This is a genomic window from Duganella guangzhouensis, from assembly GCF_009674535.1.
Classification (GTDB): domain Bacteria; phylum Pseudomonadota; class Gammaproteobacteria; order Burkholderiales; family Burkholderiaceae_D; genus Rugamonas; species Rugamonas guangzhouensis.
The window spans coordinates 285201-342871 of record NZ_WKJK01000006.1 but is presented as its reverse complement, the minus strand read 5'-3'; the positions used below and the strand labels follow the sequence as shown (position 1 = coordinate 342871).

Here is a 57671-nt window from a genome sequence, read left to right as displayed (position 1 = left end):
CGTCGCGTTTGCTTTTTTCGCCTTCTTGCTCACGGTCGTTGCTGAGGTGCTTGGCCAGGTCGGCTTCGCGCGTGCGCAGCGCGTTCAGGCCGTCGCCGTCGGCGTATTCGTCCACCGGCACGTCGGGGGTGATGCCTTTGGCCTGGATCGAGCGGCCATTCGGCGTGTAGTAGCGCGCGGTGGTCAGTTTGACGGCGGTGTCGGCGGTCAGCTGGCGGATGGTCTGTACCGAGCCTTTGCCAAAGGTCTGGGAACCGATGATGTCGGCCCGCTTGTAATCCTGCAGCGCGCCGGCGACGATTTCGGAGGCGGAGGCCGAGCCGGTGTTGACCAGTACCACCATGGGTACTTTTTTGATGGCGGCCGGCAGCTTGGCCAGCGCGTCGCTTTCGCCACGCAGTTCGTAATATTCGGGACGGCCGTAGAAGATCTGCTTCTGGTCCGGCAACTGGCCATTGGTCGAGACGATCGGCGAGTCTTTTGGCAGGAAGGCCGCGGCGACGCCGATCGCGCCCTGCAGCACGCCACCCGGGTCGTTGCGCAGGTCGAGGATCAGTCCTTTGATGCTCGGATCTTGCTTGTACAGTTCGACAATCTTGGCGGCCATGTCATCCACGGTCGGTTCCTGGAATTGCGAGATGCGCAGCCAGGCGTAACCCGGCTCGATCAGCTTGCCTTTGACGCTCTTTTGCACGATTTCTTCGCGCGTCATGTTGAACACCAGCGGCTCGGCCTCGCCCTTGCGCAAGATGGTCAGGCTGACTTTGCTGTGCGGCTCGCCGCGCATTTTCTTGATCGAGTCATCCAGCGACATGCCTTTGACCGGGGTGTTGTCGAGACGGCTGATCAGATCACCCGCCTTGATGCCGGCGCGCCAGGCCGGCGAGTCTTCAATCGGCGCCACGATTTTGATGTAGCCGTCTTCACTCTGGCCGATCTCGATGCCGAGGCCGACGAATTTGCCCTGCGAGCCTTCACGCAGTTCGGCATAGGCTTTCTTGTCCAGGTAGGCGGAGTGCGGGTCGAGCGAGGCCACCATGCCGGAGATGGCTTCGGTCAGCAGCTTCTTGTCTTCAACCGGTTCGACATAGTCGGATTTGATCAGGCCAAACACGTCGGCCAGCTGGCGCAGCTCTTCCAACGGCAGTGGCGGGTCCACCGGTTTTTGCGCCATGGCGGAAAATTGCAGCGAGATGGCAATGCCTGCCACCACCCCCAGTCCAACCAGACCGGAATTCTTTAATTTCTTGCCCATGTTTCACCTGTACTGAAAGCCGCTGCGGGTTTGCAGCCTGCTGAATTCAGTATAAACCTGATTTCCGGCAAACGTAGTAGCCGACACGAAATGATTTATCCCTTTACGTTGATTTACAACGGCGCGCGTTGACTTTTAAAGCGCACCAGTCGGGGCTTGGTGAAACGCCATCTTTGCTGTTTTGTGTAGGGTGTTTCCTCAACGTTCACGACAGTAAATAATTGTAAGAACGCCTGTCACCCCGGAAAACGCGGCCTACACTGGGCTCGTATTTCTCTCTACCCTGAAGTGGTTTTTCGCCAGCGCCCCAAGCGCTGGCTTTTTTTTATCTACGGAGCATACATGCGATTTTTGTCACGCCCATTCCCGTTTGCCCTGCGCCGTGTCAGCGCCGCGCTGGCTCTCTCGGCGCTGTTGTCGCCCGCTTTTGCCGTGCCGGTGATGGATATGCAGGCGGAAGACTATATGCCGATGGCGATGGAGTTGAAAAAATCGCTTAGCCTGAACGCCAATCAGCAAACGCTGTGGTCGCAGGTGGAATCGAAAACCCGCCGTCTGCTGGCCGAGCGCAAGGCGCGTCGCGAACGTTTGCAGGACGCCACGCTGAAGGCGGCGCAAACGCCAGGCATCGAGCTGCGCGAGATGAGCAAGGCTGTCGAAGACGAGGCTGCTGTCGAAGCCAACGAAGGCAAGCTGCTGCGCGAATGGTGGCTGACCATGAACGATGCACTGACCGAACCGCAGCGCCAGAGCGTGGCCACCATGATTTCCGAGCAGCTGCAGCGCGTGGCCGAGAGCGGCGCCGCCCGTCCGGAACGCAAGGAAGATAGCGGTGAACACAAGGGCGGCAAAGGCGGCCGTGGCGGTCCGGGCGGTGGCAACGGTGGCATGGGTGTCGGCGTCGGTGCCGGCGGTGTCAACGTCAACATGCCGGGAGCGGGCGGCGGCGAGTTCTAATGTTGTTTGCTTGTGTATCGTAAAGTAAAAAGCGCCCGCCCATGTTTTTAGGCGGCGGGCGTGACGGTAGAATTCTCCGCACGAATTCCACCGATGACGATCATGAGCAAATTACAAAAAACACTGCTGCTGAGTACCCTGACCCTGAGCTTGATGACCGCCTTCGGCGCCGCCACTGCGGCCGACGGCGCGCCGATTTCCGGCATTGAGCTGCCTAATATGGACACCAGTGTGCGTCCGCAGGACGATTTCTTCACCTATCTGAACGGTAGTTGGCTGAAGACCACTGAAATCCCGTCCGACAAATCCAGCTGGGGCACCTTCGCCAAGCTGCGCGACGATACGCTGCCGCAGCTGCGCGGCCTGATCGAAAAGGCCGAGGCCGACAAAACCCGCAAGCAGGGCAGCGAAGCGCAAAAGATCGCCGACCTGTACGCCAGCTATCTGGATGAAGCCAAGCTGGACCAACTGGGCATCCGTCCGGTCACCGGCGAACTGAACCGCATCCGCGCGCTGAAGGACAAGAAGGGCTTGCCGATCCTGATCGCCCACCTGCAGCAGATGGGCATCGGCACGCCGTACAGCGTCAGCGTGCGCCAGGATGCGCGCGAGTCGACCAAGTACGCGGTCTACATTAGCCAGAATGGCCTGGGTCTGCCGGACCGCGATTACTACCTGAAAAAAGACGACGCCAAGATGGCCAGCGCGCTGGCCAAGTATGAGCTGCACGTGGCCAAGATCCTCGGCCTGGCCGGCGACAAGGACGCCGCCGCCAACGCCAAGAAAATCGTCGCGCTGGAAACCGCGCTGGCCGAAGTGCAGTGGACCAAGGTGCAGAACCGCGATCCGGTCAAGCGCTACAACAAGATGCCGGTCAAGCAGCTGGCCGAGCTGGCGCCTGGTTACGACTGGGGACACGCGCTGGCCGCCGCCGGCGTGGCCAACAAGATCGATACCGTGATCGTCAGCCAGCCAAGCTATCTGAGTGGCTATAACGCGGTGCTGGACAAGACCGACCTCGCCACCTGGAAGGTGTACTTCGAATGGCAGCTGCTGCATGAAGTGGCGCCGTATCTGTCGAAGGATTTTGCCGACGCCAATTTCGATTTCTACAGCACCGTGCTGACCGGCGTGGCCGTCAAGCCGCCGCGCTGGAAGACTGCGGTACAGCTGGTGGAAGCCAGCCTGGGCGAGGCGCTGGGCAAGCTGTACGTGGCCGAGTACTTCCCGCCTGAGCGCAAGGCGCGCATGGACCAGCTGGTGAAGAACCTGCTGGCCTCTTACAAGACCAGCATCGACAATCTGGACTGGATGAGCCCGGCCACCAAGATCGAGGCGCAAGCCAAGCTGGCCAAGTTCACGCCGAAGATCGGCTATCCGAACAAATGGCGCGATTACTCGACGCTGTCCATCGTCAAGAGCGACCTGGTGGGCAATGTGCTGCGCGCCTCCAACTACCGTTACAGCCGCATGATCGCCAAGCTGGGCAAGCCGATCGACCGCGAGGAATGGGGCATGACGCCGCAGACCATCAACGCCTATTACAACTCGACCATGAACGAGATCGTGTTCCCGGCCGCGATCCTGCAACCGCCGTTCTTTGACGCCCGTGCCGACGACGCGGTCAACTACGGCGCCATCGGCGCGGTGATCGGTCACGAGATCAGCCACGGCTTTGACGACGGCGGTAGCCAGTCCGATGGCGACGGCAATCTGCGCGACTGGTGGACCAAGGAAGACAAGGCCAACTTCAAGGCCAAGGCCGACGCCCTGACCACGCAGTACGACGGCTACAGCCCGCTGCCGGGCTACCACGTCAACGGCGCGCTGACGCTGGGCGAGAACATCGCCGACAACAGCGGTCTGGCGATCGCCTACAAGGCCTACCAGATTTCGCTGGGCGGCAAGCCGGCGCCGGTGCTCGACGGCTTCACCGGCGAGCAGCGCTTCTTCATGGGCTGGAGCCAGATCTGGCGCGTGAAGATGCGTGAAGATCAGCAGATCCTGCAGATCAAGACCGATCCGCACTCGCCGGGCCAGTTCCGTTCCAACGGTCCGGTGGTCAACCAGCCGGGCTTCTACGATGCCTTCGGCGTCAAGCCGGGCGACAAGCTGTATGTTGCGCCGGAACAGCGCATCATCATCTGGTAATCGATTATCCCTCGCAAAAAAGCCACCTCGTGTGGCTTTTTTGCTATTGTTCGAAAACTTTGGGAAAGGACACACATGAAAGCACATTTGCTCAGCGCCCTGATGCTGACCCTGCTGGCCACCGCCGGCGTACAGGCACAGGACAAAACCTCGGGCGTGGATATCGCCAACATCGATCCCTCGGTGCGCCCGCAGGATGATTTCTTTCTCAACCTGAACGGCAAGTGGCTGGCCAGGACCGAGATCCCGGCCGACAAGTCGAGCTGGGGTTCGTTTGAAAAACTGGATGACGACACCAAGCCGCAGCTGCGCGCCATCATCGAAGCGGCCGCCGCCGACCAGAACAAGCAGCAGGGCACACCGTCGCAGCAGATCGGCGATTTCTTCGCCAGCTATATGGACGAGGCCAAACTGGAAGCGCTGCGTCTGGCACCGCTGAAGGCCGACTTCGACCGCGTGGCCGCGCTCAGCGACAAGAAGCAGATTCCGGCGCTGATCGCGCACTTCAACCGCTATGGCTACACCGCGCCGTTTGGCTTCGTCATCCACCAGGACAACAAGGATTCGACCAAGTACGTGGCCGATCTGGCGCAGGACGGCCTGAGCCTGCCGGACCGCGATTACTACCTGAAAAAGTCGGACAAGAAGATGGCCGACACGCTGGCCAAATACGAGCAGCACGTCGCCAGGATGCTGACGCTGGCCGGCAACGCCAACGGTGCGGCCGATGCCAAGGCCATCGTGGCGCTGGAAACCGAGATCGCCAAAATCCAGTGGACCAAGGTGCAGCTGCGCGATCCGGTCAAGGCCTACAACAAGGTGCCGCTGGCGCAGCTGTCCAAGCTGGCGCCGGGCTATGACTGGACCACCTGGCTCAACGACACCGGCATCGGCGGCAAGGTCGATTACGTGATCGTCAGCCAGCCCAGCTTTATCACCGGCTTCAACAAGCTGCTGAACAAGACGCCGCTGAACACCTGGAAGGTCTACTTCCAGTGGCAGGTGCTGCATGCCAACGCGCCGTATCTGGCCAAGGATTTCGCGCTGGAGAATTTTGCCTTCTACGGCAAGGTGCTGGCCGGGCGCGACGAGCAGGAACCGCGCTGGAAACGCGGCGTCAACGCCACCGATGGCGCGCTGGGCGAGGCGCTGGGCAAGCTCTACGTCGAGCAGCATTTCCCGGCCGAGCGCAAGGCGCGCATGGAACAGCTGGTGAAGAATCTGCTGGCGGCTTTCCATCAAAGCATCGACACCCTGGACTGGATGAGTCCGGAGACCAAGCAGCAGGCACAAGCCAAGCTGGCCAAGTTCACCACCAAGATCGGCTATCCGAACAAATGGCGTGACTACTCGAAGCTGGTGGTGGCCAAGGACGACCTGGTCGGCAACGTGCTGCGCTCGCATGCGTTTGACTACGACAAGGAAGTCAACAAGCTGGGCAAGCCGATCGACCGCGACGAGTGGGGCATGACGCCGCAAACCGTCAACGCCTATTACAACCCGGAGCTGAACGAGATCGTGTTCCCGGCTGTGATTCTGCAACCGCCGTTCTTTGACGCAGCGGCCGATGACGCGGTCAACTACGGCGCCATCGGCGCGGTGATTGGTCACGAGATCAGCCACGGCTTCGACGACCAGGGCGCGCAGTACGACGGCGACGGCAATCTGCGCGACTGGTGGACCAAGGCCGACCACAAGAACTTCGACGCCAAGACCAAGATGCTGGTCAAGCAGTACAACGGCTACAGTCCGGTCAAGGGTTACTTCGTCAACGGCGAGCTGACCCTCGGCGAAAACATCGCTGACAACAGCGGCGCGGCGATCGCCTACAAGGCCTATCTGCTGTCGCTGGGCGGCAAGCCGGCGCCGGTGATTGACGGCCTGACTGGCCAGCAGCGCTTCTACATGGGCTTCGGCCAGGTGTGGCGCGCCAAGATCCGCGACGCGCAGCAAATCGTTTATCTGAAAGTTGATCCGCACTCACCGGATCAGTTCCGTGCCAATGGCACGGTGCGCAACCAGCCGGGCTTTTACGAAGCCTTCGGCGTCAAGCCGGGCGACAAGTTGTACCTCGCGCCCAAAGACCGCGTCATCATGTGGTGATGTGTTATAAAAGCAGTTCGGCCCATGTGAGCGATGGGCCTCCCGTAAAAATATAGAAGGATATCCTCGTGAAACGTCACCTCGTAAGTGCATTGATGCTGAGCCTGATCGCAGGCTTGGCAGGCGCTGCGGACACTGCCAAAAGCACTGCCCCCACCAGCGCCAAAGTAGCAAGCAAGCCGGTTTCCGGCATCGCCGTCGAATACATCGATCCGGCGGTACGCGTGCAGGACGATCTGTTCAGCCACATGAACGGCAAATGGCTGGCCACCACCGAAATCCCGGCCGACAAGTCGAGCTGGGGCTCGTTCGCCAAATTGCGCGATGACATTCAGCCGCAACTGCGCGCCATCATTGAAGGCGCGGCCGCCAACAAGGCCGGCGGCGCGGAAGCGCAGCGCATTGGCGATTTCTACGCCAGCTTCATGGATGAAGCCAAACTGGAACAGCTGGGCATCACGCCGCTGAACGCCGAGTTGGCCAAAGTGGCCGCCATCACCGACAAGAAACAGCTGCCGCAACTGATCTCGCACTTCAACCAGATCGGCGTGACCGCGCCGTATGGCTACGGCGTCCACCAGGACAACAAGGATTCGACCAAGTACGTGGCCGACCTCTATCAGGACGGCCTGAGCCTGCCTGACCGCGACTACTACCTGAAAGCCGACGACGCCAAGCTGGCCGACACGCTGGCCAAGTACGAGCAGCACCTGACCAAAATGCTGACGCTGGCCGGCAACGCCAACGCCGCTGACACCGCGCGCGCCATCGTCGCGTTTGAAAAACAGCTGGCGCAGCTGCAGTGGACCAAGGTCGAACTGCGCGACCCGATCAAAGCCTACAACAAGGTCGACATCGCCAAGCTGGGCGACGTGGCGCCGGGCTATGACTGGAATGCGTATCTGACGGATGCCGGCGTGGCGGGCAAGGTCAGCTACGTGATTGTCAGCCAGCCGAGCTACCTGAAGGGCATGACCGCGCTGCTGGAAAGTACCCCGCTGGAAACGCTGAAAGCCTACTTCCAGTGGCAGCTGCTGCGTTCCAACGCGGCTTACCTGAGCAAAGCCTTCGTCGATGAAAACTTCGCCTTCTACGGCACCGTGCTGAGCGGCGTGACCGAGCAGCGTCCACGCTGGAAGCGCGGCGTCAGCGTGACCGAAGGCGCGCTGGGCGAGGCGGTTGGCAAACTGTACGTGGCGGAACACTTCCCGGCCGAACGCAAGGCACGCATGGAAGCGCTGGTGAAAAATCTGCTGGCGACTTACAAGACCAGCATCGACAAACTGGATTGGATGACTCCGGTCACCAAGAAGCAGGCGCAAGCCAAGCTGGCCAAGTTCACCTACAAGATCGGCTATCCGAACAAATGGCGCGACTACTCGGCGCTGACCATCAGCAAGGATGACCTGGTCGGCAACGTGCTGCGCTCGCACCAGTTCGACTACAACAAGGAACTGAACAAGCTGGGCAAACCGATCGACCGCGACGAATGGGGCATGACGCCGCAAACCGTCAACGCCTACTACAACCCAGAGATGAACGAAATCGTGTTCCCGGCGGCGATTCTGCAGGCGCCGTTCTTCAACGCCGACGCGGATGACGCGGTCAACTACGGCGCCATCGGCGGCGTGATCGGCCACGAGATCAGCCATGGCTTCGACGACCAGGGCGCCCAGTACGACGGCGACGGCAATCTGCGCGACTGGTGGACCGCCGAAGACCACAAAGCCTTCGCCGCCAAGACCAAGATGCTGGTCGACCAGTACAACGAGTTCAGCCCGCTGCCTGGCTACCACGTCAACGGTCAGCTGACCCTGGGCGAGAACATTGCCGACAACAGCGGCGTGGCGATCGCCTACAAGGCGTACAAGCTGTCGCTGCACGGCAAGAAGCCACCGGTGATCGACGGCCTGACCGGCGACCAGCGCTTCTACATGGGCTTCGCGCAAGTGTGGCGCATGAAGATGCGTGAAGCGGCGCAGATCCAGCAGATCAAGACCGACCCGCACTCGCCAGGCCAGTTCCGCGCCAACGGCCCGATGCGCAACCAGCCGGGCTTCTACGACGCCTTCGGCGTCAAGCCAGGCGACAAGATGTACCTGGCACCAAAAGACCGCGTAATCATGTGGTAACGAGGTGATGAAAAGGCCGCAGCGATGCGGCCTTTTTTCATTTGGTTATACTAGCGGCTTCCGATAGTTCAGAAGTCCGACTGCCATGCGTCTGCGTTACACCCTTCCTCTCGTCCTGCCATTGCTGCTGAGCGCCTGCGGCGATTCTTATACGCCGGTCGATGTGTACATGGCGAAGACGCCGGACTGCGCCAGCTGGCAGGATGGCTCGCGCTTTGAGCTGCCGCGCGGTATCAGCGTGTCGACTACGCCGCCGGTCACGTTGCCGGATGGCGGCGCCGAGTTCACCTTTGTGTATTTGGTGCCGCGCGGCCAGCGCGCGCTGTTCCTCAGCCGCGAATTCGCCGTCAGCACGCCCCAAGGGCCAGTCATCGCCAAGCCGGAACTGGTGAGCTTTTACCAGCGCACCACCAACTCGCCGGCCGAGATCGTCGAAGTGATCCCCAAGGTGCCGGACATGCTGATCGCCGGCGCCACCGGCGAGGAAACCATCTGGCGCGTGCGCCTGCGCGTGAAGCAGAAACTGCCGGACCGTTTCGACGTCACCCCGCCAGCGTTCGAGATCGCGCTGACCAAGTATCCGATGCGCACCTTCACCTACCGCTTCTTCCCCGATCGCAAAGTCTACGGACTGTGCAGCTAATAAAAAACCGGCCGTGCAGGCCGGTTTTGCATGGGCGCGGTAGCGCTTATTTCTTTTCTTCAGCAGCCGGTGCGGCAGCGGCCGGCGCCGGCACGGCCGGTTCCTTGAAGCTGGCGCCGCTCTTGTTGGCCATGTAGACCACGGCGCGCGCCACTTCCACATCATCCAGATCCGGATTGCCGCCCTTGGCCGGCATCGCGCGCAAGCCTTCGATGGCGTGCTTCAGCACAGTATCGTAACCTTGGGAGATGCGTGCGCCCCACTGGCCGGCGTCACCAAACTTCGGTGCGCCCGCCGCACCGGTGCCATGGCAGGCGACGCAGGTGACGTTGTAGATGGCTTCGCCCGATTGCAGCACTTTCGGCCCGCTGGCGTCTTTTAGCGTATAGCCCTGATCGGCGACGGGCGCGATGCGGCTGGCGATTTCTTCTGGCTCCTGGCTGTTGGAACCAGCCCCGGTCAGCTTGTTGGTCGTCACAAACTGCACCAGCAGCACAATGCCAAAGATGACGATGACGAAGAAGCCAACAACCGCGATCACCAGTTGTTTAGGGGTTTTGATGGGGGACTCGTGTTCGTTGTGTACGTCGCTCATGATTTCCTTAAGAGACTGATTTCAAGCCGAGGTGGCGCGAAGAGTTGATTAGCAGCTGCCTTGTAAAACCTTCACCAAACGAATGATTATAGTCACAAGAATGCTGTGAAGGAAACGCAAACATAAGCAAAACGACAGTACCCCATGGACGGGTGTCGTTAAACAAGGTATCCTACGGCACGCCTACGCGTATCTCCCTGTCGCGGCTGTAGCTCAGTGGATAGAGTATTGGCCTCCGAAGCCAAGGGTCACTGGTTCGATCCCAGTCAGCCGCACCAAAATTCCTTAGTAAAATCAATGATTTAAGCAGATTGCAATGCTGCGTTGCAGCGCAATTTCTGCCGCACCGCAGCACCCGCGCGGCGTTTGCGTGTCTGCTAAAAGTTGTTTTTGGCATGCATTTTTTGCGTTGAAATCCGGCAATTTATGTCGGACATTTTTGATGTAACTCAAAAATGCCCGAAAAATCAGGCCAGCCGGCAGGTATATCGGTCCGGACCTTGTTCGAACGCAAAACGCACCGGCAAAAAGCAGCTGATGACCTCGGCATTGGTGGTCGCGTGCGAGGACAGCACGTTGGTGCTGAAACCGCCGCCACCGGTTAGTGGCAGCATCAGTTGGAGGGCGCGCTGAGGGCAATGTTTGATGGCTCGCTTGACATCGTCATACGCGCGGCCTATCGTCACTTTACCACTCACTCTTTGACCGTCCGGTTTAGCCGTGATGCTTTTAGAGCGACAGGCCGCCGCAAGGCGGCTTTGTCATTTCTAGAGCATCGTGTCCCGATAGAGATAGCGAATCTTTGATGGGCCGAGAGCTGAACGGTAGAGCGCACGCCTTTAGTGCGCAGCTTGACATCAAGCGTATGCGGGCCTACGATGGTTCTACCACTCACTCCCTGATTCTTCATGCTTAGTTCGTCGTGATGCTCTTGGAGCGACAGGCCGCCGTAAGGCGGCTTTGTCATTTCTGGCGTCGCCTGCTTTAGCTAACTCAACTGAGAAACCACCGTACGTCGAGCAGCATCTTTGATGGGGCAGCTTGACTTTGCTATTGACCAGTCCTACGCTGTACTTACGACTCACTCCTTAATTCATCACGCGTTGCTCGTCGTGATGCTTCTGGAGCGACAGGCCGCCGCAAGGCGGCTTTGTCATTTCTGGAGCACAGCATGAAAACGATAGTGTATGTGGATGGGTGGAATCTCTACTATGGGCTGCTGAGGCGATCAGCGTACAAGTGGCTGGATTTGTTTTCGCTTTTCCAGAACCACGTGCTTATTCCTGACGCCGAGATATGCGAGGTGCGCTACTACACCGCGCCTTTGCTCGCGCGTCTTTGCGACGATCCTGCCTCGCCGCAGCGGCAAAGTCTGTACCTGCAAGCGTTGAAGAAAATGCCGCCACAGAAAGTCCGAATCATTGAAGGCGCGCTGGAATTGTCGACCTCCTATTTGCGCCTGGTACACCCACCTTCAGATGCCGAGCGCGTTGCATTGGTCTACAAGATGACCGAGAAAAAGTCGGACGTTAATCTCGCTGCCGATTTGATCTCTGGCGCATTTCTTGGGCAGTGCGAGCAGGCTGTCGTTTGTACCAATGACAGCGATCTGGCGCCGGCGATGGCGGCGGTGCGTTTGCATTGTCCGCATGTGCGGTTGGGCCTGGTGGTGCCGATTCCTGGCACCGATCATCGTCGCGCGGGACGCGATCTGGTGCGGCATGCGCATTGGTTCAAGCTGCTTAGCACGGTCCACTTGGCGCGCGCGCAGCTGCCGACCAAAATCCCACACACCTCGATTTATCAGCCACAGCTGTGGCGTGCTCGTTGACATCGCGGATTTGCCGATGCTATAGTTTCTTCAACGAATGGAAGCGTTTCCATTCAATTTATAAGTGAACAATCGGAGACGGGCAAACGATGATTTGCCTGCACGAGGAGACCGTATGCTGACAGTCAACCCTGGGGGAGCGGTTCGTCCTTCGCCTTTGAAATCCCTGTTCCAATCGCTGTTGCTCAGCGCTGTGTGCGCGAGCGCGGCGCAGGCCCAAACCGTGCACGCCTGGATCACCACCGGTGACCAGAGCCAGCTGCTGGCACGCGGCGCCGATACGCGCTTCCACGGCAGCGTCAAGGCCGCCACCGTCATCGAGGTCGATCCCAAGCAGCGCTATCAGCAGATGGTCGGCTTCGGCGCCGCCATCACCGATGCGTCGGCCTGGCTGATGCAGAACAAGCTGAACGAACAGCAGCGCGCGGCGTTGCTCAATGAGCTGTTCGGCAAGGCGCCCGGCATCGGCCTCAGCTTCACGCGGCTGACCATCGGCGCGTCCGACTTTTCGCGCCAGCACTACAGCTTTGACGACATGCCGCCCGGTCAGAGCGATCCCGAGTTGAAGCACTTCTCCATCGAACCCAACCGCGCCGACGTGCTGCCGATCACCAAGGCCGCGCTGGCCATCAATCCGCAACTGCGCGTGATGGCTTCGCCGTGGAGCGCACCGGGCTGGATGAAGTCCGGCGACAGCCTGATCCAAGGCACGCTGAAGCCGGAAGCGTTCCAGCCCTTCGCCCGCTACCTGTCGCGCTACATCAGCGCCTACCAGCAGGAGGGTGTGCCCATCTATGCCATCACCTTGCAAAACGAACCGCACTTCGAGCCCAAGGATTATCCCGGCATGCGCGTCGATCCGGCCAAGCGTGCCGCCTTCATCGGCGGCCATCTCGGCCCGCTGCTGGCGAAGCAGCATCCGCAGACCCGCATCCTCGACTGGGATCACAACTGGGATGAGCCCGGTTCACCGGCAGAGGTCTTGAAAGACCCGGTCGCCAGCAAGTACGTGGCCGGCGTGGCCTGGCACTGCTATGCCGGCGACGTGCGCGTGCAGGCCGCGCTGCACGACCGCTGGCCGGACAAGGAAACTTATTTCACCGAATGCTCGGGCGGTAAATGGGCGCCGGTGTGGTCGGACAATCTGCTGCACTTCTCGCGCACGCTGGTGATCGGCACCACGCGCGGCTGGGCCAAGGGCGTGCTGTTATGGAATCTGGCACTGGATGAAAACGATGGCCCGCATCTGGGCGGTTGCAACGATTGCCGCGGTGTCGTCACCATCGACAGCCGCGACGGCAAGATCACCCGCAACGAAGAGTTTTACGCGCTGGCCCACGCCAGCCGCTTCGTGCGTCCGGGCGCGCAGCGCATCGCGTCCAGCAGTGGCTACAACCAGCTCGACACGGTCGCCTTCCGCAATGCCGACGATGGCTCGCTGGTGCTGCTGGTGGTGAATTCGGCCAAGACACCGCGCAGCTTCGCGGTGCGTGTCGGCCTGCGCAGTTTCGATTACACCCTGCCCGCAACCAGCGTGGCTACCTTCGCCTGGCAATAAAACCATAAATAAAGAGAGACAACCATGAGCAGACAAGAGATCAGGATGACCCCCATCGCCGCCGCTTGCGCAGTCGTGGCGTTTGCCGCTGCCAGCCCGGCCGTCGCGCAACAGCAGGCCGCCACGCCGCAGGCCGATGGTCCAGCGATGACCGAGGTGGTGGTGACCGGCATCCGCCGCAGCATCGAAAACTCGATGGCGATCAAGCGCGACGCCGACTCCATCGTCGAAGCCGTCACCGCCGAGGATATCGGCAAGCTGCCCGATGTGTCGATCGCCGAATCGATCGCCCGCCTGGCCGGTTTGACGGCGCAGCGCGTCGAGGGCCGCGCGCAGGTGATTTCGATCCGTGGCCTGGCGCCGGATTTCTCCACCACGCTGCTCAACGGCCGCGAGCAAGTCTCCACCAGCAACAACCGTGGCGCCGAGTATGACCAGTATCCATCCGAGCTGATCAACGGCGTCACCGTCTACAAGACGCCGGACGCCTCGCTGGTGTCGGGCGGCCTGTCCGGCACGGTCGACCTGCAAACCGTGCGGCCGCTGGACGTGCGTCAACGCACCATCGTGCTGAACGCGCGCGGCGAGCACAATTCCAATGGCAAGCTCAACTCCAACACCTCGGCCAACGGCAACCGCCTGAGCGCGTCATATGTGGACCAGTTCCTGAACAACACGCTGGGCATCGCGATTGGTTACGCGCATCTGGATTCGCCGGGCCAGCAGCAGGAATACAAATCATGGTGGTGGGGCACCGACAACAAGCTGCCGGCCGGCATGGAAGACGTGGTGGCGCTGAAGGGCGCCGAAGTCACCGCCTCGTCGCGCGAGCAAAAGCGCGATGGTCTGATGGCCGTGGTTGAATACCGTCCAAGTAAGGAATTCCGCACCACGCTGGACCTGTACTATTCCCAGTTCAAGCAAAACACCACCATGCGCGGCATGATGTGGAACTCGCACCAGTGGAGCGATGTCACCTACAAAGATCCGGTGGTGGAAACCATCGGCGGCACGCGCCTGCTGGTCGGTGGCAAGCTGGTCAATCTGGAACCTATCGTCCGCAACGATTACAACCAGCGCAAGGACGAGTTGGGCGCGCTGGGCTGGAACAATGTCTACCGCAAGGATGGCTGGACACTGGTTGGTGATCTGTCCTATTCGACCGCGAAGCGCAAGGAGGAAGTGCTGGAAACTTACGCCGGTCTCGGCCCGGCCGGTTCGCACATCACCGACAACGATTTCGCCTTCCACATCCCAACCGGCAGCGGCCTGCCGACCTTCACGCCCAGCTATAACTTCACAGATCCCAATGTGGTCAAGCTGACCGACGTCGGTGGCTGGGGCAAGGATGCGGACATGCATCACCCGGTGGTGGAGGACAAGCTGGGCTCGGCCAAGTTCTCGGCCAAAAAGGAGTTGGATGGCATGTTCCGCAGTCTGGAGGGCGGCCTCAATTACAGCAGGCGCGAAAAGACCCACGCCGACACCAACAATTACTGGTTCCTCAAAAACGGCCGCGCGCCGGCCACCGTGTCGTCCGATCTGCTGCAGCCGTCGACCTCGCTGGCGTTTGCCGGCATCCCCGGCGTGATGAGCTATGACGTGCTGGGCGTGCTGCACAAGTACTATGACATGCAGCCGGCCCGTCCCGACGATCAGGCGCTGCAGGACTGGGGCGTGACCGAGAAGATCGCCACCGCCTACGCCAAGCTCGGCATCGATGCCGACCTCGGCCCGATTCCGTTGCGCGGCGCGCTGGGACTGCAGGCGGTGAATGTCGACCAGAAGTCGCGCGGCGCCACGGTCAACGCCGGCACGCTGGGTAGCACCAGCGGCGGCAAGACTTACACCGACTGGCTGCCCAGCCTGAATCTGAACTTCGATCTGGACAAATACCTGACCGGCACCAATCTGCGCTTTGGCGCCGCCAAGACGGTGGCGCGGCCGCAGATGTCGGACATGCGGGCCGGCATCTCCTGCGGCGTCGATGCCACCACCCGCATGTGGAACGGCAGCGGCGGCAATCCGGAGCTGGAACCGTGGCGCGCCAACTCCTATGATCTGTCGATGGAAAAATACATCGGCAAACGCAGCTACATCGCCGGCGCGCTCTGGTACAAAAAGCTGCAAAGCTATATCTACAACCAGCAGACCGCGTTCAGCTTTGCCGGCTTCCCGAATCCGTCGGCGGTGGTGCCGATTCAAGACATCGGCACGCTGAACCGTCCGGCCAACGGTAACGGTGGCCTGGTCAAGGGCGTTGAGCTGTCGGGCGCGCTGGACGCCGGCCTGCTGTGGGATCCATTGGATGGCTTCGGTGTCACCGGCAGCATGTCCGGCACCGAGAGTTCGATCCATCCGAACGGTCCCGGCACCAAGGAGAAGTTGCCTGGCTTGTCGGGCGTGGTGTCCAACTTCACCGTCTACTACGAGAAAAACGGTTACTCGGCGCGCGCCAGCCGCCGCTACCGTTCGGCGTATCGTGGTGAGGTCACCGGTCTGTTCGCACAGCGTGCCTTCAGCGAGATCCTGGCCGAGCGCCAGATCGACCTGCAGCTGGGCTATGCGATCGAGGAGGGCGCGTACAAGGGCTTGTCGTTCCTGTTCCAGGTGAATAACCTGAACAACTCGCCGTACCAGACGCGTCAGGGCGATCCGTTCTCGGGCGGCTCATACGCGCCGGAACGCTACACCACTTACGGCCGCCAGATTCTGTTGGGTCTGAACTACAGGCTGTAAGTGCGCTAGCGAACACAGGCGGCTGGCACCGTTGTTTGCGCGCGCAGGGGGGTGATAGAATCGATTCTTCCTCCCCCCTTTGAAAGAATATCTGCGCCATGCACGATCCCGTCACGCTGGACAACTGTGCGGATGAACCTATCCACATTCCGGGCAGTATCCAGCCGCACGGTGCCTTGCTTGCGTTTGACGTCGCCAACAACGCTTTGCTGGCATGGAGCGACAACGCGCCGCAGTTGCTCGGCTTGACGCTGGCGCTGGATCTGCCCTTGTCGGCGCTGCCGCTGCCGGCTGAGGTGCACGAGGCCGCTGCGGAATGCGTGGACAGCATCAGCGACGGCGAAGCGCCGGCCAGCGCGCTGGAGGTGAGCCTGGGCGCGGTGCAGTTCGACTGCATCGTGCATGCCTATCAAGGCCGGCTGCTGATCGAGTTCGAGCGGCGCGACACGCCCAGCGACGCGGTGGCCGCGTTCGCGTTGAAGGCGCACAGTGCCATCGATCGCCTCAAGCGCCAGAAGTCGATCGACGCGCTGCTGCAACTGGCCACCGAGCAGGTACGCGCCATCACCGGCTTCGACCGCGTGATGGCTTACCGCTTCCACCATGACGACAGCGGCGACGTCACCGCCGAAGCGCGGCGCGACGATCTGGAACCCTATCTGGGCCGGCGCTATCCGGCCAGCGACATTCCGGCGCAGGCACGCCGGCTGTACATCATCAACACGCTGCGCCTGATTGCCGACGTCAATTACACGCCGTCGCCGTTGCGCGGCCGCGCCGGCGATGCGCCGCTGGACCTGAGCCACAGCGTGCTGCGCAGCGTGTCGCCGATCCACATCGAATATCTGCAGAACATGGGCGTGGGCGCGTCGATGAGCGTGTCGATCGTGGTCAACGGCCGGCTGTGGGGGCTGCTGGCGTGCCACCACATGAGCGCGCTGCAAGTGCCGTATTCGATCCGCATGGCGGCCGATGTGATGGCGCAGGTGATTGCCTCGCTGGTGCAATCGATGGAAGCGCGCGAGCGCGCGCTGCTGGCCGAGCGTTCGGCCGAGGTCCGCACCCGTGTCATGGAAACCCTGCTGCACGAGGACGACCCGGGCCGCGCGCTGCTGCGCCATGCAGCCGCGCTGTGCCATTCGCTGCAGGCGGAAGCGCTGATCATCACCCAGTACGGCAAGGTGATGACGCATGGCGATATCCCGCCCGAACTGGCGGCGCGCATCGTCGCTTCGCTGCCGGAGGGCGGCAAGGAAATCGTCGAACGTCTCGCGCTGGCCGACTGGCCGGACCACTTGCGCGCCGATCTGACGCCGTGGGCCGGCATGCTGGGCCTGCGTTTCGATCCCGCCACCTCGGGCTGGCTGCTGGCGATGCGGCGCGAGCAAATCCACACCATCCGCTGGGCCGGCCGTCCGGAAAAAGTGGTGCGGGTCGGCCCGCTCGGACCGCGCCTGACGCCGCGTGGTTCGTTCGACGAATGGCGCGAAGAGGTGAGCGGCCGCGCCGTGCCGTGGGACGCCACGCAGAAACTGGCGGCCAGCCAGCTGCTGGGCGAGATGCATCGCGCCAGCGTGGCCAAGCATGTCGAGACCGACCGCGCCCGCGCCCAGCTGCTGGCGATGCTGGGCCACGACCTGCGCGGTCCGCTGCATTCGATCAATATGGCCGCCACCGTGCTGCAGCATGGCGGCGCACCCGGCACCATGAGCACGCGCATTCAGGCCTCCAGCGGCCGCATGGAGCGGCTGATCAGCCAGGTGCTGGACATGAGCCGCATCAGCGGTGGTCTTGGCCTGGGCCTGGACCGCAAGCAGACCGATCTTGTACCGCTGCTGGCCGACCTGCTGGATGAGGTGCGCACCGCGCATCCGGACCTGCTGCTGCAAGCCATGATGCCGCCGGCCTTGCCGGCGCTGCTGGACAGCGACCGCATGATGCAGGTGGTGAGCAACCTGGTCAGCAACGCCCGCCACCACGGCACCCATGGCGAGCCGATCGAAGTGCGGCTGCACGCGCAGGACGAAGGCCTGCTGCTGGAAGTGCGCAACACCGCCGCGCCGATCGCCGACGAGCTGCTGCCCACGTTGTACAGCCCGCTCAAGCACGCTTCGGTCGGCAATGTGCGCAACCGTGGCGGCCTGGGCCTGGGTTTGCATATTGCGCAACAAATCGTTCGTGACCACGGCGGCGAGCTGGCTTACCGCTACGAGGCGCCGCAGGTGGTGTTTATGGTCAGCTTGCCGTTGGGCTAATCTGGTCATCTCCACAACAATGTGGAGTTTCTGTGAAGAATTAACGTCGTTTTCAGCGTCACGCTTGAAGCGGCCCCCGCATCGTGGCTAAATGGCCGCATGGTCAAGATCGGTATCACTGCCCGGCTGTTCCTTTCACTGCTGATCGTCAGCGTGCTGACGGCGGTCGGGGTGGGCCTGGGCACGCGCTGGAGCTTCAAGCGTGGCTTCCAGGGCTATCTGAACGAGGTCGAGGCGCGCCGCATGGAGGCGATGGCGTTCGAGTTTGCGCGCGCCTACCAGACACATGGCAGCTGGGACTTCATCCGCGACAACCGTGAGGCATGGGAGCGCTATACCGGCGCCATCGGCCGTGAACGCGCGACCTCGCCGCGTCCCGGCGGCGACTCCATTTACTACGCGGTGCCGGACAAGGCGCCGCGCCGTCTCGGTCTGTACGACATGCAGGGCAATCACCTGGCCGGCAATCTGCAGACCGGCGACGATCTGCGCTACCAGCCGGTGCTGGTGAATGGCGTGGCGGTCGGCACTCTGGCCGGCGCGCCATTGCGCGGCCTGCAGGAAGAGGCCGAGCAAACTTTTCAGGTACAGCAGCAGCGTGACAGTCTGTTTCTCGGACTGGCCACGCTGGTGCTGGCGGCGCTGGCAGCGATCCTGCTGGCGCGCAGCTTCCTGGCCCCGACGCGGCGCCTGATCGGCGCCGCGTCCAAGGTGGCCGGCGGCGACTATGGCGTGCGCGTGCCATCCAGTCAGCGCGACGAGCTGGGCATGCTGGCGCATAACTTCAATACCATGGTGGCCACGCTGGAAAGCAATCAGGCGTTGCGCCGCCATTTCATGGCCGATATCTCACACGAATTGCGCACGCCGTTGTCGGTGCTGCAGGCGCAGCTGGAGGCGATGGAAGATGGCATCGAGCCGTTTGATGCCGCCAGCCTGCAGGCGCTGATGGACGAGGTGGCCACGCTGAGCCGGCTGGTGGAGGACATGCGCCAGATCACGCTGTCCGAGGTGGGCGCCTTCGATTACCGGCGCGAGCCGCTGGACTTGGCCGCGTTGCTGGACAGCGAGGTGCAGCGCTGGCGCGAGCCGCTGGCACAAGCCGGCCTGGCCATCATCAGCGACAGCCTGTCGCAGTTGCCGGTGGAGGGCGACACGATACGACTACGCCAGCTGTTGCGCAATCTGTTCAACAACGTGCTGCGGCATGCCGATGGCGCTACCCAGTTACACATCAGCCTGCATACCTTGCGCAACAGCGCGCTGCTGACGTTTGCCGACAATGGCGCTGGCGTCAGCGATGCCGCGTTGCCAATGTTGTTCGAACGCTTCTGGCGCGGCGACCGCGCGCGCAGCCGCGCCACCGGCGGCAGCGGCCTGGGCCTGTCGATTTGCCGCAGCATCGTCGAAGCGCACGGCGGCAGCATCAGCGCCACGCCGACCCACACTGCGGTGCCGCGCGGGCTGGCGATCCACATCAGCTTACCCTTGCTGGGAGCCGCGCCATGAACGCACCGCACGTGCTGGTGGTCGAAGACGAACAACGGCTGGCGCGCCTGCTGGTCAGCTATCTGCAAGCGGCCGGCTACCGCGCCAGTGCCCAGCACGACGGCCTGGCGGTGCAAGCCACGGTGGCGGCCGGCGACGTTGATCTGATCCTGCTGGACTGGATGCTGCCCGGCGTGGACGGCCTGACCTTGTGCCGCGCGCTGCGCGCCAGCTCCGACATCCCCATCATCATGATGACCGCCCGCGCCCAGGAAGAAGACCGTCTCGACGGCCTGGACAGCGGCGCCGACGATTACATCTGCAAGCCCTTCAGCCCGCGTGAAGTGGTGGCCCGCGTGCGCGCCGTGCTGCGCCGCCGTCCCATCGGTACGCCGCAACCGGGATTGCAGATAGACGACCAGGGCATGCGCGCTTATGTCCACGGCAAGGAACTGTCACTGACGCCAGTCGAGTTCCGCCTGCTGAAGACCTTGCGCGACGCACCCGGCAAAGCAAAGTCACGCGATGACTTGCGCGCCGTGGTGTATGAGGACCGGCGCATCGTGCATGACCGCACGATCGATACGCATGTGAAAAACCTGCGCCGGAAACTGGAAGAAACTGGCCTGGCCGAATCCATTTCGGCCGTCTACGGGGTCGGTTATCGATGGGAAGCACGCAGCGCGTTGTAACCCTGAGTAGTCATACAGAGGAGATAGAAATGTCTGACGACAAACAGTCGCCGTCACGGCGCAACCTGATAAAAAGCATGGTGTTCATTCCGATCGGCGCGGCGGCCGCGACCGGTGCGGTACGCGCGTTGACGCCGGCCACGGCGGCCGATGCCAACGCGCCCGAGGGCAAGCCGATCGATTACACGCCCAGCTTCTTCAACCAGGTCGAGTGGAAGTTTCTGCACGCCGCCGTTGACCGCCTGATTCCGCACGACGAGCACGGCCCCGGCGCCGTCGAGCTGGGCGTGCTGGAATTCCTCGACCGCCACATGCAGACCCCGTTCGCGGCTGGCGACATCTGGTATATGCAAGGACCGTTCGTTTCGGCCGCGCCGGAGTTCGGCTATCAGGGCAAGCTGGCGCTGCGCGACATCATCCGGGTCGGCATCAAGAACGTCGACGGCTATTGCGCCTCGCAGTTCGGCGGCAAGGCGTTTGCCGATCTGGAGCGCAAGCAGCAGGAAGAAATCCTCAAGGGGTGCGAGGGCGGCAAGCTCAAGCTGGAAGACATTTCGGCCAAGCTGTTCTTCACTAATCTGCTGAATGAAGTGCGCAATGGCTATTTTGCCGATCCCAAGCACGGCGGCAACAAAGGCATGGGCGCGTGGAAGATGATCGGTTATCCGGGCATGCGCGCCGACTATCTGGACTGGGTGGAAGTCCGCGACAAACCGTATCCGATCGGCCCGGTCGATCTGGCTGGACGTAGGGGGTAAGACATGACTATCGTAAAAAACAAAGTGGACGCCGTGATTGTCGGCATGGGTTGGACCGGCGCCATCATGGCCAAGGAGCTGACCGACGCCGGCCTCAACGTGGTGTGCCTGGAACGCGGCCCGGACCGCGACACCCAGCCGGATTTCGCCTACCCGCGCGTGGTGGATGAGCTGGAAGGTTCGGTGCATCGCAAGTATCTGCAATCGCTGAACAAGGAAACCGTGACCATTCGCCACGGCGTCAACGACACCGCGGTGCCATATCGCCAGATGGGTTCGTTCAAGCCGGGCACCGGTGTCGGCGGCGCCGGCAGTCACTGGTCCGGCTGCCATTTCCGCGCGCTGCCGGAGGACTTCAAGGTGCGCAGCAATATCGAGCAGCGTTACGGCAAGAAGTTCATCCCGCAAGGCATGACGATTCAGGACTTCCCGGTCTCGTACGAGGATCTGGAACCGCACTTCGACCATTTCGAATATGTGTGCGGCACCTCGGGCAAGGCTGGCATCATCAATGGCAAATACATCGAGGGCGGCAATCCGTTCGAAGGCTCGCGCACACGCGATTTCGCGCTGCCGCCGAATCCGAATTATCTCGGTGGCGAGCTGTTCTACAAGGCGGCGCGCGAGATGGGTTATCACCCGTATCCGATTCCAGCCTCGAATGCGTCCGGCCCGTATGTGAATCCGTATGGCTGCCAGATGGGGCCGTGTAACTTCTGCGGCTTCTGTTCGGACTACGGTTGCCTCAACTATTCCAAGGCCAGCCCGAACGCCTGCATCATGCCGGTGCTGCGCGGCCGCAAGGGCTTCGAACTGCGCACGCTGGCGCAGGTGCTGAAGGTCAATCTGACCGCCGACAAGAAGAAAGCCACCGGCGTCACCTATCTGGACGCGCAGGGCCGCGAGACCGAGCAGCCGGCCGATATCGTGCTGCTGTGTGCGTTCTCGCTGTTCAATGTGCACTTGATGCTGTTGTCAGGCATTGGCGTGCCGTATGACCCGGTCAGCAATACCGGTACCATCGGCCGCAACTACTCGTACCAGAACTTGAACCGCGTTTCGCTGTTCTTTGACGAGACGGTGAATGCCAACCAGTTCATCGGTATCGGTGGCGGCGGCACCACCATCGACGATTTGAACGGTAACCGCAACGACAGCACCAAGTCCGGCTTCATCGGCGGCGGTATTGTCTGGGCGCGTCAGCCGGGCGGCGGTCCGGTGCGCGGCATCGCCACCGCGCCGGGTGTGCCGAACTGGGGCAGCGCGTGGAAGAAGGGCGTCAAGGAAGCGTTCCGCCATTCGTTCTACTACGAGGTGCAGGGTTCCTGCATGGCCTACCAGGACGCTTACCTGAGCCTGGACCCGACCTACAAGGATGGCTTCGGCCGGCCGCTGCTGCGCATGACTTTCGACTGGCATGACAACGAGATCAAGGCATCGCAGTATCTGGTGGAGAAAGCCTCGGACATGTGCAAGGTGCTGGGGCCGAAAGCCATCAAGGGCGATGCCAAGAAGGACGGCGATCACTACAACGTGACGCAGTACCAGTCGACCCACACCTGCGGCGGCGCCATCATGGGCCATGATCCGAAGACCTCGGCGCTGAACCGCTATCTGCAATCGTGGGATGTGTCGAACGTGTTTGCGCCGGGCGCCAATGCCTTCCCGCAGAACAATGGCTACAACCCGACCGGCATGGTGGGCGCGCTGACCTATTGGTGCGCCAAGGCGGTGCGTGAGCTGTATCTGAAGAACCCAGGCCCGCTGGTTCAGGCGTAAGGAGACAATATGAGCAATCTGAAAAAAGGCATACTGGCGGTGGCCGGTGTGGTGGCGGTGGGCGTGGTCGGCGCCTTCGTCTACGCCAAGCAGGGCACTGCCACGCGCGATATCGGGCCGGGCACGGCCAATCTGACGGCGCCGGACGCGCAGCTGATCGAGAAGGGCCGCTATCTGGCGGTGGCGGCGGACTGCGTGGCTTGTCACACGGCGCCCAAGGGACAGCCGTTTGCCGGTGGTCTGGCGATGGCGACGCCGGTGGGCGCGGTGTACAGCTCCAACATCACGCCGGACAAGCAGAACGGCATCGGCAACTACAGCCTGAACGATTTCGACCGCGCGGTGCGGCATGGCATCGCGGCGTCGGGCGACACGCTGTATCCGGCCATGCCGTATCCGTCCTACGCCAAGATCAGCGACGATGACATGCGCGCGTTGTACGCTTACTTCATGAAGGGCGTGCCGGCTGTGGCGCAGGCCAACAAGTCGCATGACATTCCGTGGCCGATGTCGATGAACTGGCCGCTGGCGATCTGGCGCAAGACCTGGGCGCCGGCGGTGGAGCCGCTGGTGCTGAGCAAGTACCAGGGCGAGGCGCTGGCGCGTGGCGCGTATCTGGTGCAATCGCTGGGTCACTGCGGCGCTTGCCATACGCCGCGCGCGACCACCATGCAGGAGCTGGCGCAGGATGAGTCGAATCCGCTGTTCCTGTCGGGCGGTCCGGTGATCGACGGCTGGCTGGCGGTCAACCTGCGCAGCAATCCGGCGGGTGGTTTGGGCCGCTGGAGCGAGCAGGACATCATCGATACGCTGAGCAAGGCACGTAATGCCCATTCGGCCGTGGTCGGTTCGCCGATGGCGGATGTGGTGTCGCACAGCACGCAGGACATGACGCCGGAGGATTTGAAGGCGATTGCCGTCTATCTGAAGTCGTTGTCGCCGGGACCGGAAGAGAAGGCGCGTTATGCGGCCAGCGACGCCACCGCCAAGGCGCTCAAGGCCGGTCAGAACGATACGCGCGGCGCTCAGCTCTACCTGGACAACTGCGCGGCCTGCCACCGTACCGATGCGACCTCGAACGCCAAGGTGTTCCCGGCGCTGGCGGGCAATCCATCGGTGCTGTCGGATGATCCGACTTCGCTGATCCGTCTGGTGCTGGCGGGCAGTTCGCTGCCGTCCACCAAGGGCGCGCCGTCGAATCTGGGCATGCCGGGCTTTGCGTGGCGTTTGTCGGATGACGAGGCGGCGCAACTGGTCACCTTCGTGCGTCAGAGCTGGGGCAACCAGGCATCTGCAGCCGACGCGGGCCAGGTGGCGAAGATCCGCAAGCAGATCGACGCCGAAGCCGAAGTAGCCAAGCACTAAGCAGCCCCGCCTGAGCCCCGCTCGGCGGCTCAGGCACCACGGCCGCGCTGATGGAGCACACCACCAGCGCGGCCAATTCCATATTAGACGTCCCCTCCGTATGACCATCTCCACGAATAAAAAGCGCGGCTCGCAGAAGGTCGCTATGATCTATGTCATCGCGCATATTCAGTGAATCCCGGCGGGATTGCCCACTCAGACCAAGAGGAGGGGAAAATGATGGACGAGGATGAGCTGACAAATCGCGCTATAGACCGTCTTTCCGCAGAAACTGCGTTGCCCCGACGGTGACGACCTTTCTGATGCCCAGCTGATGCCCACCGTTAGGCGCATTGCTGAAATTTTGCGTGCGCTGATGCCTGTCCGAGAAGACGATTATTCCTGGGTGGTTTGCTTTGAGCGCGCCGGCACGGTGGTCGAAAGTTGTTTCGGCGGGAACTCGGCGATTGCGGACTGGGACGGCGAGCAATTCGTCGAGAGTTGCTCCTGAGTTAATGGTTCTGCATTTGCACGAAGGGATATGTTATTTCCCTCACGCACGATTGAAGTGGTGGGCTTGTCAGGCTTGTATTTGAGATAAACTTCTTGCTTCTCAAGTTACTCTGGCCCAAACCATGCCTAACTCCACCACGCTGGACGATCGCAGCTTCCGTCGTATTCTTGTTCGCAACGTCACGCTGCCGCTGGCGGCCGGCGTGGTCAGCGCCGGCGTGTTCGTGGTGCTGCTGGCTTACCTGATCACCACCATGAACTGGGTCGAACACAGCGAACGGGTGATCGGCAACGCCAACCAGATCGCCAAGGAAATGGTGGACATGGAAACCGGCCTGCGCGGCTATCTGCTGGCCGGCGACGATTCCTTCCTGCAGCCCTACATCGTTTCCAAGCCCAAGGTCGCGGCCAATATCGATGGTCTGGTCAAGCTGGTGGAAGATAACCCGACCCAGGTCGACCGCCTGCGCACCATCAAATATCAGCAACAGCAATGGGACCAATACGCGCAAGAGATGATACGGTTGCGCGCCGCCAACGGCGATGTCAGCGGCTCGGTCAAGACCGGCCGCGGCAAGGTGCAGTTCGACGAGATCCGGCGTCAGTTGGACGCCTTCGTCGCCGCCGAAGTGCGCATGCGACAAGACCGCAACGATGAGGCGCGCGCTGTCACCACCTGGGTGGCGGTGATCTATCTGCTGCTGACGCTGGGCGTGGGCGGCATCCTGGCCTGGTTCGGCCGGCGCGAGCTGACCGGTCTGTCGAACGTCTACACCAAGGCGCTGAATGAACACGCCGAGCACGCCACGCTGCTGCAGCAGCAAGCCTGGCTGCGCACCGGCCAGAGCGAACTGGCGCAGCAGGGCATTGGCCAGTTGGCGCTGCCGCAGCTGTCGCAGACGCTGCTGCAATTCCTGGCGCGTTATATGGGTGTGGTGGTCGGCGCGCTGTATCTGCGCGCGCCGGACGGCAGCTTCCGCCGCATCGCTTCCTATGGCTTCAGCGACGATTGGGAACAGCGCGATCAGCAGATCAAGCCGGCCGAGAGCCTGGTGGCGCAAGCCGCGCTGGAGCGCCGCGTCATTCGCCTGGAGCCGCTGCCGGCCGATTACATCCAGGTCGCTTCCGGCCTCGGTGGCGGCGCGCCAGCCAGCGTGTTGCTGTCGCCGGTCGATAGCGATGGCGACATCAACGGCGTGGTCGAACTGGGTCTGCTGCGCCCGATCAGCGAGCGCGATATCGATCTGCTGACGCTAGTGAAGGGCAATATCGGCGCCGCCATCGAAGCCAGCCAGTCGCGCCAGCGCCTGCAGGAAGTGCTGGCTGAGACCCAGCAACTGAACGAGGAACTGCAAGTGCAGCAGGAAGAACTGCGCACCGCCAACGAGGAACTGGAAGAACAGTCGCGCGTGCTGGAGGAATCGCAGGCCAGCCTGGAAAACCAGAAGGCCGAGCTGGAGCAGACCAACGAGCAACTGGCCGAACAGGGCCAGGCGCTGGACCAGAAAAACGCCGAGTTGCAGAAAGCCCAGCAAGACTTGGAAGAGCGCGCGCGCGACCTGGAACGCGCCAGCCAGTACAAATCGCAATTCCTGGCGAATATGTCGCACGAGCTGCGCACGCCGCTGAACAGCTCGCTGATCCTGGCCAAGCTGCTGGCGGAAAACGGGCTCGGCAATTTGAACGAAGAGCAGGTGCGCTTTGCCAACACCATCTACTCGGCCGGTAACGACTTGCTGAATCTGATCAACGACATCCTCGACATCTCCAAAGTCGAAGCCGGCAAGCTGGACCTGAATCCGGAACGGCTGTCGGCCCGCCACGTGGTGGAGGGCATGGCGATGGTGTTCGATCCCTTGGCGCAGCAGAAGAAGCTGGCGTTCCAGCTGCAGGTCGATGCCGACGTGGCCGACCACATCGTCACCGACCGTCAGCGCCTGGAGCAGATCCTCAAAAACCTGCTGTCGAACGCACTCAAGTTCACCAGCACCGGACAGATCACGTTGTCGGTGCACGCCTGCGGCACCGACGCGCTGGCGTTCGCGGTACAGGACACCGGCATCGGCATCCGCGCCGAAGACCAGCAAGGCATTTTCAACGCCTTCCAGCAGGCCGATGGCACCACCAGCCGCAAGTACGGCGGCACCGGCCTCGGCCTGTCGATCTCGCGCGACTTGGCGCAGTTGCTGGGCGGCGCCATCACGCTGGTCAGCGAACCGGGCAAGGGCAGCTGCTTCACGCTGACCTTGCCGATGGTGTGGACCGCGCCCGAAGCGGGACCGCGCGCCGGCAGCGCCACCGTGCCGGCGCTGCTGGAAACCAGCGGCGCCCCCTTGTCGCCGTTGCCGCCATTGCCGGCGCCAACGCCGTCCAGCGCGCCATCCGCGCCGCGCCCCTTCGACGACGATCGCGAGCTGGTGCAAGCCGCCGGCGAGCCACGTGGCCGCCTGGTGCTGGTGGTGGAGGATGACGCGCCGTTCGCCCGCATCCTGTACGACCTGGCGCACGAGAAGCAATACCACTGCCTGGTAGCGTTCGACGCCGACGAGGGTCTGGCGCTGGCGCGCGAGTACAAGCCGGACGCGGTGCTGCTGGATATTCGCCTGCCGGACCGCTCCGGCCTGTCGGTGCTGCAGCTGCTGAAGGATGACGCATCTACCCGTCACATTCCGGTGCATGTGGTGTCCGGTTCCGACAATGGCGAAGCGGCGCTGCACCTGGGCGCGATTGGCTACGCGCTGAAGCCGACCACGCGCGAACAGCTGATGGAAGTATTCCGCCGCATCGAAACCAAGCTGACGCAAAAAATCAAGCGGGTGCTGTTAGTTGAGGATGATGACCGCCAGCGCGACAGCGTGGTGCAACTGATTTCCGACGAGGACGTCGAAATCGTCGCGGTCGGCAGCGGCGAGGAAGCGCTGTCGCTGCTGCGCACCACCATCTACGACTGCATGATCATCGACCTCAAGCTGCCCGACATGCAGGGCAACGAGCTGCTGCAACGGATGGCTGGCGAATCGCTGGCGGCGTTCCCGCCGGTGATCGTCTACACCGGCCGCAACCTGTCGCGCGCCGAGGAAGCCGACCTGCATAAATACTCGCGCTCGATCATCATCAAGGGCGCGCGCTCGCCGGAGCGGCTGCTGGATGAAGTCACGCTGTTCCTGCACAAGGTGGAAGCCGACCTGTCCAGCGAACGCCAGCGCATGCTGAAAACCGTGCGCTCGCGCGACCGCGTGTTCGAAGGCCGTCGCATCCTGCTGGTGGATGACGACGTGCGCAACATCTTCGCCCTGACCAGCGCGCTGGAGCAGAAGGGCGCGCTGGTGGAAGTCGGCCGCAACGGCCACGAGGCACTGGAAAAACTCGACAGCGTGCCCGACATCGACCTGGTGCTGATGGACATCATGATGCCTGGCATGGACGGCCTGGAAGCCACCCGCCGCCTGCGTGACGATCCGCGCTTCGCCCGCCTGCCGGTGATCGCCATCACCGCTAAAGCCATGAAGGACGACCAGGAACAATGCCTGGCCGCCGGCGCCAGCGATTACCTGGCCAAGCCGATCGACCTGTCGCGCTTGTACTCGCTGCTGCGCGTCTGGATGCCGAACGCGGAACGGAGCTGAGCATGTATCACAGCGACACCGACATCGAGCTGAAGATGCTGATGGAAGCCATCTACATGAAGTACAGCTACGATTTCCGTGACTACACCGGAGCCTCGCAAAAGCGCCGCGTGCTGCACGCGCTGCGCGAGATGGACTGCGACAGCATCTCGGCGCTACAGGCGCGCATCATCCACGAGCCGGCCGCGTTCAGCCAGCTGCTGCAATTCCTGACGATACCGGTCACCTCGATGTTCCGCGACCCGAGCTATTTCGCCGGCCTGCGCGAGCAGGTGATGCCGGTGCTGCGCACCTATCCGTCGCTGAAGATCTGGATCGCCGGCTGCAGCACCGGCGAGGAAGTGTATTCGATGGCGATCCTGCTGAAGGAGGAAGGACTGCTGGAGCGCAGCATGATCTACGCCACCGACATCAACCCCAAGTCACTGGAAAAGGCACGCGAAGGCGTGTTCCCGCTGGACGCGATGCGCGAGTACACGCAGAACTACCAGGCGGCCGGCGGCATGCGTGCGTTTTCCGACTACTACACGGCGGCCTACAACGCCGCCAAGTTCGACACGTCGCTGTGCGAGAACGTCACCTTTGCCGATCACAGCCTGGCCACCGACACGGTGTTTGCGGAGACCCACCTGATCAGTTGCCGCAACGTGATGATATATTTCAAGAAGAAGTTGCAGGAGCGCGCCTACGGCCTGTTCCACGAATCGCTGTGCCATCGCGGCTTTCTGGGACTGGGCAGCAAGGAAAGCATCGACTTCTCCGCCTATGCGCCACGCTTTGAGCCGATACTCAAGCGCGAGCGCCTGTTCCGCAAGCGCTAGAACATGGACCGCGCGCAACTGCAGGCGGCACTGGCCGGCCGCCAGATCGAGGCGGTGGTGATCGGCGCCTCGGCCGGCGGCGTCGGCGCGCTGCTGCGGCTGTTGCCCGGCCTGCCGGCCGATTACGGTTGCGCGCTGGTGGCGTTGCTGCATGTGCCGGAAGGGCGAGAGAGCCATCTGGCCGGCGTGTTCCAGGCGCGCATGGCGATTCCGGTGCGCGAGGCGCGCGACAAGGAGGAGATATCGTCCGGAACGCTGTATTTTGCCGGATCGGGCTACCATCTGTCGGTGGAGAATGATCGCAGCTTTTCGCTCAGTTGCGAGGCGCCGCTGCACTTTGCCCGTCCGGCGATAGATTACTTGATGGAATCGGCGGCCGATGCCTACGGTCCGGCCCTGGTCGGCATTCTGCTGACCGGCGCCAACCACGATGGCGCGGCCGGGCTGGCGGCGATCAGCGCGTCCGGCGGCCTGACCGTGGTGCAAGACCCGGCCGAAGCCGAGGTGGCCACCATGCCGAAGGAGGCGATCCGCCTGCACCGGCCGGACTTGATTTTGTCGCTGGATGACATACACACGTTGTTGTTGATGCTGGAGAATAATTAATGCAAGACGCATCCCCCACCAAGCTGCTGATCGTCGACGATCTGCCGGAGAACCTGCAGGCGCTGGAGGCACTGATACGCGGCGACGGCCGCGAAATCTACCAGGCCGGTTCCGGCGAGGCGGCGCTGGCCTTGCTGCTGCAGCACGACTTTGCGCTGGCCATTCTGGACGTGCAGATGCCGGGTATGGATGGATTCGAGCTGGCCGAGCTGATGCGCGGCACCGAGAAAACCCGGCAAATCCCGATCGTGTTCGTGACCGCCGCCGGCAAGGAGCTGAACTACGCGTTCAAGGGCTATGAGGCGGGCGCGGTGGACATGCTGTACAAGCCGCTGGACGCGCGCGCAGTCAAGGGCAAGGTGGCGGTGTTCGTGGCGCTGTACGAGCAGCGCGAGGCGATGCGGCGCCAGGTTGAGGAGTTGCAGGCGGCCCGTCAGCAGCAGGAGGAAACCCAGGCCCAGCTGCGCCACGCGCTGCTGATGCGCGACGAATTCATGTCAATGGTGTCGCACGAGATGCGCACCCCGCTCAACACGCTGTATCTGGAAACCCAGCTGCGCAAGATGCAGCTGGAACGCGGCAATATGGCAGCCTTCGGCGCCGAGCAGCTGCAGCGCATGGTGGCGCGCGACGACCGTCAGATCCAGAGCATCATCCGCCTGATCGACGATATGCTGGACGTGTCGCGCATCCGCAGCGGCAAGCTGTCGCTGCGGCCGGGCTGGGTCGAGCTGTCCGGCCTGTTACGGCGGGTGGTGCACGATCTGACGCCGCAGGCCACCACCGCCGGCACCAGCATCACGCTGGACGCGGCGACGCCGGTCAGCGGCTGGTGGGATGAATTCCGCATCGAGCAGATCGTGGTCAATCTGCTGACCAACGCGTTGCGCTATGGCTGCGCGCAGCCGGTGCAGGTGACGCTGACGGTGGAGCAGGACTGGGCGCGCATCGATGTGCGCGATTGCGGCCCCGGCATCGCGCCGGACAAGCAGGCCAGGATTTTTGAACCGTATGAACGCGGCGTCGGCGCCGATGCGCCGGCCGGTCTGGGCTTGGGTTTGTACATCTCGCGCCAGCTGGCCGAGGTGCATGAGGGCACGCTGACCCTGCAAAGCAAGCCGGGCGAGGGGGCGGTGTTCAGCTTGACGCTGCCGCGCCGCGACGCCCCGCCGGAGGCGTAATCAGCGCGAGTTGGCTTCTTCGCGCCGCTGGATCAAAAAGGTTTGCACATCGTCGAAGCTGACCTGGCCGCGCTGGGCGGTGTCGATATGGTCGAAATTCTTGTCGACCACGGTCAGGCCGGCGCGGCGCGCCTCTTCGCGGCTCAGCGTGCCGCTGCCGTCAACGTCGGCGGCTTCGAAACGCTTCTTCAGTTTTTGCACCGATTGATAGCGCAGCAGTACCGCGCCCTGGCCCAGCGGCTTGCGCAGGGCGGGCGGCAGGTACGGTTGGGTACCACGGGCAGCGGGTGGGGTGTCCGGTGATGGTGTCTGGGCTTGCGCACGCGAGGCGAGGGCGAACCCGGCGGCGACAGCCGCGCCCAGCATGGCAAATTGCAAAAGCTTCATTGTTGTCTCCCCGCATCTCTGTGATGCATGGCTAGGGAGATACTGTGCCGCGATTACGCCAAATAATCAATGTAGTTTCAGCGCCGGCGCGCGTAGTGTCGCCCGGAAACATCATCCGGGCGGGGAACTTTGCTATTTGTGCCAAAAATCCTTGTGCGCCAGCCGCGCCTCGTCCTCGCGCAGCGGGCCGATCACTTCGGTCGGTCGCTGGCCGGCCGCGAACACGCTGCGGCAGGGCAGCGACAGCGTCGGATTTTCCGGATCGCTGCCGGTCAGTTCCAGCAGGCTGGCTTCCGACATCGCATACACCACGCGGCCGACCCCGCTCCAGTACGTGCCGCCGCTGCACATGGCGCATGGTTCGGCGTTGGCGTACAGCGTGGCGGTAGCCAGTTGTTGCGGACTGTATTGTTGCGACGCCAGCCGCAGCGCGTTCATTTCGGCGTGTGCGGTGCGGTCGCTGCTGGAGGCGTTCATCGCTTGCGAAATCACCGTGCCGTCGGCCGCCACCACCATGGCGGCGAATGGATGATGGCCCTCGTCGCGCGAGCGCTGCGCCAGGGCCAGCACGCGGGTCAGGAATTCGTGGTCTTGCGGGGTTGCTGCGCTCATCGTATGACTCCGTATTGCAGGTCTTGCTGTTTCAAATAACCGCGGTAGGCCAGCGACATGCGGTCGCAGGCCACCGAGACTTCGGCGCCGGGCGCCAGCGGCAGGCGGGCCGGGTACTGGCTTTCCAGGATCGGCAAATCCTGGCCGAAAATCGTGTCCTGGAATTCGCGCATCGATTCCTCGCTCGATACAAAATCGTTGAGCGCCATGATGACCCAGGCGCGGCTGCTGGTTTCGGTCAGCGGCTGCACGAACATCGCGATCGCCTCGCGGATCGCGCCGGGCGGATTCTTGGTCAGGATGGTGCTGAGCGGACGTATCACGCGGTAGGTGTATTCGATATCGCTGGCGCCGGTGGCGGAGCGGCTGGCTTGCGGCTGCCAGGCGTAGCATTCCTTGGCCCAGACGCCGCTGCCGTATTCGGGATCGTCGAAGGTTTCGACTTTATAGTCGGGGATTACCGGTTCGTCCTGATGGCCGAGTATGCCCTCGTGTACAAAGGCGAAGTGCGCCATGTCGAGGAAGTTTTCGACGATGCGCGGCGCGCTGGCCTGCACCGCATACGGGCCGCACCAGACTTTGCGCAACTGGTCGCTGGCGAATTCCGGAAACGCCGGCGGACCATTATGCGCTGGCGTGCCGAGGCAGACCCAGGCCAGGCCGTACTGCTCCTGGACCTGGTATTGCGTCACCTGCGCCTTCAGCGGCGCGTTGGGCAGGGCCGGGATGTGCTGGCAGCGCCCCTCCTTGCCGAAACGCCAGCCGTGGTAGGGACAGGTCACCTGGTCGTTCTGCAGCGCGCCCATGGACAAGCGCGTGCCGCGATGTGGACAGCGGTCTTCCCAGGCGTGCAGCAGGCCGGCCGAGTCGCGCCACAGCAGCACGCGCGTGTCCAGCAGATCGGCGGCCAGCATAGCGCTGGTCGCGATCTGTTCGGAACGCGCGACCGGGTGCCAGTCGTGGTAAAGGACTGGATCCATCATGCTTACTTCGGAATGCTGCCTTCCACGCCCTGGACGTAGAAGTTCATGCCCAGCAGATCCTTCTCCGGCGCCTTGACGCCGGCGGCGTACTTGATGGCGCCCGACTGGTCCTTGATCGGGCCGGTGAACGGCGCGAAGGTGCCGGCGGCCAGCGCGGCTTTCTTCTCTTCAAAGGCTTTGACCGCATCGGCCGGTACCACCGCGTTGATCTTGGACATCTTGACCATGCCTTCCTGCAGACCGCCGCGGTATTCGGCGGTTTTCCAGGTGCCGGCCAGCACTGCCTTGGCGGTGTTGATGTAGTAGCCGGACCAGTCGTTGGTGGCGGCGGTCAGGTGGGCCTTGGGCGCGAACTTGGACATGTCCGAATCCCAGCCAAAGGCGTACACGCCTTTTTCCTGCGCCACTTGCAGCGTGGCCGGCGAGTCGGTGTTCTGCGCCATCACATCGGCGCCTTGCGCTACCAGGGTTTCGGCGGCCTGGCGTTCCTTGGCCGGGTCGTACCACGAGTTGACCCAGATCACCTTGGTCTTGATCTTCGGATTCACGCTTTGCGCGCCGAGGGTAAACGCGTTGATGTTGCGGATCACCTCAGGCACCGGGAACGAGGCGATGAAGCCCAGCGTGTTCGACTTGGACATCTTGCCGGCCAGGATGCCGTTCAGGTAAGCGCCTTCATACAGACGCGATTCGTAGGTGCCCAGGTTCTTGCCGGTCTTGAAGCCGGTGGCGTGCAGGAACACCACGCCCGGCGTGGTCTTGGCGACTTTCTCGGTGGCGTTCATGTAACCGAACGAGGTGGTGAAAATCAGCTTGTTGCCTTCCGCGACCAGCTTGCGGATCACGCGTTCTGCGTCGGCGCCTTCCGGCACGTTCTCAACGTAGGTGGTCTTGACCTTGCCGCCCAATTCCTTTTCCAGCGCCAGGCGGGCCTGGTCGTGCGCATAGGTCCAGCCGGCGTCGCCGACCGGGCCGACGTAGACGAAGCCGACTTTCAGCGGATCCGCGGCAAACGAAGGAGCGGCGGCCAGTACACCTGCGGTGGCCAGGGCGGCCAGTGCTTTACGACGATTGATCATCATATGGTTTCCTTTACGTTGAGTCGATTAGAAGTGGTATTCGGCGCGCACCATCGGCGTCTTGGCGGTGGCGCCCGGGACGGTGCGGTCCGGGTTGCCGAATTTGTTTTTCCAGTACTGGTACTCGACACCGATCTTGAAGGTGTTCTTCGGCGTGCCCACGGCTTCGCTGATGTCATACATGATCTGCATGTCGATGTTGGTCTCCGGCGCGGTGCCGCCGCCGAATTCGTTGGTGCCCTTGGCGGTGATGAAGTTGGCGTAGCCTTCGAACGACAGCGGGATGCCGACGTTGAACGGGATGCCCCAGGCGCCGGTCAGCATGGCGTGGGTTTTATACGCGTAGCGTGGCGTGGCCTGGTTGGTGTAGCTGTTGTACGGCGCGTTCGATTCCCACAGGGCCAGCAGGCTGACGTCGAGGAAGCCTGGCACGTCCAGCATCAGCGTCGGACCGGCCACCACCATGCGCTTCTTGGAGTTGTAGCCAGCGTCGGTCTTGCTGTTGTAGTCGAAGCCGACGGTGGCGCCGAGACCGCGCACCGGACCGAAGGCGTAGTTGTTGCCGGTGATTTTGCCCAAGTCCAGCGTGTTGCGATACACCACATAAGCTTCATGCGCGCCGCTGTTGGATCCGGCCGCCGACGGGTCCAGCTCCGACGACATCAGCAGGTCGACGCTGAAGAAGTTCTTGCCGTACTTGTAGCCGGAGACGTGGCTCAGGTTGACGATGGTCTTGGTGATGTCCTGATCATTGTACGGTTCGGCGAACTTGGTGCCATAACGGTAGCTGAGCGAGGTATCGCTCCAGTCAGCGGCTTGCGCGGTGCAAGCGGCGGACATGGCGATGATGGCGAGGGCTACGGTACTGCGGGCGAGACGTGGCATGCTGGGCTCCTTCAGGTCTGGGTTTTCTGGGTTTGTAAGCACTTTTTTTGTATCCAATCGTTTTAGCAATTGGATTCAATCTCGTCTACCCCTTTAGCAATAAGCGGGCCATAGTCAAAACCCTGACAGGGCTTCGGCCAGGTTTACTTTTTTGTCGGCCTCATTCAGGCGCAGGCGGGCTTCGATTTCCTGCAGGTGGTGTTCGATCAAATGGGTCGCCTCCTTGACCTTGCCGTCTTCGATCAGCGTGGCCAGGTCCTGGTGCTCGTCGTTCTCGCACATGGCGCTGCCGGGTGTTTCATAGAGAGCGATGATCAGCGAACAGCGCGACACCAGCTCCGCCATGAAGCGCTGCAGCACGTGGTTGCCGGCCAGTTGCGCCAGCAGCAGATGGAACTCGCCGCCCAGCCGGATCCAGCCGGCGCGGTCGCCGCCGCGCCGCGCCGCGTCTTCCGCCGCAATGGCGGCGCGGATTTGCTTCAGCGATTCCGGCGTGGCGTTCTCTATTACCAGCGGCACGATCTCGCGTTCGATGGCGCGCCTGGCGGCAAAAATATCGCGCGCTTCCTGTGGCGTGGGCGAGGCGATCACCGCGCCGCGATTGGGGCGCAGCTCGATGATGTGGTCATGCGCCAGCCGTTGCAGCGCCTTGCGCACGGTGGTGCGGCTGACCTGATACAGCTCGCAGAAATCCGCCTCGCCCAGGTGGGTGCCGGGCGGCAGGCGGTGACTCATGACGGCGTTGACAACCGCCTTGTAAATGCGCATGTCGACGGCGGTGGTCCCGCGTTTGACGACAGCTTGATCGGCTTTGCGCTGGTGTGGCATGGGTAACTCCATATCGATAATACCGTGTGCTATAAAGCAGGAAGCGTGCTAAGTCGTATACACCTTTGTGCACAATGTGGTGCACGCTTTTGGTGATTAAGCATCCCGCTTTAGTGCGAGGCGCAGGCCAAAACGGCGCAGCGCTGCATGGGAGCGCGTGGCACGCTAATTGCGTCAGTTGGTTCATCTGATTTGTATACGATGAAGGGAAGCGCCGATGACAGAACCGCGCTTGCAGATGCTGGGCATCTCCAAGATCTATCCCTCGGTGGTGGCCAACGCCGACGTCAACCTGACGGTGATGCCGGGCGAGATCCACGCCGTGCTGGGCGAGAATGGCGCCGGCAAGAGCACGCTGATGAAGATCATCTATGGCGTGGTCAAGCCGGACGACGGCCAGATCATGTGGGAGGGCCGCCAGGTCCACATCCATAGCCCGCACGATGCGCGCAAGCTGGGCATCGGCATGGTGTTCCAGCACTTCGCCTTATTCGAGACGCTGACGGTGGCCGAGAACATCGCGCTGGCGCTGGACCAGAAGCTGTCGCCGGCGGCGCTGGCGCCGCGCATCAAGGCGGTGTCCGAACAATACGGCCTGCCGCTCGATCCACAGCGGCTGGTGCACAGCATGTCGGTCGGCGAGCGCCAGCGCGTCGAGATCGTGCGCTGCCTGCTGCAGTCGCCCAAGCTGCTGATCATGGACGAGCCGACCTCGGTGCTGACGCCGGACGCGGTGCTGAAGCTGTTCGAGTCGCTGCGGCGGCTGGCGGCGGAGGGCGTCAGCATTCTGTACATCAGTCACAAGCTGGATGAAATTCAGGCGCTGTGCGACAAGGCCACGGTGCTGCGTGGCGGCCGCGTGTCCGGCACCGCGCTGCCCAAGCAGGAAAGCGCCAAGTCGCTGGCGGAGCTGATGATCGGCCGCGAACTGCCGGTGTGCGTGCATAAGCCGCGCGAACCGGGCGAGGTGCGGCTGCTGCTGGATAAGCTGAATGTGCAAAGCGACGATCCGTTCGGCACCAAGTTGAAGGATGTCTGCCTGTCGCTGCGCAGCGGCGAGATTGTCGGCATCGCCGGCATCTCGGGTAACGGCCAGCAGGAGCTGTTGAAGGCTATCTCCGGCGAGCGTCAGCTGCACCGCAGCGAAGGCGTGATCCAGCTGGGCGAGCGCGATGTCGGCACGCTGGACGCGGCGCAGCGCCGCCAGCTGGGCCTGGGCTTCGTGCCGGAAGAGCGGCTGGGCCGTGGCGCAGTGCCCGACCTGTCGCTGGCCGATAACGCGCTGCTGACCGGCTACGTGCCGGCCGCGCAAACCGGCATGGTGCGCAAGGGCTTGATCCAGCGCGGCGCGGTGCGCGCGTTCGCGCAGAAGGTCATCGAGCGCTTCAAGGTCAAGTGCGGCGGCGAAGGTTCGGCGGCGGCCTCGCTGTCCGGCGGCAATCTGCAGAAATTCATCGTCGGCCGCGAGATCATGCTGGCGCCCAAGGTGATGGTGTTCGCGCAGCCGACGTGGGGCGTGGACATCGGCGCCGCCATGCTGATCCGCCAGGCCATCATCGACATGCGCGACCAGGGCGTGGCGGTGCTGGTGCTGTCCGAGGAGCTGGACGAATTGTTCATGATGAGCGACCGCATCGCCGTGCTGGCCGACGGCCGTTTATCGCGCGCGGTGCCGGCGGCGGCCACCAGCATCAACCAGATCGGCGTGTGGATGAGCGGCGATTTCGACTATACCCAACCGCACGGAGCACCCGAATATGTCCAGGCTTGAACGACGTCCCGAACCTTCGCGCTGCATGATGCTGGCTTCGCCCTTGCTGGCGGCGCTGGCGATGCTGGTCACCGGCTCGCTGCTGTTCTTCTTCATCGGCCAGGAGCCGGTGCATGCGTTTTACGTTTACTTCGTCAAGCCGTGGACCACGCTGTATGGTGTGGGCGAGCTGCTGCTGAAGGCGACCCCGCTGATACTGTGTGGCGTTGGCCTGGCGATCGGCTTCCGCGCCAACGTCAACAACATCGGCGCCGATGGCCAGCTGACCGTTGGCGCGATTTGCGCCGGCGCGGTGGCACTGTACTTCGACGAGGTGCAGGCATGGTGGGTGCTGCCGCTGATGCTGCTGGCCGGCGCGCTGGGCGGCATGCTGTGGGCGGCGATTCCGGCGCTGCTGCGCACCCGCTTCAACACCAGCGAAATCCTGGTGTCGCTGATGCTGGTGTATGTGGCCTACCACTTGCTCAGCTATCTGGTGCACGGGCCGATGCGCGACCCGGCCGGCTTCAACTTCCCGCAGTCGAAAATGTTCAGCGAGTCGGCCACCTTGCCGTTGCTGGTGGAAGGCTTGCGCGTCAACGCCGCTTTCATCCTGTCGCTGATCGCGGCCGGCGCGGCCTGGTTCTTCTGCAAGCATACGTTTGCCGGCTACCGCATGCAGGTCAGCGGCATGGCGCCGGCGGCGGCGCTGTACGCCGGCTTCAGCGAGCCGCGCAATGTGTGGCTGGCCTTCATGGTCAGCGGCGCGCTGGCCGGCGTGGCCGGCGTCGGTGAAGTGGCCGGGCCGCTGGGGCAGTTGCAGCCGTCGGTGTCGCCGGGCTATGGTTTTGCCGCGATTATCGTCGCCTATGTCGGCCGGTTGCATCCGATCGGCGTGGTGCTGTCGGCGCTGCTGATGTCGCTGCTGTACATCGGCGGCGAGACCGCGCAGATCGAGTTGCAGGCGCCGTCCGCCATCACCGGCATCTTCCAGGGGCTGCTGTTGTTTTATCTGCTGGCGGCCGACCTGTTCATCCACTATCGCATCAAGCCGCACAAGCGTGTGGCGGGAGTTCCAGCATGATGACCACTGAATTGTTGATCGCTTTCCTCGCCAGCACCGCCGGCGCCGCCACGCCGCTGGTGGTGGCCTCGATGGGCGAGCTGGTGACGGAACGCTCGGGCGTGCTGAATCTGGGGCTGGAGGGCATGATGCTGATCGGCGCCGTGGTCGGCTTCGGTGTCACGCTCAGCAGCGGCAGCATGACCTTGGGATTGCTGGCGGCGGCCGGCGCCGGCATGCTGATGTCGCTGATCTTCGGCTTCCTGGTGCTGACGCTGCAAACCAACCAGGTTGCCACCGGATTGGCGCTGACGCTATTCGGCATTGGTGCCTCGGCCTTCCTGGGCCAAAGCTATGTCGGCCAGACGGTGGCGCCGATGCCGCATCTGTCGTTCCCGCTGCTGTCGGAGATTCCGTTTGTGGGCCCGCTGCTGTTCCGCTTCGACGCCATGGTGTATGGGTCGGTGGCGCTGGTGCTGTTGATCGGCTGGGTGCTGGCGCGTACACGGCTGGGATTGATCATCCGCGCGGTGGGCGAGTCGCCGCACAGCGCGCATGCGATCGGCTTCCCGGTGATCGGCCTGCGCTATGGCACGGTGCTGTTCGGCGGCGCGTTGGCCGGTCTCGGCGGCGCCTATCTGTCGCTGGCGCTGACGCCGATGTGGGTGGAAGGCATGACCGCCGGCCGTGGCTGGATCGCGCTGGCGCAGGTGGTGTTCGCGACCTGGAAGCCGCGTGGCGTGCTGGTGGGCGCGTATCTGTTCGGCGGCGTCACCGTGCTGCAATTCCACGGCCAGGGCATGGGGCTGGCGATACCGTCCGAGTTCCTGTCGATGCTGCCCTATATCGCTACCATCGTGGTACTCGTGATTATCTGCCGCAATCCGCAGACAATCTTGTTGAATAAGCCAATGTCGCTGGGGCAAAATTTCAAGCCTGACTAGTTTTCATGTTGTATCGCCGCAAAAATTGCGGCGTTGCGACAATTGGTGAATTTTCATCATCGTAAATACTTCTATTCTCGGTGCTTCAGGCCAGTTCGGCCTGAGGCGCCCCCCAGCCCCCGGTTCGCCTCTGCTTATCCCACAAGAGCAAGTCAAGGAGCCGTCATGCGCATGAATTCCCCTGTAACGCAAAAAGAGTACGTCATGGAAGATGGCAAGACCATCGTCTCCAGTACCGATTTGCAAGGCAATATCAACTACGCCAATCCGTATTTCATCGAGGTCAGCGGCTTTACCGAGGAAGAGTTGATGGGGGCGCCGCAAAATATCGTGCGGCATCCGGACATGCCGGTGGAGGCGTTTGCCGACCTGTGGAGCACCATCAAGGGCGGTGAACCGTGGACCGGGCTGGTGAAGAACCGTTGCAAGAACGGCGACTTTTACTGGGTGCTGGCCAATGTCACGCCGGTGATCGAGAACGGCAAGCCGGTCGGCTATCTGTCGGTGCGTACCAAGCCGTCGCGCGAGCAGGTGCGCGTGACCGACACGCTGTACCGTGAAATCAAGGGCGGCAATCCGCGCCGGCTGCGCATCGTCAAGGGGCGGGCGGTATCGACCGGCGTGCTGGCGCGGCTTGGCGGCTTCCTGCAAGCGTCGCTGGCGACCCACATCGCGCTGGCGACCACGCTGTTGACCGGTGTGCTGGCGCTGATCGCGCTGGCGCTGCTGGTGATGGACGACGCCAGCGTGGCCCGGGCCCACAACTGGCTGGGTGGCGCGGCGCTGGTGGCAATGCTGGGCATGCTGGTGTTTGGGCGCCATCTGTATGTCAATGTGGCGGTGCCGCTGCGGCGTGCAACCAAGGCGGCGCGCATGATGGCCGGCGGCGACCTGACCGCGTCGATTGAAGTACAGCGCGACGATGAAATGGGCCAGCTGCTGGCGGCGCTGCGCCAGACCAATATCAACCTGCACAGCATCATCGGTGACGTGCGGCGCAATTTCGATGAAATCTCGGTGGCCACCGATGAAATCGCGGACGGCAATATGGACCTGTCGGGCCGCACCGAATCGCAGGCAGCCAACTTGCAGCAGACCGCGTCCAGCATGGAGCAGCTGACCGCGACCGTGCAGCAAAGCGCGACCAGCGTGGCCAGCGCCAACGAGCTGGCCGAACGTGCGCGTGAAGTGGCGGCACAGGGCGGCAACATTGTGTCGCAGGTGGTAACCACCATGGGCGACATTAGTGCTTCGTCCAGCAAGATTCTTGACATCATCGGCCTGATCGACGGTATCGCGTTCCAGACCAACATCCTGGCGCTGAACGCGGCGGTGGAGGCGGCGCGCGCTGGTGAGCAGGGACGCGGCTTTGCGGTAGTGGCCAGCGAGGTGCGCGGGCTGGCGCAACGTTCGGCCACGGCGGCCAAGGAAATCAAGGAGCTGATCGATAACTCGATACAGAAGGTGCAGGCCGGCACCGCGCTGACCAATAGTGCCGGCGTCACCATGGATCAGGTGATCGAATCGGTGTGCCGGGTGTCGCAGGTGATGGGCGAGATTTCCAATTCCACGCGCGAGCAGAGCAGCGGCATCGGCCAGGTCAACGAGGCGGTCATCAAGATTGATGACATCACGCAGCAGAATGCGGCGCTGGTGGAGCAGGCGGCGGCGGCGGCCGGCAACCTGGCCCAGCAGGCGCGTTGCGTGTCGCAGGCGATGGCGGTGTTCAAGCTGCAGCATGCGGGTGGTGGCGGTGTCGCATTGGCGCCCAAGCGCCGCCCACCGGCCGCCGCGCCGCGCGCACCGGCATCCAAACCGTCACTGCAACTGCACGCTTGATATCATGTCGCTTTCCACAAGCGACATGGACTATGAAAGTTACGCTGGCAGGGCAGGGCTGGAGTTTTGACGCGGCGCCGTCGCAGACGGTGCTGCAGGCGGCCGAGCAGGCCGGCGTGCGCCTGCCCAGTTCCTGTCGCAACGGCACTTGCCGCACCTGCATTTGCCTGTCGACCGGTGGCACGGTGCGTTACACCGTCGACTGGCCCGGCCTGAGCCTGGACGAAAAGCGCGAAGGCTATATCTTGCCCTGCGTGGCGCTTCCCACTTCCGACTTGCTGATCGAAGCGCCGGCCGCCAGCTTGCGGTAGGCGCCCGGTCCCATGCCGTATTGTCGCTTGAAGGCGCGGTTGAAGGCGGCTTCGGACTGGTAGCCGACCGCCTCGCTGACCTCGCCGGCGGCGCGGCCGGCGTCCAGCAGGCGGGCGGCGCGCGCCATCCGTAGCTGAGTCAGTACGTCGGCCGGGGTGGCGCCGGCGGCTTGCTTGAACAGGCGCGCGAAGGTGGCGCGCGACATGTGACTGGCGTCGGCCAGTTCTTCCAGCGTCCATGGCTTTTCCGGCGCGGTCAGCATGCCGTTCAGCGCGGCTTGCAGACGGCGCTCGGCCAGCACACCGAACAGGCCGGGCACAGTCAGTGCCTGTTCCAGCCAGGTGCGGATCAGCAGCGCGAACAGCGCCGAGGCCAGTTGGCGCAGGATGGCTTCCGAGCCGCTACGCGGCGTTTCCGCTTCTTCCTGCAGCATGCGCAACAGATGGCGCAGGCTTTGCGCGTCCGGGCGGCCGGCGGTGCGCACCAGCAGCACCGGCGGCAGTGCCGCCAGCAGGCCGGCGCTGCCATCGGCATCAAAATGGAATTCGCCGCACAGGATGTCGGTCTGCGGGCCGTCGCCGTTGTTGTGTTCGTAGCGCAGCAAGCCGGGCGAGGTTTGGAGCGGGCTGGCCTTGGCGGCGTCGCCCAGGTGCAGCCGGTGCGCGCCACCGTGCGGGAACACGAGGATGTCGCCACTGTGCAGTGCCAGCGGCGCGCCATCGGTGCCATGGGCGCCATCGGCCAGCGCTTCGCCGCGCACGATCAGGTGATACGGGGCGACGCCGGATGGCGTGCCCGGATGGTCCAGCACCCACGGCGCGCCAAAGCGGCAACGCACATCCAGCGCGGTGCGCACGGGGTACAGGGAGAGCAGGTGGCTGAGCGGGTCCATACGGTGGGATTGAGACGATAGAGCAAATTATAGAGCATTTTGGCTATTCATCATCGCAGGCGGCAAGCCTAGACTGTGTCCATACCTACTCACTTTGAAAGGAAACAGATCATGTCCCGTCTCTATACCCAAGCCGTCTCGGAAGCCAGCGGCCACGCCGCCCAATTGTTCAGCGCCATCAAAGGCGCTGTCGGCAAGGTGCCGAATGCCTATGTCACCATCGGCAGCAACAGCCCGCTGGCGCTGGAGGCTGCGCTCAATCTGGACGCGGCGCTGCGCAAGAGCAGTCTGAGCGCGAAGGAAATCGAAGTCGTCAAGCTGGCCGTCAGCCAGGATGCGCAGTGCGATTACTGCCTTGCCGCACATACGCTGATGGGCGGCAAGGCAGGCCTGAGCGTGGATGCCATCGTCGCCGTGCGCCATGGTCAGCCCAGCGATGATGCCCGCCTTGATGCGCTGGCACGCTTCGTCCATAGCGTGGTGACCACCAGCGGCGACGTGCCGGCCGAGGTGGTGCTTGCGGTTAAGCAGGCCGGTTACAGCGATGCGCAGATTGTCGACACGCTGCTGGCGGTGGCGTCGATTACCTTCACCAACCTGTTCAACCGGGTCAACCTGACGCCGATCGACTTCCCGCGTGCCGCCTGATTATTCCTTTTTGCGGAGGCGGCTCAATAGCGCCTCCGTGGTGTGGCTGAGCGGCACCTCGTGGCGCCGCAGCAGCTGCACGTTCAGCACCAGGTTTTCCAGTACCAGCTTGGCCGCCACGGCCAGCAGCGTCAGGTGTTTGTCTTCCTCGCTGAAGTTGTCCATGGCGTCGGCCATCTCGCACAGATGGTTGGCGATCAGCCCGCGTAAATCGTGTTCGTCAAACGGCAGGTCGGCGAAGTCGATCGGATCTTCCTTTTCCACTTCCTGCATCAGCAGTTCCAGTTCTTGCGGCGTAATCGACATGCATGGCTCCGGTGGTTGAGGCGATTTCATTTTATCCTCAATCGGCATAGAATCAGGCGTTATGGCGCAACTAACATTTACCCAACAACTGGGGCGCTTCATGACCGTGCCGCAAGTGGAGACGACTGCGGCCGACCTGCGCGGTGCCCTGGACGCCTGCTTTGCCGATCATCCCCGGCTGCGCGGCTACGTGCTCGACGAGCAGGGACATCTGCGCGAAAACGTGGTGATCTTCATCGATGGCCAGCGCGCCCGCGACTCCAGGCGGCTTGACGATGCGCTGAGGCCCGATTCCCGAGTCTATATTCTGCAAGCTTTGTCAGGAGGTTGACCATGTCCGACCGCGCTTATATCGCCACCCGCAAGGGCTTGTTCGAGGTCTATCGCACGCATGAGGCGTGGCTGCTGGACCAACAGCATTTCCTCGGCGATCCGGTGTCGATGGTGTTGCCGGACCGGCGCGACGGCACGCTGTACGCGGCGCTCAACCTCGGCCACTTCGGCGCCAAGCTGCACCGGCGCGATCCTGGCGCTAGCGAGTGGACCGAGGTGGCGGTGCCGGCCTTTCCTCCCAAGCCGGAAGACAGCGGCGATCCGGTGGAATGGAAGGTCAAGCAGATCTGGTCGCTCGCGGCCGGCGGCCCGGACCAGCCGGGCGTGCTGTGGGCCGGCACGCTGCCGGGCGGCCTGTTCCGCTCGAATGATCGCGGCGACAGCTGGCAACTGGTGGACGCGCTGTGGAACCTGCCGGAGCGCGCCAAATGGATGGGCGGGGGCTATGATGTGCCGGGCATCCACAGCATCTGCGTCGATCCGCGCGACAGCGAGGCGGTGCTGGTCGGCGTGTCGTGCGGCGGCGCCTGGCTGACCACCGACGGCGGCGCCAGCTGGACCTCGCGCGCCAAGGGCATGAACGCCAGTTACATGCCGCCCGAGCTGCAGCAGGTGGAGGAGGTGCAAGACCCGCACCGCATCGTGCGCTGCGCGGCCGAGCCGGACAAGCTGTGGTGCCAACACCATTGCGGCATCTGGCGCAGCACCGATAACGGCGCCAACTGGAGCGAGGTCAAGCCGCAGGCGCCGCTGTCGGGCTTTGGCTTCGTCACCGCTGTGCATCCGCGCGATGGGGAGACGGCCTGGTTTGTACCGGCGGTGGCCGACAGCCAGCGCATTCCGCAACACGCCTCGCTGGCGGTGACCCGCACCACCGATGGCGGCCACAGCTTTGTCGCCTGGCGCGGCGGCCTGCCGCATCAGCACTGTTACGATCTGGTGTATCGCCATGGGCTGGCGGTCAGCGATGACGGCCAGATTCTGCTGATGGGCTCGACCACCGGCGGCGCCTGGTTGTCGGAAGATGGCGGCGGCCAGTGGCAGACCATCTCCACTACCTTGCCGCCGATTTACGCGGTTGCGTTCGCGTAGGCGAGGAACATGTCGACCGTGGCTTCCACCACCTGGCGCTGCATGGCGGGATCCAGCGGCGGCTGGTTCATCGTGACCTGAGGCCAGAACGCAAACGTCTTCAAGCCGCCTTGCAGCAATTGCGAGGCGATCAGCGGATCTGCCTTGGTCAACTGACCGTGCGCCTGGGCCGAGCGCAGCCAGGTCGTCACCGCTTCCTCCTTGCCGCTGAGCCGCGCCACCATTTCCTGCGCCCGCTCGGGTGAATGGATGGCCTCGGCAATCGCCACCCGCGCCAGGTCGAGGAAATAACCGTTCTGCAGCATTTCCATCTTGGCCCCCAGCAGGTTCAGCAGCTGATCGCGCAGCGGCTGGGCCGGGTTGAACGGCGGCGGCTCGGCCGACGAAATACTAATCCACAGCTCATGCAATATTTGCGCGAACAATTCGTCTTTACTGGGGAAGTGGTTGTAAACGGTGCGCTTGGACACGCCGGCGGTGGCCGCGATCTTATCCATGCTGGTGGCTTCGAAGCCGCTGGCGCGGAATTCGGCAATGGCGGCTTCGACCACGGCCTGGCGCTTGCGGTCGGTCAGTTTGATGGGCGTGTTCATGGCTTCATTTTACACCGGCTAGTTTACTTTTCTCAAAATTGGAACTACACTGTGTAGTGTACATTTTAAATCGCAGGAGTACCATCATGACTTCTACCTCTGTTATTGCTGAATCCGCTCTCGATGGCCTGGATGGGCTGTCGGTACCGAGCGCGCCGCGCACCCGCGACGGCCGCTTCCGCAATCCGGTCAGGATGCACAAGATGGGCTTCTTCAAATCGCTGGGCATCATGCTGCGCTTTGCCTTCGACAAGCCGAAGGACACGGTACCCAGCGTTGCGATACCCGTTCACGCGATCACGCAGCAGCAATTATTGGATGCTCCGGATCGCAGCCTGTTCCGCCTTGGCCACTCGACCGTCCTGCTCAAGCTGAACGGCAATTTCTGGTTGACCGACCCGGTGTTTTCCGAGCGCGCCTCGCCGGTGCAATGGGCCGGCCCGCAGCGCTTCCACGCGCCGCCGATCAGCATTGACGAGCTACCGCCCATCAAGGGCGTGATCCTGTCGCACGACCATTACGACCACCTGGACCGCGACGCCGTCAAAAAGCTGGCCGCCAAGACCGAGCACTTCATCACCACGCTGGGCGTGGGCGACCGCTTGATCGCATGGGGCATCCCTGCGAGCAAGGTGCAGCAGCTGAGCTGGTGGCAAAGCACGCATGTGGCCGGCCTGAAGCTGGTGGCGACGCCGGCGCAGCACTTCTCAGGTCGTGGCCTGGGCGACCGCAACAAGACTTTGTGGGCTTCGTTTGTGATCGAGGACCGCGACGTTAGGCTGTTCTTTAGTGGCGATAGCGGTTATTTCGACGGTTTTAAGGAAATCGGCCGCCGCTACGGCCCGTTCGACCTGACCATGGTGGAAACCGGCGCCTACGATCCGCAATGGCCGGATGTGCACATGCAGCCGGAGGAGTCATTGCAGGCGCACATCGATTTGCGTGGCAAGGTCTTGCTGCCGATTCATAACGGCACCTTTGATCTGTCGCTGCACGCCTGGCACGATCCGTTCGACCGCATCAGCGAGCTGGCCGCCGAGCGCCGGTTGCCGATCGCCACGCCGGAAATCGGCCTGGCGCTGGATATTGTGCAGCCGCAAGCGGACGCGAAATGGTGGGAACCGCTGGCGCAGCAGGAGCAGGCTGCCGCCGCCGCTACGCAGTCACGTTGATGTATTTGCCGATGGTCTGCCCCAGCGTATTGACCTGAGGCTTGGCTGTCACCAGATCCGCTGGCAACTGCTGTTCCGCGCGCGGCGGATTTTCAATCGCGCGGGTGAGATTGACGGTGCTGGTCGGCTTTTGTGCAGCGGCCTGGGCCTGGCTGCTTTCGCTCTTGTTGTCGGCCAGCGTTTGCTTGTCCTTGTTCAGCTGGTCGCGGCTGGCGTCCAGGCGGTCGGCGTCCTGGTTGACTTGCGTCTGATCCTTTTGCACCTGCCTTTCAGCCCGGGCTACCGATGCTTGCAGCGCACTGATGGATGACAGCGAGGCCATTCTTTCCCCGACGCAAAATTTTGGACATGGCGACGCGAGATCGCCTTCTACAATCTCTTGTAGATTAGACCACAAAAATGGAAAAAGCAAGGCCGATGCGCGTGACCTGATGCGTGGCCTGGCTGTTGTATTTCGTCGAAAGAAGCGCCGCTGACGTGGCGGGGATTTCGGCCCGGCCGCTATAATCAACGGTCAACATTAAGCACTTGTCTATGAATCTGGCGCATCTAGCAAATCATCTTGGCATGTCCAAGACCACGGTGAGCCGGGCGTTAAACGGTTACCCTGAGGTCAATGTGCGGACCCGCGAGCGGGTGCTGAAGGCGGCCAAGGAGGTTGGCTACCAGCCGAATCCGATGGCGCGTTCGCTGGCGCTGGGGCGGACCAATGTGTTCGGCATCATCCATCCGCTGCAGGCGGCGGACCTGGCCGATACCATGTTTCTGGACGTGGTGGCCGGCATGTCGGCCGCGCTGGAAGCGGTCAGCAAGAATCTGATTATCGCGCCGGTGTCGCCGGCGGCGGAACAGCCTTCGTACCAGCATATCGTGCGCGGACGGCGCGTCGATGGCCTGGTGGTGGGGCGCACCATGGTGCAGGATGAACGCATCGCCTTCCTCAGCAAAGCCAAGTTTCCCTTTGTCGCGCACGGGCGCACCGAGTTGAAGGCGCCGTATGCGTGGTTCGACTACGACAACGAGGCCGGCATCCGCATGGCGATGGAACGCTTGCTGGGGCTGGGTCACCAGCGGGTGGCGTTGATCAGCGCGCCGCTGGAATTGAATTTCGCGCGGCAGCGCAAGGACAGCTTTATCGCCACCATGGCCGCCGCCGGCCTGAGCGCGGACCCGCGCTACCTGATCGACAATACGCTGGACCGCCGCAGCGGCTATCAAGCCATGCAACAGCTGCTGGCCTGTACGCCGCGGCCGACGGCAGTGATCGTCGATAACCATTTGTCCGGCGTCGGCGCGGTGCGGGCGCTGCTGGATGAGGGCGTGGAGATCGGCAAGGAGATTTCGGTGATCGTCTGGGGCAGCATGGCCGACACGCTGGCCGGTGCCAACGTCACCACCATCGACCAGCCCGAGCCACGCAAAGCCGGCGCGCGCATGGTGGAAATGCTGCTGGCGCTGGTGGACGGCACCCCGGCCAGCGAGCTGCAGGAGCTGTGGCAACCGTTGTTGCAAGAGGGCGCCACCATAGGCCCGGTCAGGGCATGCCGCGCCTGAAAATCACCCTGCGCAACCAGTTTCATGTGATTCAGCCCTTGCCGCACGGACCTCCGCGACGACCTCTTCTTCGGTCATCGGCTCTACACCCGCAGCTCGTAACTTATCTGGAATACTCAACAGGTAGTTAAATGCGATGCGCCGTATCTCTTGACGAAGGATGCTCTCAAGACTTGTCGGTGTAAGTAAGCCTAGTTGTTCTGCCTCGCGTGCCAGGTCGTCCGGTATTGAAAGCTGTAGAGTAGCCATGATGGTCTCCGGATAAGATGTATGCTATCAGTATAGGCAAGCTTGGCTCGCCCCACATCGTTCGCAACGCCTTGCTGAAAATGCGTAAGCGTTCCTCACTGTGATCGACAATCAGCGCCGTGATTTTGGCCACATCGGTATGCTGCGCGTCCGCCGCCTGCAACGCGGTTTGCAGATTGCGCAGCGCTTGCTGTACCTGCTCCTCAACGCTGAACGAGCAGCATATCAGCCTCTGCGGACCGAGCGGATTTCTTCCTGGACCTCATTGGGCGTCATCGGGATGTCGCCGGCAGCGGCAAGTTTTTCCGCAATGCCCAGCAGATGGGAAAAAGCCAACTGGCGTATTTCGTTGCGAAGAATTGTTGCAAGCACCTCCAGTCAGTGTAGTGCTGATGTGGCGACAAAAGAAGAACAGAAATTTGATCTGCGTCTAACAACGGCCCGGCAACACGTCAGGCCGTTGTTGAGTCACATTACATATTGCGGCGATACTGGCCGCCGACTTCGAACAGCGCGGTGGTGATCTGGCCGAGTGAGCAGACGCGCACCGCGTCCATCAGCTTGTCGAACACGTTGGCGTTGTCGATGGCGGCTTGCTGCAATGCCGCCAGCGCTTGCGGGGCTTCGGCCGCGTGGCGCTGGTGGAAGTCTGCCAGGCGCTGGAGCTGCGATTGCTTCTCGTCGTCGGTGGAGCGCGCCAGTTCGATCTGCGCCGGCGCCGCCACGCCTTTCGGATTGCGGAAGGTGTTGACGCCGATGATGGGTAGCGTGCCGTCATGCTTCTGGTGCTCGTACAGCATCGACTCTTCCTGAATTTTGCCGCGCTGGTAGCCGGTCTCCATCGCGCCCAGTACGCCGCCACGTTCCGCGATGCGTTCGAATTCCTGTAGCACCGCTTCTTCCACCATGTCGGTCAGTTCGTCCATGATGAACGAGCCCTGGTTCGGGTTTTCGTTTTTGGCCAGTCCCCATTCGCGGTTGATGATTAGCTGGATCGCCAGCGCGCGCCGCACCGATTCATCGGTCGGCGTGGTGATGGCTTCGTCGTAGGCGTTGGTGTGCAGCGAGTTGCAGTTGTCGTAGATGGCGATCAGCGCCTGCAGTGTGGTGCGGATGTCGTTGAAGTCGATCTCCTGTGCGTGCAGTGAACGGCCCGAGGTCTGCACGTGGTACTTGAGCTTTTGCGAACGATCGTTGGCACCGTATTTGTCGCGCATCGCCACCGCCCAGATGCGGCGCGCCACGCGGCCCAGCACTGTGTATTCCGGGTCCATGCCGTTCGAGAAGAAGAACGACAAGTTGGGCGCGAAGTCGTCGATGTGCATGCCGCGCGCCAGATAAGCTTCGACAAAGGTGAAGCCGTTGGACAGTGTGAACGCCAGCTGCGAAATCGGATTCGCGCCCGCCTCCGCGATGTGATAGCCGGAGATCGACACCGAGTAGAAATTGCGCACCTGATGGTGGACGAAGTATTCCTGAATATCGCCCATCACCTTCAGCGAGAATTCGGTGGAGAAGATGCAGGTGTTCTGGCCCTGGTCTTCCTTCAGGATGTCCGCCTGCACGGTGCCGCGCACGTTCTGCAAGACCCAGGCTTTGATTTTCGATGCCTCGTCGGCGCTCGGCTGGCGCGAGTTCTCTTCGACGAAGCGCGCGATCTGTTGATCGATGGCGGTGTTCATGAACATCGCCAGTATCGTCGGCGCCGGGCCGTTGATGGTCATCGATACCGAGGTGCTTGGGCTGCACAGATTGAAGCCATCGTACAGCACCTTCATGTCGTCCAGCGTGGCGATTGAGACGCCGGAGTTGCCGACCTTGCCGTAGATGTCAGGCCGCAGCGCGGGATCGGCGCCGTACAGCGTCACCGAGTCGAAGGCGGTGGACAGGCGCTTGGCGTCCATGCCGGTGGAGACCAGTTTGAAGCGGCGATTGGTGCGGAAGGCATCACCTTCGCCGGCGAACATGCGGGTTGGGTCTTCGCCCTCGCGTTTAAACGCAAACACACCGGCGGTGAAGGGGAAGGAGCCGGGTACATTTTCCAGCATCAGGAAGCGCAGGATTTCGCCGTGGTCTTCATAACGCGGCAGCGCCACCTTGCGGATGCGGGTGCCGGACAGCGTGTGCTGCACCAGCCGCGTGCGGATTTCCTTGTCGCGGATTTTCACCACGTAGTCGTCGCCGGCGTAGGCGGCCTGCATGTCGGGCCATTGCGCCAGCAGCTTGCGCGCACCGGCGTCCATCTCGGCATCGCGCTCGGCGATCAGGTCATCCAGATCGGCGGATTTGTGGGCGATGGCCAGCATGCGCTTGGTCTCGCTGAGCTGCTGGCGTTCGCGCGCCAGCGTCACCTGTTTGCGCGTGAAACGATGGTAGCCGCGCACGGTGTCGGCAATCTCCGCCAGATAGCGCGCGCGGGCCGGCGGCACGATCACGTGTTTGCCGCTGGAGTGACGCAGGTCGCTGGCCAGCAGCTTGCCGGGCCGGGTGCGCAGGCCGAACTGCGCGAGACGCGGCAGCAGGCCGTGATACAGCGCGCTGACGCCGTCGTCGTTGAAGCGCGAGGCTTGGGTGCCGTAGACCGGCATTTCTTCCGGGCGCTGGCTCCACAGTTCGCGGTTGCGCTGATACTGCTTGGCGACGTCGCGCAACGCGTCCAGCGCGCCTTTGCGGTCAAACTTGTTGATGGCGATGAAGTCGGCAAAATCGAGCATGTCGATTTTTTCCAGCTGCGAGGCGGCGCCGAATTCGGGCGTCATTACGTACATCGACACGTCCACATGCGGCACGATGGCAGCGTCGCCCTGGCCGATGCCGGAGGTTTCGACGATCACCAGATCGAAGCCGGCCATCTTGCAGGCGGCAATCACGTCCGGCAGCGCCGAAGAAATCTCCGAACCTGCTTCACGCGTGGCCAAAGAGCGCATGAACACGCGCGATTGCCCGGCCCACGGATTGATGGCGTTCATGCGGATACGGTCGCCCAGCAGCGCACCGCCGGATTTGCGGCGCGACGGGTCGATCGAGATCACCGCGATATTGAGCGCATCGCCCTGGTCGAGGCGAATGCGGCGTATCAGCTCATCGGTCAGCGAGGACTTGCCGGCGCCGCCGGTGCCGGTGATGCCCAGCGTGGGCACTGGCAGATCTGCGGCAGCGGCCAGCAGTTCGGCGCGCAGCGATGGCGCGGCCTTTTCATTTTCCAGCGCGGTGATCAACTGCGCCAGCGGACGATGGCGCGCGGCGATGTCATCGCCTTCGCGCAGCGGCGCCAGTGAGGTAGGCGAGTACTGCGACAAGTCGGTGTCGCACTGCTGCACCATCCACTGGATCATGCCGACCAGGCCCATACGCTGACCATCTTCCGGGCTGAAGATTTTGGTCACGCCATACGCGTGCAGTTCTTCGATTTCATGCGGGACGATGACGCCGCCGCCGCCGCCAAACACTTTGATATGGGCGCCGCCGCGCTCGCGCAGCAGGTCGATCATGTATTTGAAGTATTCGACGTGGCCGCCCTGGTAGCTGGAGATGGCGATGCCTTGCACGTCTTCCGCCAGCGCGGCGGTCACCACTTCATCCACCGAGCGGTTGTGGCCGAGGTGGATGACTTCCACGCCGTTGGTCTGCAGGATGCGGCGCATGATGTTGATGGAGGCGTCGTGGCCATCGAACAGCGAGGCAGCCGTCACGAAGCGAATTTTGTTCGCCACGCGCGCAGGCTGCTCAGCGACGGCCGCGATTTTCGGAGTCGAGAGGTCGTTCATTGGTGTCCCTAATAATTTTTTTGTCGATTATATGATGTTTACGTTAACGTAAGTCGTGCCTCAGGCGGCGCGCTGCTGCGCAAACTGCGCCAGCAAGCGGGTTTTATCAGCGCGGAAGGTGGCCACGGCCTTTTCCTTCACATGGCCGAAGCCGCGCACTTTCTCTGCCAGCGTGGCCAATTCGACCGCCGCCGCGTAGTTGTCGGCGCTCAGGCTGACGAGTAGCGTGTCGACCAGTTCGCGGTACTCAGCGATCAGCGCGCGCTCCATGCGGCGTTCTTCGGCGTAGCCGAAGAGATCCAACGCGCCGCCGCGCAAGCCTTTCATCTTGGCCAGCAGCTTGAACGCGCTCCACATCCACGAGCCGAATTCCGCTTTCACCAGATGGCCCTTGGCGTCCTTCTTCGCGAACAGCGGCGGCGCCAGGTTGAACTTGACCGAGAACTCGCCCTCGAACTGCTGCTTCAGTTGTTCGACAAAGCGGCCATCTGTGTACAGCCGTGCCACTTCGTATTCGTCCTTGTAGGCCATCAGCTTGAAGTAGTTGCGCGCCACGGCGGTCGACAGTTTGGTGCCGACACCAAGCGCGGTCTCGCGGGCGCGGACCTGTGCCACCAGCGACGAATAGCCTTCGGCGTAGGCGGCGTTCTGGTAGGCGGTCAGGAATTCCATGCGCTTGGCGACGATGTGGTCCAGGCTTTGCGGCATCTGCATGACGATAGCTTGCGGCGGCGCGGCCACGCGCTCCACGCGTGCCAGATCGACGGCGGCGCGGCGGCCCCACAGGAAGCTCTTCTTGTTCGATGCCACCGCCACGCCATTCAGTTCAATCGCGCGCAGCAGCGATTCCTCTTTCAGCGGAATGCGGCCGCGCTGCCAGGCGTAGCCCAGCATGAACAGATTGGCGGCGATGGAGTCGCCCATCAGCGCGGTGGCCAGCTTGGTGGCGTTGATGAAATCGGCCGCGCCGGCGCCCACCGATTCCTCGATCAGCGCGCGCACGTCGGCGGCGGGATACTGCCAGTCCGGCTGCTGCGCGAAGGTGCCGGGCGGCTGTTCGTGCAGATTGACGATGGCCAGCGTGCGGCCGGCGCGCATCTTGGAGACCGCGTCGGCAGCGCCGGCGGTCAGCATGTCGCAGCCGAGGATGACGTCGGCCTCGCCGGTGGCGATGCGCTGCGCGCGCAGGTGCACCGGCGTGTTGGCGATTTTGACGTGCGAGGTGACCGAGCCGTTTTTCTGCGACATGCCGGTCATGTCCAGCACCGAAGCGCCTTTGCCTTCGATATGCGCGGCCATGCCCATCAGCGCACCGACGGTGATCACGCCGGTGCCGCCGATGCCGTTGATCAGGATGTTGTACGGATGTTCGCAGTCCGGCAGCGCGGGCGCGGGCAGTTCCGGCCAGCCGTCATCGCTGGCGCTGGCGCCGGCCTTGGTTTTCTTCAGCGCGCCGCCTTCCACGGTGACGAAGCTGGGGCAGAAACCCTTCACGCACGAGTAGTCCTTGTTGCAGGACGATTGGTCGATGGTGCGCTTGCGGCCGAACTCCGTTTCCTTCGGCAGGATGGACACGCAGTTAGACTGAATGCCGCAGTCGCCGCAACCCTCGCACACGGCTTCGTTGATGACCATGCGCTTGGCAATGTCGGGATAGGCGCCGGTTTTGCGGCGACGGCGTTTTTCGGCGGCGCAGGTCTGGTCGTAGATCAGCACCGACACGCCGCCCACTTCGCGCAGCTCGCGCTGCACCGCGTCCATGTCCTTGCGGTCGTGCAGCGAAACGATGGATGGCAGCGCCGAACGGTCGGTATAGCGCGACAGGTCTTCGGTCACCAGCGCGATGCGCTTGACGCCTTCGGCCGCCATCTGCTGCGCGATCATCGGCACCGAGGTCTGGCCGTCCACCGGCTGGCCGCCAGTCATGGCCACCGCGTCGTTGTACAGGATCTTGTAGGTGATGTTGACGCGCGCCGCCACCGCCGCGCGGATCGCCAGATAACCGGAGTGGAAGTAAGTGCCATCGCCCAGATTCTGGAACACATGCGGCACCTTGGAGAACGCGGCCTGGCCGATCCACGGCGCGCCTTCGCCGCCCATGTGCGTGGTCAGCTTGTTGTACTCGGGGTAGATCGAGGTGGCCATCACATGGCAGCCGATGCCGGCCAGCGCGAACGAGCCGTCCGGCACCTTGGTCGAGGTGTTATGCGGGCATCCGGAGCAGTAGAAGGCCGGGCGGAACGGCGTGTCGATGGCCTTCTTCAGCACCGCGTCTTTGGCATCGAGGAAGTTCAGGCGCGCCTTGATCTGGTCCTGAATGTGGGCGTCGCCGATGTAGCGCGACACGCGGCTGGCGATCACGCGCGCCACTTGCGACACCGAGAAGTCGGCCTTCGGCGGCAGCAGCCATTCGCCGCGCGGCGCCACCCATTCGCCCTTGTCATCGAACTTGCCGATCACGCGCGGACGCACATCGTCGCGCCAGTTGTACAGTTGTTCCTTCAGCTGGTATTCGACGAACTGGCGCTTTTCCTCCACCACCAGAATCTCGTCCAGACCCTGGGCGAATTCGCGTACGCTGTCCGGCTCCAGCGGCCATGGCATGGCGACCTTGAACAGGCGCAGGCCGACCTTGGCGGCCATGTCTTCATCGATGCCCAGTTCTTCCAGCGCTTCCAGCACGTCCAGATACGATTTGCCGGAGGCGATGATACCCAGCTTGGCGTCCTTGGAGTCGATGGTGGTGTGATTCAGCTTGTTCTCGCGCGCATAAGCCAGCGCGGCGTAGATTTTATAGTCCTGCATCAGCGCTTCCTGATTGCGCGCCTGCTGGCCCAGCGGCACCGACGACAGCCGCGCATTCAGGCCGCCCGGCGGCATCACGAAGTCGCGCGGGATCTTGGTATCGACGCGGAATGGATTGGCGTCCACCGAGGCTGATGATTCCACCGTGTCCGCCAGCGCCTTGAAGGCCACCGCGCAACCGGAGAAGCGCGACATGGCCCAGCCATGAATGCCGAGATCCAAATACTCCTGCACATTGCACGGGTAGAGCACCGGCACCATGCAGGCCGAGAAGATGTGATCCGATTGATGCGGCAGCGTGGACGAATAGGCGCCATGGTCGTCGCCGGCCACCAGCAGCACGCCGCCGTGTTGTGCGGTGCCGGCATGGTTCATGTGCTTGAACACGTCGCCGCAGCGGTCGACGCCGGGGCCTTTGCCGTACCACATGGCGAACACGCCGTCATACAGCGCGGGGCCGATCAGGTCCACCTGCTGCGAACCCCAGACGGCGGTGGCGGCCAGGTCTTCGTTCACGCCCGGCACAAACTGCACGTTGTGCGCTTCCAGGTGCGGCTTGGCCTTCCACAGGTTTTCATCCAGCCCGCCCAGCGGCGAGCCGCGGTAGCCGGAAATGAAGCCTGCCGTGTTGAGCCCGGCGATCTTGTCGCGCACGTGCTGCATCATCGGCAGGCGCACCAGTGCCTGGATGCCGGACAGGAAAATGGTGCCGTTGGTGGATGTGTATTTGTCGTCGAGGCTCACGGACGTGAGCGTGCTGGTGCCGTCTGGCATGGTGTTGTCTCCGTTATTGGTATCAGGATCGCGCTTGAGCTGGAGGATGCCGGGTGGGCGGGCCAGGCTCAGGCCACTGCCGCCTGGTTGGGCGGCTTTATTCCAGTATGGGCGCTACTTGACGTATACGGAAATACCGTTTGCCGATGGGGGGTATAGGGAAAACTTATGGCTTGGGTAGCGGTGTGGCGCCGGGCCAACGGCCCTCGGCGCACAGGTTTTCGCTGACCTGGCGTACCAGCCGGCCGATGGCGGAGGCGGCATTGGTCAGCGGAATGTTGCGTGAAGAACACAGTACGACCGTGCGGGAAATGGCGGGGTCGTGGATGCGATAGGCGCGCAAGCTACCACGTTGCAATTCGTCCAGGACAGGTGCGGAGGGCAGGATGGTGGCGCCCATGTCGGCCAGCAGCGCTGACTTCAAAATCGCGATCGAGTTGATTTCGATTACCTTATCGACGCTGAGACCGGCCGCGCGCGCCACGCTTTCGATGCGCGGCCGCACGCCATGCTGCAGGCCGGGCAGGATTAATGTGGCTTGTAAAGCCTGTTCTAGCGTCAGTGATTGCTCACTTTTTGCGTCGGCCCGGCAGATGAATTGCAGTTCTTCTTCCACCAGCGGCGTGGTGGAAAACTGGCCCAGCTGGCCGTCATCGAACAGCACCGCCAAATTGACGCGGCCGGACTTCAATTGCTCGCTCAGATTGCCGGTCAGCTCCTCGGTCAGCTGCAAGGTGATCTCGGGATAGTGCTCGCGGGTGGCCGTCAGCAGTGGTAGTGCCAGCGCGCCGGAGATGCTGTGCGGCAACCCCAGCGTGACGCTGCCGCTGGGACGCTCGGCCGACTGCGCAACGGCGGAGCGGGCGTCGGCCACCTGTTTGAGGATGGCTTGGGCGTGTTCGTAAAACACCTTGCCGGCGTCGGTGCTGAGCACGCCCTGGGCCGAGCGATGCAGCAGTTGCACCCCTAATTCCTGCTCCAGCTGGCGGATTTGCTGGGTGAGCGCCGGTTGCGCCACGTGCAGAATCAGCGCCGCGCGCGACAGCGACCCGTGGTCGACGATTGCAACATAGTAGCGAAGTTGACGCAGTTCCATAGCAAATCACAGAATAAAAGTTCAAATTACAGATTGTTGCTGCTATAAATTTAATCCCGGTAGGCAACGTTTTGTTATACTGGATACATCCCAGTGGTGTTCCAGCCTCTTATTTTGACGGGTATCCGTATGTTAAAGAAAGTCGATTCCTCGCAGCTGAAAGTCGGCATGTATATTCATGACCTTAGCTGCGACTGGATGACCCACCCCTTCATCCGCAACCGCTTCCTGATTTCCAGCCAGGATGAGATCCGCAAGATCATCAGCGCCGGCATCCACGACGTTGTCATAGACAGTTCCAAGGGACTGGACGTGCAGGACGCGCCGACGCTGGCCGAAGCCCAGGCCGCCACCGAGCGCGAAATCGTCGAAATCGTCGCCAAGGCGCCGGTGCAAACCCGGGTTTCGCTGGGCGAGGAAATGCAGCGCGCGGTGCAAATCCGTCATCAGGCGTCGACGCTGGTGCGCAGCGTGATGCAGGACGCCCGGCTCGGCAAGGCGATCGAGTTGGACCAGGTGCAGCCGGTGGTGCAGAACATTACCGAATCGATTTTGCGTAATCCGGGCGCGCTGGTCGGCCTGCTGCGCATCAAGACCAAGGACGACTATACCTTCTTGCACTCGGTCAGTGTGTGCACGCTGCTGGTGGCGTTCTGCCGCTCGCGCAATATGGCGCCGGAC

General features: G+C 62.8%; 49 protein-coding genes and 1 tRNA gene (2 of these 50 cut by a window edge). 31 read left to right on the top strand and 19 right to left on the bottom strand.

The genetic code is table 11. The annotated features are described in order from the left end of the window. Positions 1-1255 carry the 5' portion of a S41 family peptidase gene (locus tag GJ699_RS14175; RefSeq protein ID WP_154377216.1) on the bottom strand. It extends 191 nt beyond the left edge of the window, so 1255 of the gene's 1446 nt are visible here — the first part of the coding sequence; its start codon is at positions 1253-1255; the stop codon falls past the left edge of the window. A gap of 342 nt (positions 1256-1597) precedes the next feature. On the opposite strand from GJ699_RS14175, the gene GJ699_RS14170 reads away from it, so the two are divergent. From GJ699_RS14170 to GJ699_RS14150, 5 genes are all read left to right on the top strand, one after another. Then, positions 1598-2212: a hypothetical protein gene (locus tag GJ699_RS14170; RefSeq protein WP_154377214.1), complete on the top strand. Its 615-nt coding sequence runs from the start codon at positions 1598-1600 to the stop codon at positions 2210-2212. Between the two features lie 102 nt (positions 2213-2314). Then, positions 2315-4363, top strand: a complete 2049-nt coding sequence (locus GJ699_RS14165; RefSeq protein ID WP_371867558.1) for a M13 family metallopeptidase — start codon at positions 2315-2317, stop codon at positions 4361-4363. Between the two features lie 75 nt (positions 4364-4438). After that, positions 4439-6466 (top strand): M13 family metallopeptidase, encoded by a 2028-nt coding sequence (locus tag GJ699_RS14160; RefSeq protein ID WP_154377210.1) that lies wholly within the window; start codon positions 4439-4441, stop codon positions 6464-6466. Between the two features lie 95 nt (positions 6467-6561). Continuing rightward, positions 6562-8598 (top strand): M13 family metallopeptidase, encoded by a 2037-nt coding sequence (locus GJ699_RS14155; protein ID WP_154377339.1) that lies wholly within the window; start codon positions 6562-6564, stop codon positions 8596-8598. 85 nt (positions 8599-8683) lie between these two features. Beyond that, on the top strand, positions 8684-9241 hold the full coding sequence (locus GJ699_RS14150) for a hypothetical protein (RefSeq protein WP_154377208.1): 558 nt from the start codon (positions 8684-8686) through the stop codon (positions 9239-9241). Positions 9242-9287: 46 nt separating this feature from the next. On the opposite strand, the gene GJ699_RS14145 is transcribed toward GJ699_RS14150, so the two are convergent. Then, entirely contained in the window at positions 9288-9836 is a 549-nt protein-coding gene (locus GJ699_RS14145; RefSeq protein ID WP_154377206.1) for a c-type cytochrome, read from the bottom strand. 202 nt (positions 9837-10038) lie between these two features. On the opposite strand from GJ699_RS14145, the gene GJ699_RS14140 reads away from it, so the two are divergent. Continuing rightward, a tRNA-Arg gene (locus GJ699_RS14140) sits at positions 10039-10114 on the top strand. Positions 10115-10303: 189 nt separating this feature from the next. Here GJ699_RS14140 and GJ699_RS14135 read toward each other — a convergent pair. Then, positions 10304-10450 (bottom strand): hypothetical protein, encoded by a 147-nt coding sequence (locus GJ699_RS14135; RefSeq protein WP_154377204.1) that lies wholly within the window; start codon positions 10448-10450, stop codon positions 10304-10306. 557 nt (positions 10451-11007) lie between these two features. Here GJ699_RS14135 and GJ699_RS14130 point away from each other — a divergent pair. The 13 genes from GJ699_RS14130 (at position 11008) to GJ699_RS14070 (ending at position 31027) form a co-directional block, all read left to right on the top strand. Further along, positions 11008-11667 carry an NYN domain-containing protein gene (locus GJ699_RS14130; protein ID WP_154377203.1) on the top strand — a complete coding sequence of 220 codons (660 nt, stop codon included), beginning with the start codon at positions 11008-11010 and terminating at the stop codon, positions 11665-11667. A 115-nt stretch (positions 11668-11782) separates the two neighbouring features. Further along, entirely contained in the window at positions 11783-13225 is a 1443-nt protein-coding gene (locus GJ699_RS14125) for a glycoside hydrolase family 30 protein (RefSeq protein ID WP_154377202.1), read from the top strand. A gap of 24 nt (positions 13226-13249) precedes the next feature. Further along, entirely contained in the window at positions 13250-15964 is a 2715-nt protein-coding gene (locus tag GJ699_RS14120) for a TonB-dependent receptor (RefSeq protein WP_154377201.1), read from the top strand. 98 nt (positions 15965-16062) lie between these two features. After that, a complete protein-coding gene (locus tag GJ699_RS14115; protein WP_154377200.1) occupies positions 16063-18219 on the top strand; it encodes an ATP-binding protein in 2157 nt (718 codons plus the stop codon). Positions 18220-18318: 99 nt separating this feature from the next. Further along, entirely contained in the window at positions 18319-19728 is a 1410-nt protein-coding gene (locus GJ699_RS14110; RefSeq protein ID WP_154377199.1) for an ATP-binding protein, read from the top strand. Beyond that, the gene (locus GJ699_RS14105) at positions 19725-20399 is read left to right on the top strand and encodes a response regulator (protein WP_154377198.1); all 675 of its coding nucleotides are present in this window, start codon (positions 19725-19727) and stop codon (positions 20397-20399) included. The genes GJ699_RS14110 and GJ699_RS14105 overlap by 4 nt, the downstream gene beginning before the upstream one ends. A gap of 29 nt (positions 20400-20428) precedes the next feature. Next, positions 20429-21157: a gluconate 2-dehydrogenase subunit 3 family protein gene (locus GJ699_RS14100; protein WP_154377197.1), complete on the top strand. Its 729-nt coding sequence runs from the start codon at positions 20429-20431 to the stop codon at positions 21155-21157. Between the two features lie 3 nt (positions 21158-21160). Further along, a complete protein-coding gene (locus tag GJ699_RS14095) occupies positions 21161-22936 on the top strand; it encodes a GMC family oxidoreductase (protein ID WP_154377196.1) in 1776 nt (591 codons plus the stop codon). 9 nt (positions 22937-22945) lie between these two features. After that, positions 22946-24301 (top strand): cytochrome c, encoded by a 1356-nt coding sequence (locus GJ699_RS14090; RefSeq protein ID WP_154377195.1) that lies wholly within the window; start codon positions 22946-22948, stop codon positions 24299-24301. A gap of 614 nt (positions 24302-24915) precedes the next feature. Then, positions 24916-28419, top strand: a complete 3504-nt coding sequence (locus tag GJ699_RS14085) for a response regulator (RefSeq protein WP_154377194.1) — start codon at positions 24916-24918, stop codon at positions 28417-28419. Between the two features lie 2 nt (positions 28420-28421). Further along, positions 28422-29240, top strand: coding sequence for a CheR family methyltransferase (locus GJ699_RS14080; protein ID WP_154377193.1), 819 nt, complete (start codon positions 28422-28424; stop codon positions 29238-29240). A gap of 3 nt (positions 29241-29243) precedes the next feature. Next, positions 29244-29846 carry a chemotaxis protein CheB gene (locus GJ699_RS14075; RefSeq protein WP_154377192.1) on the top strand — a complete coding sequence of 201 codons (603 nt, stop codon included), beginning with the start codon at positions 29244-29246 and terminating at the stop codon, positions 29844-29846. Next, on the top strand, positions 29846-31027 hold the full coding sequence (locus GJ699_RS14070) for a hybrid sensor histidine kinase/response regulator (protein ID WP_154377191.1): 1182 nt from the start codon (positions 29846-29848) through the stop codon (positions 31025-31027). The genes GJ699_RS14075 and GJ699_RS14070 overlap by 1 nt, the downstream gene beginning before the upstream one ends. Here the strand turns inward: GJ699_RS14070 and GJ699_RS14065 are convergent, their stop codons facing one another. The 6 genes from GJ699_RS14065 to GJ699_RS14040 form a co-directional block, all read right to left on the bottom strand. Next, complete coding sequence (locus GJ699_RS14065; RefSeq protein WP_154377189.1) at positions 31028-31414, bottom strand: EF-hand domain-containing protein; 387 nt, start codon at positions 31412-31414, stop codon at positions 31028-31030. It abuts the gene before it with no gap. 132 nt (positions 31415-31546) lie between these two features. Further along, positions 31547-32026, bottom strand: a complete 480-nt coding sequence (locus GJ699_RS14060; RefSeq protein WP_154377187.1) for a nucleoside deaminase — start codon at positions 32024-32026, stop codon at positions 31547-31549. Next, a complete protein-coding gene (locus tag GJ699_RS14055) occupies positions 32023-33009 on the bottom strand; it encodes a Rieske 2Fe-2S domain-containing protein (protein ID WP_154377185.1) in 987 nt (328 codons plus the stop codon). Before GJ699_RS14055 ends, GJ699_RS14060 begins: the two co-directional genes overlap by 4 nt. A 2-nt stretch (positions 33010-33011) precedes the next feature. Continuing rightward, positions 33012-34091, bottom strand: a complete 1080-nt coding sequence (locus GJ699_RS14050) for a BMP family ABC transporter substrate-binding protein (RefSeq protein WP_229262097.1) — start codon at positions 34089-34091, stop codon at positions 33012-33014. A gap of 24 nt (positions 34092-34115) precedes the next feature. Then, complete coding sequence (locus GJ699_RS14045) at positions 34116-34973, bottom strand: outer envelope protein (protein ID WP_154377183.1); 858 nt, start codon at positions 34971-34973, stop codon at positions 34116-34118. 114 nt (positions 34974-35087) lie between these two features. Further along, positions 35088-35801, bottom strand: a complete 714-nt coding sequence (locus tag GJ699_RS14040) for a GntR family transcriptional regulator (RefSeq protein WP_154377181.1) — start codon at positions 35799-35801, stop codon at positions 35088-35090. 217 nt (positions 35802-36018) lie between these two features. Between GJ699_RS14040 and GJ699_RS14035 the strand changes: the two genes are divergently transcribed. The 5 genes from GJ699_RS14035 to GJ699_RS14015 all read left to right on the top strand — a co-directional run bounded on the left by GJ699_RS14035 (position 36019) and on the right by GJ699_RS14015 (position 41708). Next, positions 36019-37572 carry an ABC transporter ATP-binding protein gene (locus tag GJ699_RS14035; protein WP_154377179.1) on the top strand — a complete coding sequence of 518 codons (1554 nt, stop codon included), beginning with the start codon at positions 36019-36021 and terminating at the stop codon, positions 37570-37572. After that, positions 37559-38635, top strand: a complete 1077-nt coding sequence (locus tag GJ699_RS14030; RefSeq protein WP_195763540.1) for an ABC transporter permease — start codon at positions 37559-37561, stop codon at positions 38633-38635. Before GJ699_RS14035 ends, GJ699_RS14030 begins: the two co-directional genes overlap by 14 nt. Continuing rightward, positions 38632-39558, top strand: coding sequence for an ABC transporter permease (locus GJ699_RS14025; RefSeq protein ID WP_154377177.1), 927 nt, complete (start codon positions 38632-38634; stop codon positions 39556-39558). Before GJ699_RS14030 ends, GJ699_RS14025 begins: the two co-directional genes overlap by 4 nt. 165 nt (positions 39559-39723) lie before the next feature. Further along, entirely contained in the window at positions 39724-41397 is a 1674-nt protein-coding gene (locus tag GJ699_RS14020) for a methyl-accepting chemotaxis protein (protein WP_154377175.1), read from the top strand. A gap of 32 nt (positions 41398-41429) precedes the next feature. Further along, on the top strand, positions 41430-41708 hold the full coding sequence (locus tag GJ699_RS14015; protein ID WP_154377173.1) for a 2Fe-2S iron-sulfur cluster-binding protein: 279 nt from the start codon (positions 41430-41432) through the stop codon (positions 41706-41708). Here GJ699_RS14015 and GJ699_RS14010 read toward each other — a convergent pair. Beyond that, positions 41636-42601, bottom strand: a complete 966-nt coding sequence (locus GJ699_RS14010; RefSeq protein ID WP_154377171.1) for an AraC family transcriptional regulator — start codon at positions 42599-42601, stop codon at positions 41636-41638. The genes GJ699_RS14015 and GJ699_RS14010 overlap by 73 nt on opposite strands. A gap of 111 nt (positions 42602-42712) precedes the next feature. Between GJ699_RS14010 and GJ699_RS14005 the strand changes: the two genes are divergently transcribed. Continuing rightward, positions 42713-43249 carry a carboxymuconolactone decarboxylase family protein gene (locus tag GJ699_RS14005; protein WP_154377169.1) on the top strand — a complete coding sequence of 179 codons (537 nt, stop codon included), beginning with the start codon at positions 42713-42715 and terminating at the stop codon, positions 43247-43249. Here the strand turns inward: GJ699_RS14005 and GJ699_RS14000 are convergent, their stop codons facing one another. After that, positions 43250-43555, bottom strand: coding sequence for a hypothetical protein (locus tag GJ699_RS14000; protein ID WP_154377332.1), 306 nt, complete (start codon positions 43553-43555; stop codon positions 43250-43252). A 61-nt stretch (positions 43556-43616) separates the two neighbouring features. Between GJ699_RS14000 and GJ699_RS13995 the strand changes: the two genes are divergently transcribed. Then, positions 43617-43886: a MoaD/ThiS family protein gene (locus tag GJ699_RS13995; RefSeq protein WP_154377167.1), complete on the top strand. Its 270-nt coding sequence runs from the start codon at positions 43617-43619 to the stop codon at positions 43884-43886. A gap of 2 nt (positions 43887-43888) precedes the next feature. Next, complete coding sequence (locus GJ699_RS13990; RefSeq protein ID WP_154377165.1) at positions 43889-44980, top strand: WD40/YVTN/BNR-like repeat-containing protein; 1092 nt, start codon at positions 43889-43891, stop codon at positions 44978-44980. Here the strand turns inward: GJ699_RS13990 and GJ699_RS13985 are convergent. Then, positions 44959-45573: a TetR/AcrR family transcriptional regulator gene (locus tag GJ699_RS13985; RefSeq protein WP_154377163.1), complete on the bottom strand. Its 615-nt coding sequence runs from the start codon at positions 45571-45573 to the stop codon at positions 44959-44961. The genes GJ699_RS13990 and GJ699_RS13985 overlap by 22 nt on opposite strands. An 86-nt stretch (positions 45574-45659) precedes the next feature. On the opposite strand from GJ699_RS13985, the gene GJ699_RS13980 reads away from it, so the two are divergent. Then, positions 45660-46745, top strand: coding sequence for an MBL fold metallo-hydrolase (locus GJ699_RS13980; RefSeq protein ID WP_154377161.1), 1086 nt, complete (start codon positions 45660-45662; stop codon positions 46743-46745). Here GJ699_RS13980 and GJ699_RS13975 read toward each other — a convergent pair. After that, positions 46729-47067, bottom strand: a complete 339-nt coding sequence (locus GJ699_RS13975; protein WP_154377159.1) for a hypothetical protein — start codon at positions 47065-47067, stop codon at positions 46729-46731. The genes GJ699_RS13980 and GJ699_RS13975 overlap by 17 nt on opposite strands. A gap of 64 nt (positions 47068-47131) precedes the next feature. Beyond that, positions 47132-47266 carry a hypothetical protein gene (locus tag GJ699_RS34970; RefSeq protein ID WP_267877719.1) on the bottom strand — a complete coding sequence of 45 codons (135 nt, stop codon included), beginning with the start codon at positions 47264-47266 and terminating at the stop codon, positions 47132-47134. A gap of 13 nt (positions 47267-47279) precedes the next feature. On the opposite strand from GJ699_RS34970, the gene GJ699_RS13970 reads away from it, so the two are divergent. Next, on the top strand, positions 47280-48299 hold the full coding sequence (locus GJ699_RS13970; protein WP_154377157.1) for a substrate-binding domain-containing protein: 1020 nt from the start codon (positions 47280-47282) through the stop codon (positions 48297-48299). 3 nt (positions 48300-48302) lie between these two features. On the opposite strand, the gene GJ699_RS13965 is transcribed toward GJ699_RS13970, so the two are convergent. Then, positions 48303-48548 (bottom strand): hypothetical protein, encoded by a 246-nt coding sequence (locus GJ699_RS13965; RefSeq protein WP_154377155.1) that lies wholly within the window; start codon positions 48546-48548, stop codon positions 48303-48305. After that, on the bottom strand, positions 48466-48711 hold the full coding sequence (locus tag GJ699_RS35155) for a hypothetical protein (protein WP_308495517.1): 246 nt from the start codon (positions 48709-48711) through the stop codon (positions 48466-48468). The genes GJ699_RS13965 and GJ699_RS35155 overlap by 83 nt, the downstream gene beginning before the upstream one ends. On the opposite strand from GJ699_RS35155, the gene GJ699_RS35150 reads away from it, so the two are divergent. Beyond that, positions 48649-49071 (top strand): hypothetical protein, encoded by a 423-nt coding sequence (locus GJ699_RS35150; RefSeq protein WP_154377153.1) that lies wholly within the window; start codon positions 48649-48651, stop codon positions 49069-49071. The genes GJ699_RS35155 and GJ699_RS35150 overlap by 63 nt on opposite strands. Here GJ699_RS35150 and icmF read toward each other — a convergent pair. From icmF to GJ699_RS13945, 3 genes are all read right to left on the bottom strand, one after another. Next, positions 49022-52315, bottom strand: a complete 3294-nt coding sequence (icmF, locus tag GJ699_RS13955; protein ID WP_154377151.1) for a fused isobutyryl-CoA mutase/GTPase IcmF — start codon at positions 52313-52315, stop codon at positions 49022-49024. The genes GJ699_RS35150 and icmF overlap by 50 nt on opposite strands. Positions 52316-52375: 60 nt before the next feature. Continuing rightward, complete coding sequence (locus GJ699_RS13950) at positions 52376-55894, bottom strand: indolepyruvate ferredoxin oxidoreductase family protein (RefSeq protein WP_154377149.1); 3519 nt, start codon at positions 55892-55894, stop codon at positions 52376-52378. 166 nt (positions 55895-56060) lie between these two features. Further along, positions 56061-56990, bottom strand: a complete 930-nt coding sequence (locus tag GJ699_RS13945; protein WP_154377147.1) for a LysR substrate-binding domain-containing protein — start codon at positions 56988-56990, stop codon at positions 56061-56063. A gap of 129 nt (positions 56991-57119) precedes the next feature. Here GJ699_RS13945 and GJ699_RS13940 point away from each other — a divergent pair, with 129 nt between their 5' ends. After that, positions 57120-57671, top strand: the 5' end (the start) of a protein-coding gene (locus tag GJ699_RS13940; protein WP_154377145.1) for an HD-GYP domain-containing protein. Its footprint extends 672 nt past the window's final position; 552 of the gene's 1224 nt are visible here — the first part of the coding sequence; its start codon is at positions 57120-57122; its stop codon lies beyond the right edge, outside the window.

Excerpts from the sequence above, each read along its gene's own strand:
- GJ699_RS14075 (WP_154377192.1), top strand. The coding sequence starts at position 29,244 with ATGGACCGCGCGCAACTGCAGGCGGCACTGGCCGGCCGCCAGATCGAG.
- GJ699_RS14060 (WP_154377187.1), bottom strand. The coding sequence starts at position 32,026 with ATGAGCGCAGCAACCCCGCAAGACCACGAATTCCTGACCCGCGTGCTG.
- GJ699_RS13990 (WP_154377165.1), top strand. The coding sequence starts at position 43,889 with ATGTCCGACCGCGCTTATATCGCCACCCGCAAGGGCTTGTTCGAGGTC.
- GJ699_RS14120 (WP_154377201.1), top strand. The coding sequence starts at position 13,250 with ATGAGCAGACAAGAGATCAGGATGACCCCCATCGCCGCCGCTTGCGCA.
- GJ699_RS13985 (WP_154377163.1), bottom strand. The coding sequence starts at position 45,573 with ATGAACACGCCCATCAAACTGACCGACCGCAAGCGCCAGGCCGTGGTC.
- GJ699_RS14125 (WP_154377202.1), top strand. The coding sequence starts at position 11,783 with ATGCTGACAGTCAACCCTGGGGGAGCGGTTCGTCCTTCGCCTTTGAAA.
- GJ699_RS14010 (WP_154377171.1), bottom strand. The coding sequence starts at position 42,601 with ATGGACCCGCTCAGCCACCTGCTCTCCCTGTACCCCGTGCGCACCGCG.
- GJ699_RS13950 (WP_154377149.1), bottom strand. The coding sequence starts at position 55,894 with ATGCCAGACGGCACCAGCACGCTCACGTCCGTGAGCCTCGACGACAAA.
- GJ699_RS13965 (WP_154377155.1), bottom strand. The coding sequence starts at position 48,548 with ATGGCTACTCTACAGCTTTCAATACCGGACGACCTGGCACGCGAGGCA.
- icmF (WP_154377151.1), bottom strand. The coding sequence starts at position 52,315 with ATGAACGACCTCTCGACTCCGAAAATCGCGGCCGTCGCTGAGCAGCCT.
- GJ699_RS14100 (WP_154377197.1), top strand. The coding sequence starts at position 20,429 with ATGTCTGACGACAAACAGTCGCCGTCACGGCGCAACCTGATAAAAAGC.
- GJ699_RS14025 (WP_154377177.1), top strand. The coding sequence starts at position 38,632 with ATGATGACCACTGAATTGTTGATCGCTTTCCTCGCCAGCACCGCCGGC.
- GJ699_RS13995 (WP_154377167.1), top strand. The coding sequence starts at position 43,617 with ATGGCGCAACTAACATTTACCCAACAACTGGGGCGCTTCATGACCGTG.
- GJ699_RS13970 (WP_154377157.1), top strand. The coding sequence starts at position 47,280 with ATGAATCTGGCGCATCTAGCAAATCATCTTGGCATGTCCAAGACCACG.
- GJ699_RS34970 (WP_267877719.1), bottom strand. The coding sequence starts at position 47,266 with ATGTTGACCGTTGATTATAGCGGCCGGGCCGAAATCCCCGCCACGTCA.
- GJ699_RS14005 (WP_154377169.1), top strand. The coding sequence starts at position 42,713 with ATGTCCCGTCTCTATACCCAAGCCGTCTCGGAAGCCAGCGGCCACGCC.
- GJ699_RS13975 (WP_154377159.1), bottom strand. The coding sequence starts at position 47,067 with ATGGCCTCGCTGTCATCCATCAGTGCGCTGCAAGCATCGGTAGCCCGG.
- GJ699_RS14110 (WP_154377199.1), top strand. The coding sequence starts at position 18,319 with ATGGTCAAGATCGGTATCACTGCCCGGCTGTTCCTTTCACTGCTGATC.
- GJ699_RS14145 (WP_154377206.1), bottom strand. The coding sequence starts at position 9,836 with ATGAGCGACGTACACAACGAACACGAGTCCCCCATCAAAACCCCTAAA.
- GJ699_RS14050 (WP_229262097.1), bottom strand. The coding sequence starts at position 34,091 with ATGATGATCAATCGTCGTAAAGCACTGGCCGCCCTGGCCACCGCAGGT.
- GJ699_RS14030 (WP_195763540.1), top strand. The coding sequence starts at position 37,559 with ATGTCCAGGCTTGAACGACGTCCCGAACCTTCGCGCTGCATGATGCTG.
- GJ699_RS14055 (WP_154377185.1), bottom strand. The coding sequence starts at position 33,009 with ATGATGGATCCAGTCCTTTACCACGACTGGCACCCGGTCGCGCGTTCC.
- GJ699_RS14065 (WP_154377189.1), bottom strand. The coding sequence starts at position 31,414 with ATGAAGCTTTTGCAATTTGCCATGCTGGGCGCGGCTGTCGCCGCCGGG.
- GJ699_RS14115 (WP_154377200.1), top strand. The coding sequence starts at position 16,063 with ATGCACGATCCCGTCACGCTGGACAACTGTGCGGATGAACCTATCCAC.
- GJ699_RS14165 (WP_371867558.1), top strand. The coding sequence starts at position 2,315 with ATGAGCAAATTACAAAAAACACTGCTGCTGAGTACCCTGACCCTGAGC.
- GJ699_RS14135 (WP_154377204.1), bottom strand. The coding sequence starts at position 10,450 with ATGCTGCCACTAACCGGTGGCGGCGGTTTCAGCACCAACGTGCTGTCC.
- GJ699_RS14080 (WP_154377193.1), top strand. The coding sequence starts at position 28,422 with ATGTATCACAGCGACACCGACATCGAGCTGAAGATGCTGATGGAAGCC.
- GJ699_RS14085 (WP_154377194.1), top strand. The coding sequence starts at position 24,916 with ATGCCTAACTCCACCACGCTGGACGATCGCAGCTTCCGTCGTATTCTT.
- GJ699_RS14160 (WP_154377210.1), top strand. The coding sequence starts at position 4,439 with ATGAAAGCACATTTGCTCAGCGCCCTGATGCTGACCCTGCTGGCCACC.
- GJ699_RS14040 (WP_154377181.1), bottom strand. The coding sequence starts at position 35,801 with ATGCCACACCAGCGCAAAGCCGATCAAGCTGTCGTCAAACGCGGGACC.
- GJ699_RS14000 (WP_154377332.1), bottom strand. The coding sequence starts at position 43,555 with ATGTCGATTACGCCGCAAGAACTGGAACTGCTGATGCAGGAAGTGGAA.
- GJ699_RS14095 (WP_154377196.1), top strand. The coding sequence starts at position 21,161 with ATGACTATCGTAAAAAACAAAGTGGACGCCGTGATTGTCGGCATGGGT.
- GJ699_RS14155 (WP_154377339.1), top strand. The coding sequence starts at position 6,562 with ATGCTGAGCCTGATCGCAGGCTTGGCAGGCGCTGCGGACACTGCCAAA.
- GJ699_RS14035 (WP_154377179.1), top strand. The coding sequence starts at position 36,019 with ATGACAGAACCGCGCTTGCAGATGCTGGGCATCTCCAAGATCTATCCC.
- GJ699_RS14015 (WP_154377173.1), top strand. The coding sequence starts at position 41,430 with ATGAAAGTTACGCTGGCAGGGCAGGGCTGGAGTTTTGACGCGGCGCCG.
- GJ699_RS13945 (WP_154377147.1), bottom strand. The coding sequence starts at position 56,990 with ATGGAACTGCGTCAACTTCGCTACTATGTTGCAATCGTCGACCACGGG.
- GJ699_RS14020 (WP_154377175.1), top strand. The coding sequence starts at position 39,724 with ATGCGCATGAATTCCCCTGTAACGCAAAAAGAGTACGTCATGGAAGAT.
- GJ699_RS14045 (WP_154377183.1), bottom strand. The coding sequence starts at position 34,973 with ATGCCACGTCTCGCCCGCAGTACCGTAGCCCTCGCCATCATCGCCATG.
- GJ699_RS14070 (WP_154377191.1), top strand. The coding sequence starts at position 29,846 with ATGCAAGACGCATCCCCCACCAAGCTGCTGATCGTCGACGATCTGCCG.
- GJ699_RS14150 (WP_154377208.1), top strand. The coding sequence starts at position 8,684 with ATGCGTCTGCGTTACACCCTTCCTCTCGTCCTGCCATTGCTGCTGAGC.
- GJ699_RS14090 (WP_154377195.1), top strand. The coding sequence starts at position 22,946 with ATGAGCAATCTGAAAAAAGGCATACTGGCGGTGGCCGGTGTGGTGGCG.
- GJ699_RS14170 (WP_154377214.1), top strand. The coding sequence starts at position 1,598 with ATGCGATTTTTGTCACGCCCATTCCCGTTTGCCCTGCGCCGTGTCAGC.
- GJ699_RS13980 (WP_154377161.1), top strand. The coding sequence starts at position 45,660 with ATGACTTCTACCTCTGTTATTGCTGAATCCGCTCTCGATGGCCTGGAT.
- GJ699_RS14130 (WP_154377203.1), top strand. The coding sequence starts at position 11,008 with ATGAAAACGATAGTGTATGTGGATGGGTGGAATCTCTACTATGGGCTG.
- GJ699_RS14105 (WP_154377198.1), top strand. The coding sequence starts at position 19,725 with ATGAACGCACCGCACGTGCTGGTGGTCGAAGACGAACAACGGCTGGCG.